This window comes from Pectobacterium versatile (assembly GCF_020166435.1).
In the GTDB taxonomy this organism is placed as follows: Bacteria; Pseudomonadota; Gammaproteobacteria; order Enterobacterales; family Enterobacteriaceae; genus Pectobacterium; species Pectobacterium versatile.
This window is the reverse complement of record NZ_JAINZP010000027.1, coordinates 1-57,389: the sequence shown is the minus strand read 5'-3', so window position 1 is coordinate 57,389 and position 57,389 is coordinate 1. Positions and strand designations below refer to the sequence as shown.

The 57,389-nt window shown below is 52.6% G+C and carries 54 protein-coding genes; 24 read left to right on the top strand and 30 right to left on the bottom strand.

The window, feature by feature from the left end:
• Positions 1–434: 434 nt before the first annotated feature.
• Positions 435–938 carry a hypothetical protein gene (locus K7X24_RS20045; RefSeq protein WP_224558052.1) on the top strand — a complete coding sequence of 168 codons (504 nt, stop codon included), beginning with the start codon at positions 435–437 and terminating at the stop codon, positions 936–938.
• 210 nt (positions 939–1,148) lie between these two features.
• Here the strand turns inward: K7X24_RS20045 and K7X24_RS20040 are convergent, their stop codons facing one another.
• The 9 genes from K7X24_RS20040 to casA all read right to left on the bottom strand — a co-directional run bounded on the left by K7X24_RS20040 (position 1,149) and on the right by casA (position 8,109).
• Entirely contained in the window at positions 1,149–1,565 is a 417-nt protein-coding gene (locus tag K7X24_RS20040; RefSeq protein WP_039539501.1) for a type II toxin-antitoxin system HigA family antitoxin, read from the bottom strand.
• The gene (locus K7X24_RS20035) at positions 1,562–1,873 is read right to left on the bottom strand and encodes a type II toxin-antitoxin system HigB family toxin (protein ID WP_224558051.1); all 312 of its coding nucleotides are present in this window, start codon (positions 1,871–1,873) and stop codon (positions 1,562–1,564) included. The genes K7X24_RS20040 and K7X24_RS20035 overlap by 4 nt, the downstream gene beginning before the upstream one ends.
• Positions 1,874–2,206: 333 nt before the next feature.
• Entirely contained in the window at positions 2,207–2,500 is a 294-nt protein-coding gene (cas2e, locus tag K7X24_RS20030; RefSeq protein ID WP_224558050.1) for a type I-E CRISPR-associated endoribonuclease Cas2e, read from the bottom strand.
• Positions 2,501–3,418, bottom strand: coding sequence for a type I-E CRISPR-associated endonuclease Cas1e (cas1e, locus tag K7X24_RS20025; protein WP_010308688.1), 918 nt, complete (start codon positions 3,416–3,418; stop codon positions 2,501–2,503). It lies immediately after the preceding gene.
• 26 nt (positions 3,419–3,444) lie between these two features.
• Positions 3,445–4,092, bottom strand: a complete 648-nt coding sequence (cas6e, locus tag K7X24_RS20020; RefSeq protein ID WP_224558056.1) for a type I-E CRISPR-associated protein Cas6/Cse3/CasE — start codon at positions 4,090–4,092, stop codon at positions 3,445–3,447.
• Positions 4,092–4,826, bottom strand: a complete 735-nt coding sequence (cas5e, locus tag K7X24_RS20015; RefSeq protein ID WP_224558049.1) for a type I-E CRISPR-associated protein Cas5/CasD — start codon at positions 4,824–4,826, stop codon at positions 4,092–4,094. Before cas5e ends, cas6e begins: the two co-directional genes overlap by 1 nt.
• Before the next feature lie 9 nt (positions 4,827–4,835).
• On the bottom strand, positions 4,836–5,903 hold the full coding sequence (cas7e, locus tag K7X24_RS20010) for a type I-E CRISPR-associated protein Cas7/Cse4/CasC (protein WP_224558048.1): 1,068 nt from the start codon (positions 5,901–5,903) through the stop codon (positions 4,836–4,838).
• A gap of 3 nt (positions 5,904–5,906) precedes the next feature.
• Positions 5,907–6,554, bottom strand: a complete 648-nt coding sequence (gene casB, locus K7X24_RS20005; protein ID WP_224558047.1) for a type I-E CRISPR-associated protein Cse2/CasB — start codon at positions 6,552–6,554, stop codon at positions 5,907–5,909.
• Positions 6,538–8,109 (bottom strand): type I-E CRISPR-associated protein Cse1/CasA, encoded by a 1,572-nt coding sequence (casA, locus tag K7X24_RS20000; RefSeq protein ID WP_224558046.1) that lies wholly within the window; start codon positions 8,107–8,109, stop codon positions 6,538–6,540. Before casA ends, casB begins: the two co-directional genes overlap by 17 nt.
• A 297-nt stretch (positions 8,110–8,406) precedes the next feature.
• Here casA and K7X24_RS19995 point away from each other — a divergent pair, with 297 nt between their 5' ends.
• From K7X24_RS19995 to K7X24_RS19980, 4 genes are all read left to right on the top strand, one after another.
• The gene (locus K7X24_RS19995; protein ID WP_224558045.1) at positions 8,407–9,438 is read left to right on the top strand and encodes a hypothetical protein; all 1,032 of its coding nucleotides are present in this window, start codon (positions 8,407–8,409) and stop codon (positions 9,436–9,438) included.
• Entirely contained in the window at positions 9,417–10,175 is a 759-nt protein-coding gene (locus K7X24_RS19990; protein ID WP_224558044.1) for a hypothetical protein, read from the top strand. The genes K7X24_RS19995 and K7X24_RS19990 overlap by 22 nt, the downstream gene beginning before the upstream one ends.
• Positions 10,176–10,407: 232 nt before the next feature.
• The gene (locus tag K7X24_RS22225; protein ID WP_411961358.1) at positions 10,408–10,770 is read left to right on the top strand and encodes a type II toxin-antitoxin system HigB family toxin; all 363 of its coding nucleotides are present in this window, start codon (positions 10,408–10,410) and stop codon (positions 10,768–10,770) included.
• A gap of 3 nt (positions 10,771–10,773) precedes the next feature.
• On the top strand, positions 10,774–11,247 hold the full coding sequence (locus tag K7X24_RS19980) for a type II toxin-antitoxin system HigA family antitoxin (protein WP_224558043.1): 474 nt from the start codon (positions 10,774–10,776) through the stop codon (positions 11,245–11,247).
• Here K7X24_RS19980 and cas3 read toward each other — a convergent pair.
• The 3 genes from cas3 to K7X24_RS19965 form a co-directional block, all read right to left on the bottom strand.
• Complete coding sequence (cas3, locus tag K7X24_RS19975; RefSeq protein ID WP_224558042.1) at positions 11,237–13,960, bottom strand: CRISPR-associated helicase Cas3'; 2,724 nt, start codon at positions 13,958–13,960, stop codon at positions 11,237–11,239. The genes K7X24_RS19980 and cas3 overlap by 11 nt on opposite strands.
• Before the next feature lie 31 nt (positions 13,961–13,991).
• Entirely contained in the window at positions 13,992–14,543 is a 552-nt protein-coding gene (locus K7X24_RS19970) for a polymer-forming cytoskeletal protein (RefSeq protein ID WP_224558041.1), read from the bottom strand.
• Positions 14,544–14,712: 169 nt separating this feature from the next.
• On the bottom strand, positions 14,713–14,901 hold the full coding sequence (locus K7X24_RS19965; RefSeq protein WP_039470389.1) for a hypothetical protein: 189 nt from the start codon (positions 14,899–14,901) through the stop codon (positions 14,713–14,715).
• A gap of 323 nt (positions 14,902–15,224) precedes the next feature.
• On the opposite strand from K7X24_RS19965, the gene K7X24_RS19960 reads away from it, so the two are divergent.
• The 5 genes from K7X24_RS19960 (at position 15,225) to K7X24_RS19940 (ending at position 21,783) form a co-directional block, all read left to right on the top strand.
• Positions 15,225–16,148: an aminoimidazole riboside kinase gene (locus tag K7X24_RS19960; RefSeq protein WP_224558040.1), complete on the top strand. Its 924-nt coding sequence runs from the start codon at positions 15,225–15,227 to the stop codon at positions 16,146–16,148.
• Positions 16,149–16,347: 199 nt separating this feature from the next.
• Positions 16,348–17,883 carry a carbohydrate porin gene (locus K7X24_RS19955; protein ID WP_224558039.1) on the top strand — a complete coding sequence of 512 codons (1,536 nt, stop codon included), beginning with the start codon at positions 16,348–16,350 and terminating at the stop codon, positions 17,881–17,883.
• A 70-nt stretch (positions 17,884–17,953) separates the two neighbouring features.
• The gene (locus K7X24_RS19950; protein ID WP_039470385.1) at positions 17,954–19,324 is read left to right on the top strand and encodes a sucrose-specific PTS transporter subunit IIBC; all 1,371 of its coding nucleotides are present in this window, start codon (positions 17,954–17,956) and stop codon (positions 19,322–19,324) included.
• On the top strand, positions 19,324–20,733 hold the full coding sequence (locus K7X24_RS19945) for a glycoside hydrolase family 32 protein (RefSeq protein WP_224558038.1): 1,410 nt from the start codon (positions 19,324–19,326) through the stop codon (positions 20,731–20,733). Before K7X24_RS19950 ends, K7X24_RS19945 begins: the two co-directional genes overlap by 1 nt.
• Positions 20,734–20,763: 30 nt before the next feature.
• Positions 20,764–21,783: a substrate-binding domain-containing protein gene (locus K7X24_RS19940; protein WP_039482144.1), complete on the top strand. Its 1,020-nt coding sequence runs from the start codon at positions 20,764–20,766 to the stop codon at positions 21,781–21,783.
• A 106-nt stretch (positions 21,784–21,889) separates the two neighbouring features.
• Here the strand turns inward: K7X24_RS19940 and exbD are convergent, their stop codons facing one another.
• Together exbD and exbB are read right to left on the bottom strand one after the other, a co-directional pair.
• The gene (exbD, locus tag K7X24_RS19935; RefSeq protein ID WP_010280259.1) at positions 21,890–22,315 is read right to left on the bottom strand and encodes a TonB system transport protein ExbD; all 426 of its coding nucleotides are present in this window, start codon (positions 22,313–22,315) and stop codon (positions 21,890–21,892) included.
• Positions 22,316–22,317: 2 nt separating this feature from the next.
• Positions 22,318–23,331, bottom strand: coding sequence for a tol-pal system-associated acyl-CoA thioesterase (gene exbB, locus K7X24_RS19930; protein ID WP_224558037.1), 1,014 nt, complete (start codon positions 23,329–23,331; stop codon positions 22,318–22,320).
• A 688-nt stretch (positions 23,332–24,019) separates the two neighbouring features.
• On the opposite strand from exbB, the gene K7X24_RS19925 reads away from it, so the two are divergent.
• The 5 genes from K7X24_RS19925 to K7X24_RS19905 all read left to right on the top strand — a co-directional run bounded on the left by K7X24_RS19925 (position 24,020) and on the right by K7X24_RS19905 (position 29,430).
• Entirely contained in the window at positions 24,020–24,997 is a 978-nt protein-coding gene (locus K7X24_RS19925; RefSeq protein WP_224558036.1) for a TRAP transporter substrate-binding protein, read from the top strand.
• A 114-nt stretch (positions 24,998–25,111) separates the two neighbouring features.
• Positions 25,112–25,618 carry a TRAP transporter small permease gene (locus tag K7X24_RS19920; RefSeq protein ID WP_224558033.1) on the top strand — a complete coding sequence of 169 codons (507 nt, stop codon included), beginning with the start codon at positions 25,112–25,114 and terminating at the stop codon, positions 25,616–25,618.
• 15 nt (positions 25,619–25,633) lie between these two features.
• Positions 25,634–26,926 carry a TRAP transporter large permease gene (locus K7X24_RS19915; RefSeq protein WP_224558031.1) on the top strand — a complete coding sequence of 431 codons (1,293 nt, stop codon included), beginning with the start codon at positions 25,634–25,636 and terminating at the stop codon, positions 26,924–26,926.
• A gap of 314 nt (positions 26,927–27,240) precedes the next feature.
• Positions 27,241–28,431: a cystathionine beta-lyase gene (gene metC / locus K7X24_RS19910; RefSeq protein WP_224558029.1), complete on the top strand. Its 1,191-nt coding sequence runs from the start codon at positions 27,241–27,243 to the stop codon at positions 28,429–28,431.
• Positions 28,432–28,770: 339 nt separating this feature from the next.
• Positions 28,771–29,430, top strand: a complete 660-nt coding sequence (locus K7X24_RS19905; RefSeq protein WP_103861613.1) for a DedA family protein — start codon at positions 28,771–28,773, stop codon at positions 29,428–29,430.
• Between the two features lie 30 nt (positions 29,431–29,460).
• On the opposite strand, the gene K7X24_RS19900 is transcribed toward K7X24_RS19905, so the two are convergent.
• Positions 29,461–30,435 (bottom strand): AraC family transcriptional regulator, encoded by a 975-nt coding sequence (locus K7X24_RS19900; RefSeq protein ID WP_211025911.1) that lies wholly within the window; start codon positions 30,433–30,435, stop codon positions 29,461–29,463.
• Positions 30,436–30,667: 232 nt separating this feature from the next.
• On the opposite strand from K7X24_RS19900, the gene K7X24_RS19895 reads away from it, so the two are divergent.
• From K7X24_RS19895 to dkgA, 3 genes are all read left to right on the top strand, one after another.
• Positions 30,668–31,408 (top strand): NADPH-dependent oxidoreductase, encoded by a 741-nt coding sequence (locus K7X24_RS19895; protein WP_095701349.1) that lies wholly within the window; start codon positions 30,668–30,670, stop codon positions 31,406–31,408.
• A gap of 3 nt (positions 31,409–31,411) precedes the next feature.
• Positions 31,412–32,575, top strand: coding sequence for an alcohol dehydrogenase (gene yqhD / locus K7X24_RS19890; RefSeq protein WP_130623299.1), 1,164 nt, complete (start codon positions 31,412–31,414; stop codon positions 32,573–32,575).
• 406 nt (positions 32,576–32,981) lie between these two features.
• A complete protein-coding gene (gene dkgA, locus K7X24_RS19885; RefSeq protein ID WP_161508701.1) occupies positions 32,982–33,809 on the top strand; it encodes a 2,5-didehydrogluconate reductase DkgA in 828 nt (275 codons plus the stop codon).
• A 42-nt stretch (positions 33,810–33,851) separates the two neighbouring features.
• On the opposite strand, the gene K7X24_RS19880 is transcribed toward dkgA, so the two are convergent.
• From K7X24_RS19880 to K7X24_RS19850, 7 genes are all read right to left on the bottom strand, one after another.
• On the bottom strand, positions 33,852–34,589 hold the full coding sequence (locus K7X24_RS19880) for a GntR family transcriptional regulator (protein WP_224558018.1): 738 nt from the start codon (positions 34,587–34,589) through the stop codon (positions 33,852–33,854).
• A 340-nt stretch (positions 34,590–34,929) separates the two neighbouring features.
• Positions 34,930–36,345 carry a cell division protein FtsP gene (ftsP, locus tag K7X24_RS19875; protein ID WP_107332200.1) on the bottom strand — a complete coding sequence of 472 codons (1,416 nt, stop codon included), beginning with the start codon at positions 36,343–36,345 and terminating at the stop codon, positions 34,930–34,932.
• Positions 36,346–36,444: 99 nt separating this feature from the next.
• The gene (locus K7X24_RS19870; RefSeq protein ID WP_039539451.1) at positions 36,445–37,182 is read right to left on the bottom strand and encodes a 1-acylglycerol-3-phosphate O-acyltransferase; all 738 of its coding nucleotides are present in this window, start codon (positions 37,180–37,182) and stop codon (positions 36,445–36,447) included.
• 150 nt (positions 37,183–37,332) lie between these two features.
• The gene (gene parC / locus K7X24_RS19865) at positions 37,333–39,603 is read right to left on the bottom strand and encodes a DNA topoisomerase IV subunit A (RefSeq protein WP_224558016.1); all 2,271 of its coding nucleotides are present in this window, start codon (positions 39,601–39,603) and stop codon (positions 37,333–37,335) included.
• Positions 39,604–39,802: 199 nt separating this feature from the next.
• Complete coding sequence (locus K7X24_RS19860) at positions 39,803–40,306, bottom strand: SUKH-3 domain-containing protein (RefSeq protein ID WP_107332198.1); 504 nt, start codon at positions 40,304–40,306, stop codon at positions 39,803–39,805.
• A 35-nt stretch (positions 40,307–40,341) separates the two neighbouring features.
• Positions 40,342–40,992 carry a hypothetical protein gene (locus tag K7X24_RS19855; protein WP_107332197.1) on the bottom strand — a complete coding sequence of 217 codons (651 nt, stop codon included), beginning with the start codon at positions 40,990–40,992 and terminating at the stop codon, positions 40,342–40,344.
• Between the two features lie 49 nt (positions 40,993–41,041).
• A complete protein-coding gene (locus K7X24_RS19850; protein ID WP_224558014.1) occupies positions 41,042–41,377 on the bottom strand; it encodes a DUF2314 domain-containing protein in 336 nt (111 codons plus the stop codon).
• Between the two features lie 251 nt (positions 41,378–41,628).
• On the opposite strand from K7X24_RS19850, the gene K7X24_RS19845 reads away from it, so the two are divergent.
• Together K7X24_RS19845 and K7X24_RS19840 are read left to right on the top strand one after the other, a co-directional pair.
• Positions 41,629–44,031 carry a TonB-dependent receptor domain-containing protein gene (locus K7X24_RS19845; RefSeq protein WP_224558012.1) on the top strand — a complete coding sequence of 801 codons (2,403 nt, stop codon included), beginning with the start codon at positions 41,629–41,631 and terminating at the stop codon, positions 44,029–44,031.
• A 313-nt stretch (positions 44,032–44,344) separates the two neighbouring features.
• Positions 44,345–44,926 (top strand): NAD(P)H-dependent oxidoreductase, encoded by a 582-nt coding sequence (locus tag K7X24_RS19840; protein WP_224558004.1) that lies wholly within the window; start codon positions 44,345–44,347, stop codon positions 44,924–44,926.
• 40 nt (positions 44,927–44,966) lie between these two features.
• On the opposite strand, the gene K7X24_RS19835 is transcribed toward K7X24_RS19840, so the two are convergent.
• The gene (locus K7X24_RS19835; RefSeq protein WP_224558002.1) at positions 44,967–45,863 is read right to left on the bottom strand and encodes a LysR family transcriptional regulator; all 897 of its coding nucleotides are present in this window, start codon (positions 45,861–45,863) and stop codon (positions 44,967–44,969) included.
• Between the two features lie 157 nt (positions 45,864–46,020).
• Complete coding sequence (locus K7X24_RS19830; RefSeq protein WP_180783651.1) at positions 46,021–46,761, bottom strand: 3-oxoacyl-ACP reductase family protein; 741 nt, start codon at positions 46,759–46,761, stop codon at positions 46,021–46,023.
• Between the two features lie 82 nt (positions 46,762–46,843).
• Here K7X24_RS19830 and K7X24_RS19825 point away from each other — a divergent pair, with 82 nt between their 5' ends.
• The gene (locus K7X24_RS19825) at positions 46,844–47,491 is read left to right on the top strand and encodes a TetR/AcrR family transcriptional regulator (protein ID WP_224557992.1); all 648 of its coding nucleotides are present in this window, start codon (positions 46,844–46,846) and stop codon (positions 47,489–47,491) included.
• A 126-nt stretch (positions 47,492–47,617) separates the two neighbouring features.
• Here K7X24_RS19825 and parE read toward each other — a convergent pair whose 3' ends face one another.
• The 5 genes from parE to nudF form a co-directional block, all read right to left on the bottom strand.
• A complete protein-coding gene (gene parE / locus K7X24_RS19820) occupies positions 47,618–49,513 on the bottom strand; it encodes a DNA topoisomerase IV subunit B (RefSeq protein ID WP_224557990.1) in 1,896 nt (631 codons plus the stop codon).
• An 84-nt stretch (positions 49,514–49,597) separates the two neighbouring features.
• Positions 49,598–50,179: an esterase YqiA gene (yqiA, locus tag K7X24_RS19815; RefSeq protein ID WP_103861627.1), complete on the bottom strand. Its 582-nt coding sequence runs from the start codon at positions 50,177–50,179 to the stop codon at positions 49,598–49,600.
• Positions 50,179–51,006 carry a 3',5'-cyclic-AMP phosphodiesterase gene (gene cpdA, locus K7X24_RS19810; protein ID WP_010297432.1) on the bottom strand — a complete coding sequence of 276 codons (828 nt, stop codon included), beginning with the start codon at positions 51,004–51,006 and terminating at the stop codon, positions 50,179–50,181. The genes yqiA and cpdA overlap by 1 nt, the downstream gene beginning before the upstream one ends.
• Positions 51,007–51,247: 241 nt before the next feature.
• Positions 51,248–51,679, bottom strand: a complete 432-nt coding sequence (locus K7X24_RS19805) for a DUF1249 family protein (protein ID WP_010280219.1) — start codon at positions 51,677–51,679, stop codon at positions 51,248–51,250.
• Positions 51,680–51,683: 4 nt separating this feature from the next.
• Positions 51,684–52,316 carry an ADP-ribose diphosphatase gene (gene nudF / locus K7X24_RS19800; protein WP_039535692.1) on the bottom strand — a complete coding sequence of 211 codons (633 nt, stop codon included), beginning with the start codon at positions 52,314–52,316 and terminating at the stop codon, positions 51,684–51,686.
• 336 nt (positions 52,317–52,652) lie between these two features.
• Here nudF and tolC point away from each other — a divergent pair, with 336 nt between their 5' ends.
• The 3 genes from tolC (at position 52,653) to K7X24_RS19785 (ending at position 56,160) form a co-directional block, all read left to right on the top strand.
• The gene (gene tolC / locus K7X24_RS19795) at positions 52,653–54,044 is read left to right on the top strand and encodes an outer membrane channel protein TolC (RefSeq protein ID WP_224557988.1); all 1,392 of its coding nucleotides are present in this window, start codon (positions 52,653–52,655) and stop codon (positions 54,042–54,044) included.
• Positions 54,045–54,314: 270 nt separating this feature from the next.
• Positions 54,315–54,989, top strand: coding sequence for a DUF1190 family protein (locus tag K7X24_RS19790; protein WP_103861630.1), 675 nt, complete (start codon positions 54,315–54,317; stop codon positions 54,987–54,989).
• A 10-nt stretch (positions 54,990–54,999) separates the two neighbouring features.
• Complete coding sequence (locus K7X24_RS19785) at positions 55,000–56,160, top strand: glutathionylspermidine synthase family protein (RefSeq protein ID WP_010297418.1); 1,161 nt, start codon at positions 55,000–55,002, stop codon at positions 56,158–56,160.
• Positions 56,161–56,228: 68 nt separating this feature from the next.
• Here the strand turns inward: K7X24_RS19785 and ygiD are convergent, their stop codons facing one another.
• Positions 56,229–57,014: a 4,5-DOPA dioxygenase extradiol gene (gene ygiD, locus K7X24_RS19780; RefSeq protein ID WP_205538763.1), complete on the bottom strand. Its 786-nt coding sequence runs from the start codon at positions 57,012–57,014 to the stop codon at positions 56,229–56,231.
• Positions 57,015–57,389: the final 375 nt, after the last annotated feature.

The following is a 57,389-nucleotide window of genomic DNA, read 5'->3' as shown; positions in this document are numbered from 1 at the left end:
CGGTTTATCCCCGCTGACGCGGGGAACACCTCTCTTGCCGCCTTCCTGTAACTCGAATTATTTAAGGTATACCACTACGCTTTTATTTCGTGATAAAAAACCCATGTTAAAAATATGCGTTCTCAACCGAAGGTAGATATAACGGTAAAAATCAATGACTTTTAAAATCGCTACTTACAATAATTGCAAGCATATTGGCATAAATTGGAAACAATCAATACATATCCTTCACCGTGAAGTAACGAAGTAAATAATTAGCAGGAGAATATAAATGATTAAAAACCCTAATTAAATATAAAAACCACAATGAAAATTTTCATACTTGTGTTATAGCTTTAATAAGTGCCATTGAAACTCGGCACTAAGTAGTAAAGAAAAACTTACAACCTTATTTAATAACCGCCCTCCACTATCAGCAAATATAGGTGAATAAAATGAGAGTTATTCTTGTTATATCTATCGCTATGTTGTTATCTGGGTGTATGGTTACAGAAACCATTGACAATGATTCACCAACGCTTGTCAGAAGCAGTTCAAGCCAGAGAGTTGGCATCTTAATACCAAATAGTGTCAATGCTAAATATTGTCCCGATGCACCAGCGGATACGGCAAAGACCTTTGATGGTACTATAGCTGCCGCGCTGACTGATAAATTAGGAAGTAGTATTACAACTGATGCCAGCTTAAAAACCGCTATAGTGGATCTGGCAAAAAGAAACACCACCACTAATGTTCTAGTTTATTCTTTAAATAGTTTATGCTTCCTTTCTATGAATGGAGTACTAAACGCATCTGAAGTAGCGGCTCGATTCGACGCAGTTTTAAAAGTTGTTAGTGATATAGCAGAAGAAGATAAAAAGACAGCAGAAAAGGAAAAGTCAGAAGCAGAACTAACCCTAAGGAAATTTAATTTAAGAAATAATATAATAGACAGGTAGACAAATACACTTCCTATATTTTATTACAGCATCGATTCTTTATATCAATACTGAAAAACGTATCGACGATTTCTTTCAATTCCTTCTTACAGAGTATTCCCTGCTAGCGCGGGGAATACTCAGACAACAGCCAGCCATAGCGTCATACCGCTGCTTATTCCTTACGAGATGCATAATGCCGCTCTTAGCAAGAATCTCTGAACCGTCGCGTCAATCAACAAAAGCACTCACAGGAATATCGAATCGTTTAGCAAGCGCTCTCATGTGATCAAGCGTTAGAGTGCGCTCACCGTTTAGAATGCGGGATACCAGTGACTTTTTACCGATCTCAGCTTCAAAATCACTCTGCGTTAGCTGATGCTGATCCATGAGGACACGCAGTAAAGCGATACCAGCAGGCAGAGCTTTAACACGTTCGTTGAAGGCAGCAAACTCCGGCGCATCATCTTCGTATTTGTCAATTTTGGCAGTCAGCATATCGATTAGCGGACTATCAGGCTCACTCTCGATCAGGTATTCAGTGAGTTTCAGCGCATCCTCATAATCCTTACGCGAAGTGCTACCCCCGAGGAACGGTACGATACTCGTCAGGTTGTTAGCGGCCTTGATGGCGTCTGCGTACATCATTCTTTATTCCTCCGGTAATACTCTGTCAGCCTGTCGTACTCTGCATGGGATGTGATGTGCTTGATGAAGATTTTCCCCCGCTCGAAATCAGCAAAAAACATCACTCGAAGATGCCCGCCACCAATATCAATAACCCACCACTTTTCCCGATATTTCATCCTATCCAGGCTGGGGAAGCGTTTTTTCATATCGTCCGGCGTTGTATACATTTCGCGTTTGATCACCCTATATAGATCAGCAAGTGCTGCCGCCTGATTCGGAAACTGAGTGGTTGCAGTGTCGAAAGGTGCCCGCGAAATAACATGCATCCTGATGCCTTCCCTGTTATTTCCAAATTGGAAACACTATGCCGTAAACGGAACGAGTTGACAAGATGGAAACCGGTATAATTTACATCTCTATTCTTCGGTTTATCCCCGCTGGCGCGGGGAACACATTTCTCCGCTATCCACTTTCTGACCAAGAAACGGTTTATCCCCGCTGGCGCGGGGAACACAGCCACTGAAGACTATCCGCTTATATGGTGTTCGGTTTATCCCCGCTGGCGCGGGGAACACTCTAAAAGTAGAGAGTTGTTTTATAACACTTTTTTCGGCATAAAAAATTCTACCGATTTTTCCATGTTGTTAAAGATCGCTAACTTATTGATTTTCAACACGTGAAAAAGAGACTAACCGCAAACCATCCAGATCTACCGGCATTCGGCGGTTTTCGCCCCAGGTTTGGAACTCAAAACCGGATTCCGTATTCGTCGCCCACGCCATCACCACGTTGCCCTGTTCCGCCAGTTCGATAATCTGCTGCCAGACCATCTCTCTCACCCGCTGTGACGTATCACCGACATACACTCCCGCGCGGACTTCCAGTAGCCACACCGCCAGCCTACCGCGCAAACGCGGCGGGACATTTTCCGTCACAACCACCAGCATGCTCATTTAACCCTGCCCCCGGTGGCCGCTGTCACCAAACGGTTTCGGTTCTGGGATTGCAGGCGGCTGTGCATCGTCCGGTGGTAGCGGCGGCGTAATGCCACCCGCAGACAAGACGTCCTCAATCAAAGGAATCAATTTGCTCAGCGTTTTCTGGCTGCGGAAAATATCACGACAGGCAAGCCGAACTTCACGATCCGGCTCGGCAGGGTTGCGGGCTGCAATTTCAAAGGCTTTCGCCACCACGCCCTCGAATTTAATGATGTCGGCAATGTCGTAGACAAAAGAAAGCGGTTTGCCACTGTGGACAAACCCGATTGCTGGCGCATAGCCCGCCGCCAGCACGGCCGCTTCCGTAATGCCGTACAGGCAGGACGTCGCCGCGCTAATGCACTGGTTAACCTTGTCGCCTCGCTCCCAGTCTTTCGGATCGTAACGTCGGCCATTCCATTTCACGCCATACTGCTGCGCCAACAGCGTATACGTTTGGCGCACGCGGGCACCTTCAATCCCCCTGAGCTGATCGACCGAACGGCGGCTTGGCGCAGGTTCACCAAAGCGTAGCTCAAACATTTTGCGCACCACTTTCAGGCGCAATTCCTCATCCAACGCCAGCTTGGCCTGATAGAGCAATTTGTCCGACCGCGCACCGCCGGGCTGGCCAGACGCATACAGCCGCACGCCCGCTTCGCCGACCCACACCAGCAGCGTCCCGACCGTTGCCGCCAGTCGCACAGCCGCATGAGAAACCCGCGTGCCCGGCTCCAGCATGATGCAGGCAACCGACCCCACGGGAATATGCGTGCGCACGCCGGTTTTATCCACCAGCACAAACGCACCGTCAATGACATCAATCTGCCCGTATTGCAGAAAAATGAGTGAAACCCGATCCTTGAGCGGGATCGGGTTAAGCGGAACATACATCGTCAACTCTCCCTGTAATGGGCAGGCTACGCCCGTTTCAATAGCAGCAGGCCGCACCCCAATGCTTTGCTTTTTCCTAATCCTTGTCGGGCAGCCGTCGCAAAGCGTTCAGCATCCGTAATGTGAAGTACGCCGTCATAATCCACGCTGCTGAACATAATCGCCGCCGACTGGCCGGGCTTACTCAGGCGATGGCGTTGATAGCCATCGACACGACACGACGACACCGCAAAGCCCGCATTTTCCCCTTGGCGTACCAGCCAGTCATGCGCACGCTGTTGCTGGTGCTGCCACAGTTCTACGCTAGATAGCCCGGCCGCTTTCGCCTGATGACGCGCATCCATCAGCACATCGCTCCGCTTGCCGTCTCGCGTGACCACCGGATTAGCTCGTAGCGAAAATGCCAGCGTCATGCCGTTATGCCACTGCGGTTGATAGGGCTTGGTTTCCACCTGAAACAGATTGTGACCCGCCTGTGGAGCCTGTTCAGAAAGCAGGTAAAACAGGCTTTTGGTTTCATGCGCCTCTTCACGGAACAGGAACGAACGCTGAAGCTGTTCAGGGAAAAGCTGCCAGAGCCATTGGTGGCTGGCATAGCCTCCTGCATGCAGCCGCTTTTCCGCCATCACACGCGGCAACGCATTGAGTTGCAGCGTTATTCTGGAAAAATACATCATTCATCTCCCTTTTCACTGCCGACATATTGCACGCGGGAGGTGAACTGCCAGCGCCGTCGATCGGCGGGCTGATCGTTTCGTGAGACCCGATATTGCTCCGTTAGCCCTGTGTCGGTTTCCTGCTCCCAGTAGCACACGCCCTCGGCACGGCCGATCATCTCTAACGCGAGATCGTTCAGCGCAGGCGTCTGCTTTGCTAACTGCCACACCTCGGCCAGCGTGCCAGCAAACAGGTGCGGTGCCAGCGGCAGCGCAGGCGGACAGTTTTTACGCCCGAAATAAAGCGTAAACACCGGTGATAACAGTGCATCCCGCAGCGCACTTAACGAGTAAGGTGCATCCGGCGTGGCGCTAATAGCGATGTGGTAATAGGCATCACAGCGGTATTCGCGTGAGGTCAGCATGGTTTCGAGCGATTGCCCTGCCTCCGGCCGCAATTCATCACACCTTGTGTAGCGCGGCACCTTGCGGTTTTCTTTCGGCATCTGCACCGTGTGGTAGTCATTCAGCCAGGTTTCACGATCGGAAAGCGGCCGCACCGCCACATGGTAATGCTGGTTGAAAACCGTCAGCGCGGCTCGATCGTCACGCCGAATCCCCAGCGCCGCAGCCAGCAACCCCAGCAGCGCCGAGCGGCTGGGTACCGTCGAGGTGTGGCGTACCTCACCAACCGCCACTTCCCCCCACGACACCAGCGGGGCATAGATCTGGAAGACCAGATAGTTATCCATAGTGCGCTCCTACTGGCTGATGAAATCCAGTACCCCTTGCAACGAACCGCCCTCGCTGTCGGCTTCCACGTTCAGTTCATAGGAAGGAACGCTGCCCGCAGAGGCGTACACCCGGTCAAATTTGTTTTTTTGTTTACGCAACAGATCGATGGCGTCATTGACCTGGTTGTCACTGCGGATGGGTTTGAAAAACGCGACCGACAACGTACGCGGCTGATCGGTGCTCTTTTCTGCCAACGCATAGGTTGCCAGCGCCCGACTGGCAAAGCTGTTCTGCTTGCCGCCCGGCGATACGGTCAGCACCGTTTCCGTCAGCGCACGTAGGGTCCGTGCCACCAGCGCTTCATCATTATTCAGATTTTCCAGCAGCAGATCGCGGTTAATGCAGACATAGTGATAGAACAGCGCCGAGGCAAAGCTCTGTTCGCCCATATGCGCCGATCCGCTGTCGGCTGACGTATTCAGATCATCCACCGCCGTGAAAAAGTCATCTTCGATGGTGACAGCACTCACGCCCAGCGCGTGTGCCACCTGACAGGCTGCTTCGACATTGAATTCTGGTTCGGCGGCCAGCATCCGGCCAAACAGCGCGATATCGACGCTGGCGGCATCCTTACGCAGCAGTTTTAGTTCTTCGCTATTCGGCTTACGCGATTCTGCAATCAGGCGAGCAACCAGTTGATCGATCAACGCCCTTTCCCGCACGCTGAAATGAGCAAGCTGTTCGATATCATATTTTTCCAGCGGATCTTTACTGCCTTTTTCTTCTTTCTTCGGTTTACCGAACTGTTCAGCAATGCTCTTCGCCGCTTCATCGGCCAGCTTTTCACTCATGCCTCCGGCAATCAGCGCAGCATAGATATCACGCCCAATGCGACGACTGCGGGTGCCGATATGGCCGTCCATCGCAGATTCAAACACCTCAGAGGTACGCCATGCACGTTTCAGGCTTTGTGAGGACACCCGCAAACGCTCGACGCCGCCAACGATTGCAGTTTTCGGACGTCCCGCGTCATCACGGTTCAGGTTGGAAGACGGATAAGCGGTTAAAAAATGAAGCTGGATAAAAGTGGTCATCAGTTATTCCTTGTCTGAAGCTGTCATTGACGTTTCTGTCGTTAACATTGCTGTCGTGTCTGGCTCATCGGCGGTGATATTTTGTGACGCCTGCGCATACTCGCACGCCCAGCGCACGGCGTTGCGTCGTAAAGGATGAAGCGTCGGCGCACGGTTTTCCTGCCGCGCCTGCCACTCATCCATCCACAGGAAAATACCATCCGCCAGCGAAGGGAGGTTTACACCTGCCTCACCGCGTATTTGTACAGCGCGAAAAAGCTGGCGATGCAGTTCTTCCGGCGTTTGCGCCCGCTGGAGCCGTTCAAAGCGCAAAGGGGAAAGAAAAGGACGGTCACGACCCGGCTCCTTACCCAACTGTGCGGCAAAGCTGGTTTTCAACGTGTTTTTCTCCGCATGTGCCGCGACAGAAACAAAAATCGCCAGCGCCACGATGTGGTGTTCCTTTTCCAGCCGCGCTGCCAGCTTCCCCGCCAGATCGTGATATCCCTGACAGGTCAACACGCCAAAAGGCGGTGTGGCGCGGCGCAACTCTGCTCGGCGCGCACGACCATTGCCCGCAGCGCTGTGGCGATTTTGTAGCGCCTCGAACCAGTCACTAATCTTTTTAGCGTCATCCTTGTTGATGACCAAAAAATCAGCCGTGTTTGCCATCCACTGCCTCCTGCATTTGTTTAATGGATTCTGCCGCTTTCTGCTTATAGAAAAGCGCGCTCAGCTTTTCCCGCGTTCCCGCCGCCTTAACCAGATCGCGGTGTTCGTCTGGGTTGCTAAACACGCGAGCATCGTAGTTCTCCAACAGGTAACGATAGAGCGCCTTTTGCCACGTTTTCAGCGCCGTAGCGGGGGCATCGCCCTGAGCCAGAGACCGACAGAGCCGCATAAAACCGGGCTGCGTTTCCTGCCAGAACGCAATATCAATGGCGCTGAAATCTCCTTTCGCGTCCTTAGGGCGCGAAAACCAGGCTTCCTTAGTCATCTGACGCAGCAGCGTGGCACTGTCTCGCGCCAGTTCTACCGCCAGTTGCAAATGATCTTTATATTCACGCAACGCTAGGGGATCATCACGAAAACGGGCAGAAGCAAACAACTGCGGAACATGGTGCTCATACCAGCAGCGCGCCTTCATGTTGTCCATATCGTAGCCAAAACACCACAGCCCCGATTCTCTGCGCAGTTCATCCCGCCGGGTATTGTGGTGCACGACCGTCGCGGGAAAGGTGCTATTAAGCTTATCTTCCCCTTGAACCAGCAGCCCCAGCCAGTCACGGTACGCCAGCCCGCCCGGCTGCCCTTTCACTGACAGAAAAGGGGCATCCTCACCTTTCAGTGCTCGACGATAGGGGGTGAGCGGGTGCCGCCAATTGTCGTACTGAATACCGTAGTTTTTGGTGCGATACTGCGTGAGCAATACGGTCGATTCCGTGCCACACAGATCGCATTCACCCGTCTGTAGCGTGGTGAAATCCAGCTCGATGCGGCGAGGCATACCCCAATAGGCTTGCAGCCGATGCGCATTTTCCGGCGTCACAGGTGGATTACTACCATCGCTGGTCGGCGTGGCAGCTAACCACGGGAACACCGTGGCATCGGGTTTCCCCTTGGGTATCACCTCTTGCGTCACCACGTTCATCCAGAGCTTTTTCCACAGCGGCAGACTGGTATCTTCCGGCATAAGCAGCGTAGTGATCGGCCCGCCGCCGCGCATCCCGGTGCGATGCCCCTGCCCGCCGGATGGCGCATTGGTTTGCAGTGTGAACAGCGCCATTGCCGCACAGTGTGGGCACACCGCCTTGACCGTGCCGCGCTTGATGAAGTGATCTTTATTCAGCTTGAGCGTATTGCCGCCGGGGGCATCAATCAGCAGGCCGGAAATGGGCGTCGGGTCGCTGTCGAGCGTGGCAAAATCCTGCATAAACGCGGGTTTCTGTGCGCCAAACTGCATTGCTGGTGCCAACGCGGCTAACGCCTGCGGGAAATCGTCACCCAGCCCTTCCTCCCAAATTTCACCCCAATCATCGTCATCAGCAGGCGCATAGGCGGTTTGCAGCAGGCCGATAAGGAGCTGATAGCCCGCGCCCTGCAAATCGGCACGCGGCCAGGCGAGATCGATAATCGTGTCGTCGGGGAGTTGCTGCGGGGAAATGTTACCCACCCGACCATCCGAAAAAACGGCGGGTAACCAGGATTCTTCAATCAATGAAAACATCGTACCTCCTGTGTGCGCCGCATCCCTGCGGCAGGCCAGATTAAGGCTGGTTCTGCGACCTCTTTTTTAACGCATTCAGTCCGCGACGCCAGAGAGATGGCTCACGTTTGTGGCTCAGCACTAGGATAGTGCAGGCGGGGTGTGGCGGCACTTGCAAAACCCCCTTTATATCTTTCCTTTGCCAAAGCAGCAATAACAGACAAAACACCTGTGATATCTTTTCGTGTAAAGTAATTTTTTGCCGTTGAAAGTTACCTGATATACATTACAAAAAGTAAGTTTACACGGAGAGCAAAAATGACAATGAAAATAACCGGGTTGAAAAACTATATTCAATCTGCATTAGGATTTAAAATTAAGGCTGCTAAAACAAAGCTCAATGTCCCATTCAGCATCCAGGATGCTTTCCAGTTCTTCGAATTAGACATCTACCTGCCAAACGGTGCACTCATACCTCTGTTGGCCATCATCCAGCACGATGGAGAATACCCAGGTATTGTTGCCCTAAAAAAACGCCTCGCTGTTATCGAGAAAAAAACGGAAAGGGTTGTCGTTTACGTTACTGATACGCTCTCCTTTGTAGAAAGAAAAAGCCTTATTGAACAAAAAATTAACTTCATCTCCATTGACCGGCAATTCTTTATTCCTGAATTGGCTATGGATTTGCGCGAAGCATTCAGAATGAGGAAACAGAATCAGGAAAGGGGCACTGAATTTTCTCCCGCAACCCAAGCCATACTAATCCGGTTACTTTATGACGGATGGAACCAATCTGGTTTAGCCTACAACGCTTATGAACTCATGGCACCTTATAAGTACAGCAGGGTAACGCTTTCCAAAGTCACTACAGAACTAATCAACGCAGATATACTCATTCCTGATACTGAAGAGGCATTTACAACCAAACGTTATACTTTTACCCATTCGCAAAAAGATACCTTTAAAAAAGCCCTGCCGATGATGCGTAGCCCTGTTAAGAAAACGGTTATGGTGAACAAAATCCCAAAATTAGGTAAAGACGTATGTTATAGCGGTGATACTGCTCTGGCGAAATACACCCTACTTTCATCAGGCCGACACCCTGTATTCGCGATGACGCAGAAAATCTACACAACATTTTTGGAGAGCGGCCAGTTTAAAGAGGTGACGGATATTGACAGCGCAAAAGCCACTATCGAGATCTGGCGCTATCGTAGCCCTAAATCTTCAACTAATGTCGTTGATGAAGTATCCCTTTATCTGGCTTTTAAGGATAATCCTGATGAAAGAATTCAACTATCGCTCGATGAAATTAAGGAAAATTACCCATGGATGAAATTCGCGGACTAGGCCTTTTTGGTGAATATTTCAAGGATTATCAAGATCAATATGTGTTGATCGGCGGAGTAGCCTCCTGGATTACTCTCGATGAGGTCGGGGAGCCATTCCGATCGACTAAAGATTTAGACATCGTTTTGATCATTGAAACCTTGACCCCTGAGTTTTTGAATAAATTCTGGGAGTTCATCAAAGCAGGAGGCTATGAACATCGCCAAAGTGGTGGCGAAAAATCAATCTTCTATCGTTTTAAGAACCCTGAAGACAGCACTTATCCAGTACAAATAGAGATTTTTTCACGTTCACCAGAAGGTATAACTCCACCTAAAGATGCATCTATCATTCCCATACCAACGGGAGAGGATATTTCTAGCCTTTCGGCTATTCTGCTCGACGACAATTACTACGCTTTTCTGAAGAATGGTCTTCAACAAACTGAACACTTATCGTACATCGGTGCAGACCGACTAATTCCCTTCAAAATGCATGCTTGGCTCGATCTTTCAAATCGTAAAAAAGCAGGTGAAACCATCGATACCAAAACCATAAATAAACATCGCAACGATGTCATTCGACTTTCTGGTCAACTGACTGAAAACACAATAGAAATACCCGATGACATTCGAATCCACATGGAGATATTTTTAGCTGCTTTACCCAACGAAAACGTTAATTTAAGAAATTTGGGTATATCTGGCTCTATTAGTGATGTCATTTACCGCATAAAAATAGGCTTCGGTCTCGTTTAATCTTGCTATACCGGGCGTGAGAATCCGAATGACTTCAAAGCGTCACGCGATCGCTTAACGTCTGTCAGACTCGCTCATCAAACGTCATTTAATTGGCAAAAAACACAGGGAATAGCAGAAAAAGACATTCCGAAAAAAGGGATATTTTGTATGTTAACAGTGCGCTCTGTGGGTACTGAATGCGCCGTATTTTTGCAATTATCGCAATTTGCGATATCATTAGGGAGCAAGAATGAGAGTCATCTCAGCCAAGTCCATCACCAATGCGATGAAAAAGCATACGAAATGGAAAGTTGGTTTGAAGTTATGGCTGGATGTTTTTGACAAGCCATCGCTGCGGTTTGAGTCCTACGCACAGTTATGTCATGTATGGCGAAATACATCTTGCTGGAATATCGATCGCATACCTTTCGCATTGCTAGAAAACGAAAGCTGCAAAGGACCACTTGATATATATGCATTTGATATTAATGGTAACAATTGCAGAATCATAGCATGGTTAAACCCTAATACGGGTTCTTTGTATGTGAAAGACGTGTGCTCTCACGCAGAGTACGATGAGTGGTGGAAAGCTCAAACGAAGACAAAAAGGTGAATTATGCGAAATACATCTCTGGGTTCTAACAGTTCTGTAGGAATCAGTGGGCTCATCGAAAATTTACCTCTTCTGCTTCAGGAATCCTCTGAGCAGCTTAACAACCTGTCTGCTTTGCTCTCTGCCTGTATGGAACCTATTGAAGACGATAACGATCTTCAGGAAAGAATGGAGTGTATCAATCAACTTTACCTCTATTCTTCTGATATCAATGATATTCCAGCCACTTTTGCAGAACTCATCGCGGACAGAGTCTATGAATATGAAAAGAAAAATCGGGATGTGCCCCACGTCAGTCAGGCTGAAGCCTTAGCTTTTTTTATTGAAGAAAGAGGGCTGAAACAATCAGATTTAAAGCAAATTGCAACGCAAAGCGTCATCTCTGACATTATTAACGGTAAGCGAATCATGACATTGCAGCAAGTTAAGGATTTTTCTCGCTACTTTAATGTGCCTGTTGAAACATTTATTGACTGAGCATCAACCCCACCCGCCCGCTATAAAACGCGTGGGTTTCACCCCGATTCAGCAGCAGCACTTCGGCCTGTGGGCGGTGTAATTGCTGCCGAAACCGCTCCAGCGCGTCACCTTCCAGTATCGGTAATCCAGTTTTACGTTTCTGCCACCAGCTTAACCTTACCTGCACGCGGCTTTGTTCCCAGGCGAAGGTTTCCGACGCAGCGTAAGGCTGCGGGAGTTCGCCATCATTTTCCGGTTTCCACGCCAGATACAGATCCAGCGTTTCCTCTCCTATGCGGGTGGAGATATCCACCGCATCGCTCCAGCCAGAGTCGCTGGATTGAGCACAGTAACCGTGTACCAACGCCAACGATGACTGACCCGCCACTGAACGCTGGCCATATCGTTCTCCCAGAACCTTGTTGGCTATCGCTTCCAAGGCCGGAGGCACCGCGATCTGTTCTTCATACACGCTGTTGATCAGCTGTCGCGCCGCTTCTGGCATTTTTATCGCACCGCATTCACGTAATATCACCTGCGTGCGCCACAGCGCGGCATGATCGGGATAAACGTAGCCGCTACTGCGCAGTTCATCACCCAGCCAGTCGGCTTCTGCTTCTGCTTCTGGTTGCCAGACCGGTGCCATAATGTGCAGCACTGCCGCTGGGCGCTCATCCGTTAGCGGTGCAATGTCCATTTCAGTTTTACGACGCCCGTCGAGAAACCGGATATGCCGCTGCAGTCGCCCTGCACGCTGAATCAGCAAATCGATCGGCGCAAGGTCGCTAATCATGTTATCAACATCAATATCCAGCGATTGCTCGACAACCTGCGTGGCAATCAGCACCTTGCCAGCACGCTGCTCCGGCGTACTGTCTTTGCCAAACCACGTCAGCGCCTGTTCCTCAATCGCCATGCGATCGCAAAAGGCGAAACGACTATGGAACAGCAACATATTTTCCTCTGCAATACCCGCCTCAATGAGCTGGCGATACACGGCGATGGCGTCATCCACCGTATTCCTGATCCAACAGATCGATTGCCCCGCCGCCACGGCAGCCTTGACACGTTCGATGCCCTGCAACCGTTCCGTCAACCAGCCAATCTTGACCTCGCGTCGCACTTCCGCCCGCGTTTCGAGCGCGGTTTCCCGTAGTCCTTCACGCGTTAACTGCGTCATCCACGGATAAGCCGCATAGGGGTCAGGTTGTACAGCCTCACACGCTATCCCCTGCGCGAACGCCCATGTCAGCTTTTCCCGCAGGGTAAGCGGCAACGTCGCTGTGAGAATAATCACGCTGCCGCCCTGCTGTGCATGAAAGCCAATCAACAGCTCGGTCAGCTTGCTCATATAGGCGTCATACGCGTGCACTTCATCCAGAATCAGCAACTTGTTCTGTAGCCCCAACACCCGTAGCGACTGGTGGCGAAATGGCATCACTGCCATCAGCGCCTGATCGAGCGTGCCCACGCCGATATCCGCCAGTAGCGCTTTCTTACGCGAGTCCGCAAACCAGATGTTGCAGTCCTTGCTGGCGGCGTTTTCCTTCTTGTCGTACTGCGTCTGCCCCTGACTGTCGCCTTCCCACAGCGATTGCATAAAGGCTGACGACATCTGCCGCGCCCCGTGTGCCAGCATCAGCGAAGGATTGTGTTCTGGTGAATATAATGCGCGGTAGGCCTCAGCAAGCCGCAGGTACATAGCATTCGCCGTCGCCATCGTCGGCAGGCCGACATAAATCCCGCTCGCTTTTTGCTGCGCCATCAGCCGATGCGCCAGTATCATCGCCGCTTCTGTTTTCCCCGCGCCGGTCACGTCTTCTAAAATGAAAAGCTGCGGCCCGTCAGCGGAAATATCAGCCTCCAGCGCCTGCTGTTGCAGCGGCGTTGGCCGTTGGATAAACGGAAAAAGCTGTGGGATAGAATGGAAAGGAGCAGGAGATGGGGTTCGTGGCAAACGCGAGACAACCTTTTCTGCCGTCGGCAGCGCGTGTTCACGCCAGTAGGTTTCAAGCGGCATTGGCGTGCTGCAATAGCGGAAATCCTGCTGGCGCGAGCCCAGCCAATCCGCCAGCACGGTCAAGCCAGCCAGCGCCCAGCTTTGCTGCTTCAGCCTGTTTCGCCAGCCTTTATCAGCGAAACAGGCAGGGAACCCAGACGCGTCAGGAAAACACGTTTCCAGATCATGCAGGTAATGTTCTACCGCCAGATAGTCATCACGATGAAAAGCCAGACTGCCTTTGCATTCCGCCGCCGGTTTGCCGTGGTGCCCGGTAACAATGTTCAGCCAGATCTCCAGCGTATTTTTCACCACCGACGTGGGCTTTTTCGTCCCTAAAGGAAATAAATTGGGAATGTCATCACGCATCGTCCATAGCCAGAAGCCCAGATCGTCATGCCTGTCCCTCCCAGACTGCCCCGAATGCTGGACTAACGGGGAATCAGGGTTGGCATATTTGCCCTGAAAACCACGGGCGAATTTTCCGATATCGTGCCAGGCCAGAAAATACGCAAACCATGCGGCGACATCATCATCGCCAAATACCAGTTCACGCAGCACATGATTAGCCTGAAAATAGTTTCCCTTTAATAAGAAATAACCGCAGGCCGCCACATCCAAACCGTGATAAGGCAGCAGATGATAATCATCCCCCTCCAGCGCATCCGCGGCTCTTTTTGCTTTTCCCCAATACTGGAAATAGCATCGGTCGATGGTGTCTTCCTTGTGCATAGGCTTTACCTGTCAGAATGACCTTACGACATCACACCGTTGGCGCATTGCCCGCTAACGCGACGACATTCTCTTGTTCTGCGTGCGCTTTATTGGTTTTCTCTTTTTTCTTTTCCACGTAGGTCAGTTTTTCCTGACTCTGCGTCGGTGAGGGCAACGGGTGAGATTGGCCGGTGAAGATACCGCCTTTTTCGATAGAGAGTTCATCGGTGAAAATATCGCCGAACACTTTTCCCTGAGCCAGAATCGCCACAACGCTGGCGGCTACACGCCCTTCCACACGGCCATTGATGACGATCTGCTGCGATTTCATTTCGCCGTTTACCTGACCCGTGTGTTCTACCTTAATCGTGTTATCACACTGCACATCACCTTCTATCTGACCTTCCACGGTGATGTTGCCCTCAACGGACAGAGAGCCGGTCATACGCGCACCCTGAGAAATGAAGGTGTCCTTTTTCACACGTACAGGGTTCACTGAATTAATCAACTCGTTTGATGGGGGAATAGAGGGAGAGCTGTTTATTTCACTGCGCCCTTGCGGCTCTTTTACGTCTTTCTTGTTTTTATCAAATGAAAACATTGTGTTATTCCTTTTAACAGTATAGAAAAATGCAATCACGGCACTTGCAGCCAGCATGGCAGCCACTCCCTGACCGTAATAGAGAAGGGGAATTTCGCTATAAATATCAACAAGCCAGGCGATAACCAATAAAGCCCATATCGCCCATATTCCCCAAAGCAGGTTGTAATTACGCACGATCGGAACGCCGATTAAATTCAATTTCCAGGGTGGAAATATCAGGAATAGTAATACGAAGTGTTTTACGTCCTCCTTCCAGATAGCGTATGTCGATCTGAACATCAGCACTATCGCCGACGTGCTGTTTAACCACGGTCTTTAATTCATCCAACATGTTATCCAAGATTTTATGAGCCATGCCATTCTCTCCTTCTTGGTATCTTCCTTGGTGACAGTCACACTGTACTGCCAAACGACATAGAGAGTATCGGGCAAGAATGTATTTTATTTAGCCCGCGATTTCAAAAACCCGCTCTCGTTCACTTTCCTTTCTTTACACGGCTATGTCAAAAAAACATGATTATCCAAACACTTAATATATTCCTGTAACTAACCGCCTTTCCCTCTACTTATTTCCTCGTTGTAGGTAATTACGCAGACATTTTCATAATGACATTGCTTAGCTAAACCGATTCTTCTATTTTAGCAAACAGTCTAACTATCGTTGATAAGAGTAACTTTATGGCAAACAGAATTTGGGTTATGGGCGATGCGGTTGTCGATCTCATCCCAGAAGATGCAGAACGCTATCTGAAATGCCCCGGCGGTGCGCCAGCCAATGTCGCTGTTGGCATTGCTAGGCTAGGGGGAAACAGCGCCTTTGTCGGTCGTGTTGGTGACGATGTTTTTGGCCATTTTCTAAAAACGGTTCTGGAAGAAGAAAACGTCGATACCCACCACATGGCGCACGACAGGCTCCATCGAACCTCAACCGTGGTCGTGAGCCTCGATGAAACAGGGGAACGAACCTTCACGTTCATGGTGCGCCCGAGTGCCGATCTGTTTTTACAGCCGGAAGACCTGCCGGTGTTTAACCAGAGAGAGTGGCTGCACCTTTGCTCTATCGCACTTTCGCAGGAGCCTTCGCGCAGTACCGCATTTGAAGCCATACGGCAGATAAAAGCCGCACAGGGACGGGTCAGTTTCGACCCTAATATCCGTGACGACCTCTGGCAAAGCGAGCAGGAACTGCGCGACTGCCTGACACAGGCGCTGATGCTGGCCGATGTGGTGAAGCTGTCGCGTGAAGAACTGAGCTTTCTCTGTTCAACACCGGATGTTGAAGCGGGGATTCAGCAGTTTATGCAGCGCTATCCCACCCAGCTATTGCTAGTGACGCTGGGCAGCGAGGGCGTTTGGCTGCACGATCGCCACCAGCTACGGCACTTTGCCGCGCCGTTGGTAACCCCCGTCGATACGACTGGTGCAGGGGATGCCTTCGTCGCCGGTTTACTGCACTGCCTGGCGCAGTATGACGACCTGTCACAGCCGCCTAGCTGGGACCCGATTATCGCGCAGGCTCAGCGGTGCGGTGCGCTGGCCACCACAGCAAAAGGCGCGATGACAGCACTCCCCTATGCGCAGCAACTGCACGCCCTCCCGTAAACAAGCCCTAAAGCCCTTCGCTTAATACGGTTACCGCCCGGTTTTGTAGTCAGGATCACAGTTACAGAATCGGGTGAGTGAAATTTCTTGCTAACCCTTCTGCTGGCTTTTATTTTCCCCATGAAAAACCGGTTTAGCCATTTAGCTAAACACGAGAAATCCAAAAACAATAAATCTCCTTCACGACGAGAACGAAAAAATGAAACCAAGCCACCTTGCTGTGACGATAGGATTATTACTTTCCTCCCCCTTTTATGTTTCCGCTGCCAACACTGATAGTATTGAAGCCCGCCTGAACGCCATGGAACAGCGTTTGCAACAGGCTGAAGCCCGTGCACAAGCCGCTGAGGCCAGAGCCAATGCCGCTGAAAAGCAAACCCAGCAGCTAGCGACCCGCACGACTCAAACCGAACAAAAAACCCAGCAGGTGGAACAGCGCACGACGGCGTTGGCCAAGCAGAAATCGTTCGCTGATGGATTTGAATTCCACGGCTACGCGCGTTCTGGCCTGTCGATCAATGATTCTGCCACCAGTTCCAAAACCGATATCGGGCCGGGCATGTCCCCTGCGGGTCAGACTGGCGGACATATTGGTCGTTTAGGCAATGAAGACGACACCTACGTCGAGCTCAAACTGGAGCACAAACAGAAGTTGGATAACGGCGCAACCACCCGCTTCAAGGTGATGATGGCAGACGGCCAGCGCAGCTATAACGACTGGACGGCCGCCACCAGCGACCTCAACATTCGTGAAGCTTTCGTCGAACTGGGTTCACTGCCAACCTTCACCGGTGCCTTTAAGGACACGACGCTGTGGGCGGGTAAACGTTTCGATCGCGATAACTTCGATATTCACTGGCTGGACAGCGACGTAGTCTTCCTCGCAGGCACCGGCGGCGGGATCTATGACGTGAAATGGGCGGATAGCGCCAAGAGTAACTTCTCACTGTATGGCCGCAGCCTCGGCGAAATTACCTCGCTGGATAACGACATCAAAAACTACGTCTTTACCGCTAACAACTACGTCGGGTCATTCCAGTTCATGCTGAGCGGGTTAACCGCGAAGAATAACGACGTCAAAGAAAACACGGGGACAAGTCGCGATAACCTCGCTGTCACCAATACCAATGCAGGCGACAAAGGCTATCACGCCATGGTGGCTTACCACGGCGACAGCTTCTACGGCTTACGCGACGGGACATCAAAAACCGCGATCCTCTACGGCCACGGGCTGGGCGGCGAAGTGAAGAACATCGGCTCCGATGGCAATCTGACCAACGGTGCCAACACTTGGCGCTTTGCGACCTACGGCACAACGGCGCTGAACAAAACCTGGAGCTTCGCCCCATCCATTCTGGCGCAAACCAGTAAAGACCGTTACGTCAACGGCGATAGCTACGAATGGGTCACCTTTAATGCGCGCCTGATTCAGGAAATCACCGAAAACTTTGCACTGGCCTATGAAGGCAGCTATCAATACATGGACCTCGATCCGCGCGGCTATCGGAGCCTGAATCAGGTGAGCGGCGGCTTCTACAAGCTGACCTTTGCACCAACGTTCAAGGTCGGCGATATCGGTAACTTCTTTAGCCGCCCTGAACTGCGCGTGTTTGCCAGCTACATGGACTGGGATAAGCGACTGGATAACTACTCCAGTGAAGATACGTTTGGCTCCACCGGCTTTAAAGCAGGCGGCGAATGGAACTTCGGTATCCAGATGGAAACCTGGTTCTGATCATTGGCCAGCCTTAGCGTCGGTTACGCTGTGATCGACGCAGAAGAAACCGCATATAGAGAGGAATAACATGGATATCAACGCTACTGCCGCCGCACTCATCCCCCTTCTCGGCGGGAAAGAGAATATAGCCAGTGCTGCCCACTGCGCGACTCGTCTGCGTCTGGTACTGAATGACGACAGCCTAGCAGACAAGAAAGCGATCGAGAACGTTGACGGTGTTAAAGGCTGTTTCCAGAACGCCGGACAGATGCAGATCATTTTCGGCACCGGGTTGGTTAACAAGGTGTATGCCGAATTCATCAAAGCGGCAGGCATCAGTGAATCGAGCAAATCCGAAGCCGCCTCCATCGCGGCGAAAAAGCTGAACCCGCTGCAACGACTGGCGCGCCTGCTTTCGAACATCTTCGTCCCCATCATGCCGGCCATTATCGCATCCGGTCTGCTGATGGGGCTGCTCGGCATGATCAAGACCTACGGCTGGGTCGATTCCAGCAGCGCGATCTTCGTCATGCTGGATATGTTCAGCTCCGCTGCATTTATTATCCTGCCTGTCCTGATCGGTTTTACTGCCGCACGGGAATTCGGCGGTAACCCTTATCTGGGCGCGACGCTGGGCGGCATCCTGACTCACCCAGCGCTGACCAACGCCTGGGGCGTCGCTGGGGGTTTCCAGACCATGCATTTCTTCGGCATGGACATCGCCATGATCGGCTATCAAGGCACCGTGTTTCCGGTCCTGCTCGCCGTCTGGTTCATGAGCATCGTGGAAAAACGCCTGCGTAAAATCGTACCGGACGCGCTGGACATCATTGTCACGCCGTTCCTGACAGTCATCATTTCCGGCTTTGTCGCCATGCTGCTCATCGGGCCTGCTGGGCGTGCGCTAGGCGATGGCATTTCTTTGGTTCTCAGCACATTGATTGCTCACGCGGGTTGGTTGGCCGGTTTGCTGTTCGGTGGCCTCTATTCCGTCATCGTCATCACTGGTGTTCATCACAGCTTCCATGCGATTGAAGCCGGACTGCTTGGCAACCCGAATATCGGCGTCAACTTCCTGCTGCCAATTTGGGCGATGGCGAACGTGGCGCAGGGCGGCGCATGTCTGGCGGTATACTTCAAAACGCGTGATGCCAAAACCCGAGCGATTGCCGTTCCTGCCGGGCTTTCTTGCCTGCTGGGCATCACGGAAGCCGCGATATTTGGTATCAACCTGCGCTTCATTAAACCGTTCCTGGCAGCACTGGCAGGCGGTGCGCTCGGTGGCGCGTGGGTGGTCTTCAATCACGTCAATATGACGGCCGTCGGGCTAACCGGTTTTCCGGGGCTGGCTATTGTGCAAGGGGGGTCGATGCTTAACTACCTGATCGGGATGTTAATTGCGTTCGGTGCTGCCTTTATCCTTTCCTTACTGCTGAAATATAAAACGGATAGCGAATAATGAAGGAAGTCCACTTACTAAAACGCATGGTCCACGCCCTGATGTCAGGCCATTCACGGAAACAGGAAGACCCGTATCGCCCGGAATGGCATCTGTCCCCGAACGTTGGTCTGCTTAACGATCCGAATGGATTCATTCATCACAATGGGCGTTACCATCTGTTTTATCAGTGGAATCCTTTGTCCTGTGCCCACGGAGCAAAATTCTGGGGGCACTGGAGTTCCGCCGATCTGGTTAACTGGATGCATGAACCCGTCGCACTGGTGCCGAGCGAAAGCTATGAAAGCCACGGCTGCTACTCCGGTTCTGCCGTGGCAGATCAGGGGGCGATCATGCTGATCTACACCGGTAACGTGAAATACGATAACGGTTCGCGTACCGCGTTTCAGTGCCTCGCCCGTGAGAATCCTAACGGTGAATATGACAAGCTGGGAGCAGTCCTAACGCTCCCCGACGGCTACACCGGTCACGTCCGCGACCCCAAAGTGTGGCGTCATGACGACCACTGGTACATGGTACTCGGCGCACAGGATCTCGCTCTTCAGGGCAAGGTGCTGCTCTACCGTTCTGCCGATCTGCTGGCGTGGGAGAAGATCCGTGAGATCGCCGGTTCCCGTCTAGGCGGACTTGGTGATTTTGGCTACATGTGGGAGTGCCCAGACCTGTTCCCATTGGATGGCAAAGACGTCCTGATTTGTTGCCCGCAGGGGGTTCCCGCCGAAGAAGAACGCTACCTGAATACCTTTCAGGCGGGCTATTTCATTGGCTCACTCAATTACGAAAACGGCACGTACCTGCATCAGGATTTCCACGAATTGGATCTCGGCTTTGAGTTTTACGCACCGCAAACAACATTGAGTGAAGACGGGCAACGCCTGCTGTTCGGCTGGATGTCGATTCCTGACGACAATGAGTTTTTTGAACCCACGATCGAACAGGGCTGGATCCATACCATGACCTGTCCGCGTGAACTCACACTGCATGGCGATCGCGTTTATCAACGTCCTGCGCGCGAACTTCAACAACTACGCAGACAGCATTACACCTGGCAGGGTGCCGCAGACTACGCGTCTCCACTTCACGCTAGCAGTGCAGAAATCCTCATCACCGTGCAGGGGGAATTCCAGTTCAACCTCGCCTCCCAGCTGGTTCTCTGTTGGGACGGTGAGCGCGTGACGCTGAGCCGACGTAACCGCCGCACAGGCGAGCCTGAACATCGCTACTGGCGCGGTGACCTGAGCCAATTGCAGATCCTGTGCGATCGCTCCAGCGTTGAAATTTTTATCAACGACGGTGAAGCCGTGATGTCTGCACGCTATTTCCCAGAAAGCGAAGCAACCATGACATTCAGCGGCTCTGGGCGATTAACACTACAGCACTGGCTGTTAGCGCCATGCGTGATAGAATAACTTTCCTTTTTTCTGATAGCAGACCTCGCGGTGAAACCGACTAAACGCATAACAATCAGTGACATCGCCGCGCTGGCCGGTGTATCAAAATCCACCGCCAGTCTGGTACTCAACGGACGTAGCAAAGAGTTTCGCGTTTCTGATGAAACCCGCGACCGCATTTTAGCCGTCGCGCACGAACAACGTTATCAACCCAGTATTCACGCCCGTTCGCTGCGTTCCTCACGCAGCAACACGCTGGGGCTGGTGGTGCCAGAAATGACCAACTACGGCTTTGCCGTGATTTCCCGCGAGTTGGAAATGCTGTGCCGTGAAGCGGGGCTACAACTGCTGATTGCCTGCACAGACGAAAACGCCAGTCAGGAGATGATGGCGGTCAACAGTCTGGTGCAGCGTCAGGTCGATGGCCTGATTGTCGCTTCCAGTCTGTTAAGCGATATCGAATATCAGAAAATTAATCAGCAGTTGCCCGTCGTACAATTTGACCGGGTAATTGGTGACTCCACACTGCCGATGGTCATTTCCGAAGCGGTAGAATCCACGGCGGAAATGGTCGAGCGTATTGCCCGCCAGCATCGTGATGAGTTCTATTTCCTCGGCGGCCAGCCGCGAATTTCCCCGACGCGCCACCGTCTGGAAGGTTTCCAACTTGGGCTGGCACGTGCAGGTATCGACTGCAAGCCGGAGTGGATTCTTCACGGCAGCTATCACCCCAGCGCGGGTTATGAAATGTTTGCCCAGCTGTGTGCAACGCTGGGTCGTCCGCCAAAAGCGCTATTTGTTGCCGCCTGTGGCCTGATGGAAGGCGTGCTGCGTTATATGAACCAGCATAACCTGATGGAAAGCGGCATCCGTCTGTGCTGTTTTGACGATCACTATCTGTTTGATTGCTTACCGCTGAAGATCGATACCGTGGCGCAGGATTGTGAGAATCTGGCACGTAACAGCTTTGAAATGATTACGAGTTTAATTGCGCAGCAGCCACTTGAAGAAGATCGACGCTATATCCCTACGCGTATTCACTGGCGCCATCCTGAGTCACGGGCGTAGGCCAAAGCGCCCTGCCATCATCTGGACGTAAATCTGTAGACGTAAAAAAAGGAACGCGGTTTGAACGTTCACCCCGCATTCCTTCTTACAACACAACCGCCAGCCGTTATTTAGCGGCAGCGGTTTCCGCACCAACCAGACCCACCTTAAGGTAGCCCGCTTTACGCAGTGAATCCATCACGCTCATGATGGTTTCATAATCGACGCTTTTATCGGCCTGAAAGAAGATGGTCGTTTCTTTGTTGGCGCTGGTTTTCGCATCCAGCACCTGCGCTAGCGACTGCTCACTAACCACCTCTTCTCCCAGGAACATTTGCTTATCCGCTTTTACTGTCAGATAGAGCGGTTTTTCCGGTCGCGGCTGCGGTGCTGCCGATGACGCGGGCAGATCGACACGAATGTCCACCGTCGCCAGCGGGGCCGCTACCATGAAGATAATCAGCAGAACCAGCATGACGTCAATGAACGGCGTGACGTTAATGTCATGCATTTCACCGTCATCACTCACGTCCTCCTTCAAATGCATCGCCATGATTAACCCACCCGCAGTTTATGCGCTGCTGAAGACGCCCGGTTATCGTTGCTGGCAGCCACATCGAGATCGCGACTTTGCAGCAGCAGTACTTGTGCAGCGACATCGCCGACCATCGCTTTGTAGCCAGCAATCGAGCGCGCAAAGACGTTATAGATGACCACCGCAGGAATCGCAGCAACCAGACCAATCGCCGTCGCCAGCAAAGCTTCTGCGATCCCCGGTGCGACCACCGCCAAGTTGGTGGTTTGCGTCTGTGCGATACCGATGAAGCTGTTCATGATGCCCCATACCGTACCAAACAACCCCACGAACGGTGCAACCGCGCCGACCGTGGCCAGATAGCCGTTGCCACGCCCCATGTGGCGCCCAGTAGCCGCCACGCGACGTTCCAGACGAAACGCGGTGCGCTCTTTAATTCCGTTGTTGTCATCGGAACGTGCGGAAAGCTCCAGTTCGTTCTGCGCATCGACCAGCAGTTGCTGTGCAACGCTGCCTGCTTTGAACGCGTCCGCCGTTTCCAGCGCGTCGTCCAACGTTTTCGCCTGTTCCAACGCCAGATACTCACGGCGCAGGCGACGTTTCGCGCCAGACATCTCAACGCTTTTACTGAAGAAGATCGCCCAGGTAATTACAGAGGCCAGCAGCAAACCGATCATTACCGTTTTCACCACGGCATCCGCGTGCTGGTACATACCCCAGACGGACAAATCGGTTTTCATCAGGTTATTGGTGCCCGGTGCCGCACTGGCAGGCAGCGTGAGTGCTGATGTCGGGGCTTGTGCATCGGTCGTCACAAGAGCGGAAGGCGACGCAGCAGCAGGCTGTGCGGCTGGTGCTGAATTCTCTGTCGTCGATAACGGCGTCGTTGCCGGAGCCGCAAACGCATTTCCACTTAGTCCCGCCGTACACAGCAGGATAACCAGCACGCTACGGGAAAATGCGCTGAACGCGCCACGTTTTTTTTGCCAGGTTGATAACACCTGTTGAGTTGTATTACTGACAGCCGTCTTCACGCTGTGCCTCCACCGTTCATTCTGTACAATCATCTGTTCTGTACAATATCCGCACATACCCGCCGGTATAATGCTGCAATAACGCAGCCTGAAATGATACCAAACCCTGAACGAATTGATAGTCGTTCTCATTATTATTTACACCAGATAACGCACTTTCCTTGCGTTTTGACAGGATTTCAGAGGGTATTGCTCGCACATCGGAAGGAAAAGCATAAGAACGACAAGAAGAATAGCATTCAGGAATATATTAGGCGGGGGATCCCCCTAAAACACGGTGCGATAGCCAAGATTTTTACGATCGGCTTTTTGTGATCAACATTAAGTTATCACACCATTTCATGATGACTGGCGATAAGTTTACTGAAATAAATAGACACACATGTACATAATAAGATAAATAAAAACACCAAGTTACGTATATTTCTATAAGTCAAATAGGAATAAAGTCCATATAAAACAGTATTTCATATTAGCTTTTTCTTTTGTGACACGAGTCATTCTACGAAGTTGTATAATAGGTTAGCTTAACTCGCAGAGAATACTGACACACGCCACAATAATACGTAATAGGCGGTCGTCTTCTCATCATTAAACCCACTTTTCATTACGCTATTTTTCATGGGTTTATATTTTTAAATCACCATTTGATTATCGATAATGTCACCCCACCTCTGGAGATAATTCAATGAAGCTGTCGAGAACATTGATCGGCGTTTGTCTGGGTTCTACTGCATTACTGATGAGCCAAGCGATTCAGGCACAACAAATTAAAGCCTCCGATGTCCACCCTGAAGGTTACCCTAATGTCGTTGCCGTACAAAAAATGGGAGAGAAATTAAAAGCCGCTACTAATGGCAGGCTGGAAATTAAAACCTTTCCCGGCGGCGTATTAGGTGATGAAAAACAAATGATTGAGCAGGCGCAGCTCGGTGCGATTGATATTATCCGTGTATCAATGACGCCCGTTGCCGCTATTTTACCGGAAATAGAAGTCTTCACGCTGCCCTATATTTTCCGTGATGAAGATCATCTGCATAAAGTGCTGGATGGAAAAATTGGTCAGGAAATTGGTGACAAAATTACCCACAGCAGTAAGTCAAAATTGGTTTTTCTCGGTTGGATGGACGCGGGAACGCGTAATTTGATTACCAAGCAGCCAGTAGTGAAACCCGAAGACCTTAAAGGCATGAAAATTCGCGTACAGGGTAGCCCAGTCGCACTGGCAACCTTAAAAGCAATGGGGGCGAACTCGATTGCCATGGGCGTCAGCGAAGTCTTCAGCGGCATGCAAACTGGGGTGATCGACGGCACCGAAAATAATCCGCCGACCTATGTTGCGCATAACTACATGCCTGTTGCCAAGAATTTCACCTGGAGTCGTCACTTCATCATTCCTGAGCTGTTCCTGTATTCCAAAACCAAGTGGGACAAACTTTCCAAAGAAGATCAGAATCTTATCCTAAAACTGGCAAAAGAAGCGCAGCAAGAGCAGCGCGTGTTGTGGAGTGAATATACCCAGCAATCTCTGGATAAAATGAAAGCCGGCGGCGTTCAGTTCCATGACATTGATACCGAGTACTATTTCAAAGCCACGCAGCCCGTCCGCGATCAGTTTGGTGCCAAATATCAGGAGCTGATTAAAGCCGTCGCTGACGCCCAATAATCAGTACCTCATCTCAGCGGATAAATAGCCTGCTATTTATCCGCCACCACTAATAGCCTGATATCAACAATGATCCTTTGCTTATTACCCAGCGAAGTGAGTATAGGTGGAAAAATGGCACAGTCTTATCTTTCCAGCATGGATGTACTCTATCGCCTTGCCATGTGGGTTTCTGGTCTGGCGTTATTAATTATGACGCTAATAATTCCTATCGGTATATTCGCACGCTATGTTTTAAATGCGGCATTATCCTGGCCAGAACCCATCTCAATTATTTGTATGGTGACATTTACTTTTGTCGGCGCGGCAGTGAGTTATCGTTCCAATTCACATATTGCCGTCAGTATGTTGACTGACAGACTATCAGAATCCGGTAAGAAGATTTGCGTGCATCTGTCGAATCTCCTGATGCTCTTAATCAGCCTGTTTATTCTCTATTACAGTACCGTGCTCTGCATAGAATTATGGGAACAGCCCGTTGCGGAGTTTCCATTATTAACCGCGGGTGAAAGTTATTTACCACTGCCTATCGGTTCGTTAATCACCGTGCTCTTTATCATCGAAAAAATGTTTTTCGGCCCGCAGGATAAACGCCCTGTGGTAATGCTTGGCAGTTCTTAATTCGGAGCCAATACCATGGATGCATTTATTCTTGTTGCCACGCTGGCCGTGCTGTTGGCGGTCGGCGTTCCCGTCGCCTACGCGGTAGGGTTGAGCGCGATTGTTGGTGCCTTCTGGATCGATCTGCCGCTTGAGGCGGTCATGATCCAGATTACCAACGGCGTGAACAAATTTTCGCTGCTGGCAATCCCCTTCTTTATTCTGGCCGGTGCCATTATGGCCGAAGGCGGCATCGCCCGTCGGCTGGTCAGCTTCGCTTACATCTTTGTCGGTTTTATTCGCGGTGGCTTGTCGCTGGTTAACATCGTCGCCTCGACGTTTTTCGGCGCGATATCCGGTTCCTCCGTGGCGGACACCGCCTCTATCGGTTCAGTGATGATCCCAGAAATGGAGAAGAAAGGTTACCCGCGTGATTTCTCTGCTGCCGTCACTGCCAGCGGTTCCGTGCAGGCGATTCTGACGCCGCCGAGCCACAACTCTGTGATCTACTCGCTGGCAACCGGCGGTACAGTTTCCATTGCTTCGCTGTTTATTGCAGGGATCCTGCCCGGTCTGCTACTCAGCCTCACCCTGATGGTGATGTGCGTCGGCTTCGCACATCGGCGCGGTTATCCCAAAGGCGAACGCGTACCGTTCCGTCAGGCACTGAAAATCTTTGTCGATACCCTGTGGGGGTTGATGACTGTGGTCATCATCATGGGGGGAATTCTGTCCGGCATTTTTACCGCGACCGAATCTGCGGCCATCGCCTGCCTGTGGTCCTTCTTCGTGACCATGTTTATCTATAAAGATTATAAGTGGTCAGAACTGCCTAAGCTGATGTACCGCACGGTAAAAACCGTCACGATCGTGATGATCCTAATCGGTTTCGCCTCAGCATTCGGTGCCATCATGACTTACATGCAGCTCCCGAGCCGCATTACCGAATTTTTCACCTCCATTTCGGATAACAAGTACGTCATCCTGATGTGGATTAACATCATGCTGCTGCTGGTCGGTACGCTGATGGACATGGCGCCGCTGATCTTGATCCTGACGCCCGTTCTGCTGCCTGTCGCCCACTCGCTCGGCATCGATCCGGTGCATTTCGGTATGATCATGCTGGTGAACCTCGGGATCGGCCTGATCACACCACCAGTAGGATCGGTACTTTTTGTCGCCAGTGCGGTGAGTAAGCAGAAGATAGAACAGGTCGTTAAAGCGATGCTGCCTTTCTACTGCGGACTTTTCTTTGTGCTGATGCTGGTCACCTATATTCCGGCCATCTCGCTCTGGCTGCCCAAATTCTTTGGCGTTCATACCGGTTAATGCTCAGTGCGCCATGTTATTCGTCACAATGTGGAATAGCATGGCGCTTTCCTTGCGTTTTTTACCTGAAATATTTTCACTTACCGCTATCTTATCCCAGAAAAATTGACAGAAAGTCCCTTTCTACGCGGGAAAATCAACCTCTCTGACCATTTTTCCGTGACGACAAAACCTGCCCACACACCGCCCAAGCCGTGATAACGTAAGACAAATACATCGAATAACGCCTCTTCATTTCCCCACACCCTCACTATCGGGAATATCTGGCGCATTGGGTCATCCGGCAGGATTGAATAGAAAAGGTAATAGTGGTTATGACAAGCAAAAAAACGGCAACCGCCTTAGTCGCCGCAGGACGCAGCAAGAAGTTCACCCACGGCTCCGTCAACCCCGTAATTCAGCGCGCTTCTTCTCTGGTATTTGATACCGTGCAGGACAAAAAGCACGCCACCATTAACCGCGCCAAGGGTGCGCTGTTCTATGGTCGCCGTGGCACGCTGACCCATTTCTCGTTTCAGGAAGCCATGGTGGAGCTGGAGGGCGGCGCAGGCTGTGCCTTATACCCCTGCGGCGCAGCCGCCGTTTCTAACGCGATCCTCTCTTTCGTCGCGGCAGGCGATCACATCCTGGTGACAGGATCAGCCTATGAGCCCACACAGGATTTCTGCACGAAAGTGCTCCACAAGCTGAATGTCAGCACCACCTATTTTGATCCGCTCATCGGTGCGGATATTGCCGAACTGATCCAACCCAACACCAAAGTCGTCTTTCTCGAATCACCGGGCTCCATCACTATGGAAGTACACGATGTGCCAGCCATCGTCCAAGCCGTACGCCGTATCAATCCCGAGATCGTCATCATGATTGATAATACCTGGGCGGCAGGCATTTTATTCAAGGCGCTCGACTTCGATATTGATATCTCTATTCAGGCCGGTACGAAATATATCGTCGGCCATTCTGATGCCATGCTAGGCACCGCAGTCGCTAACGAGCGCTGCTGGGCACAGTTGCGTGAACACTCTTACCTGATGGGCCAAATGGTCGATGCCGACACCGCCTATGTCGCCAGCCGTGGCCTGCGCACACTGGGCATCAGGCTCAAGCAGCATCAGGAAAGTAGCATACGCATTGCGAAGTGGCTGGCGGAGCGGCCAGAAGTCGCGGTCGTTAATCATCCCGCGTTGCCGGGATGCAAAGGGCACGAATTCTACGAACGCGATTTTAACGGCTGCAACGGTTTGTTCTCTTTTGTGTTGAAAGAGAAATTGAGCAAAGAAGCGTTGGCGCACTATCTGGACCATTTTGAACACTTTAGTATGGCGTATTCGTGGGGTGGCTTCGAGTCACTGATTCTGGCGAATCAACCGGAAGAACTGGTGGCCATTCGTCCTGTGAGCGGCGTGGATTTTACCGGCACACTTATTCGGTTACATATTGGACTTGAAGACAGTGACGATCTGATCGACGATCTGGCCGCGGGCTTCAGCAGACTGAGAACCTAGCACGTCGTCAGCAGACTCAACGTAGCCAAACGACCAGCAGGAAACAAAATAGAGAAAGTGTGACGGCCATAAAGCCGCCGTGCCTTGATTTCTCCTGCGGCGCGGTGGGTAATGCGTTATGATAATCATGAGTCAACGTTGACCAAAAAAACGCGTTACTTTAACCAAAATTTAGCATTAAGCCCTGTCGTATTCTCACAATGCGGCAAGGCATTTGGCCCCATACCGATTTTAGGGCTTGATAGTTTTAAGGCTTGATAGGCAGTAGATTTCAGGTAACCCAGCGTTTCATTGCCGCAGCCTGAGAGATAGTGAATATCGTCACTGGCGGGAAGTAATATGAGTGTGGTTCACGACATTATTCAGGCGCTCTGGCAGCAGGATTTTAGTGCTCTGGCCGATCCCCACGTCATCTGGGTGATTTACGGCATTTTATTCACGACGCTGTTTCTGGAAAACGGCCTGCTGCCTGCTTCTTTTCTACCCGGCGATAGCTTGCTGTTGCTCACAGGCGCCATGATTGCCAAAGGCGTGATGAGCTTTTTCCCTACGATGATTCTCCTCACCATCGCCGCCAGCCTTGGCTGTTGGCTCAGCTACCTTCAAGGGCGCTGGCTGAGCGATACCCGGTTGGTAAAAGGCTGGCTGTTACAGCTTCCCGCGCATTACCACCAGCGCGCTTATCATCTGTTCCACCAGCATGGTCTGGCGGCGCTGTTGGTTGGCCGCTTTTTAGCGTTTATCCGCACGCTGCTGCCAACGATGGCGGGGATTTCGGGGTTAAACAATACGCGCTTTCAGATTTTCAACTGGCTCAGCGGGCTGCTGTGGGTCGGGGGGATTGTCACGCTCGGCTACGCGCTCAGCCACATTCCGCTGGTCAAACGCTATGAAGATCAGGTGATGACCGCGCTGATCCTGCTCCCGATTATTTTGCTGGTGAGCGGCCTGATCGGCATGGCTATCGTGGTGTGGCGCAAAAAACGTGCGGTCGCCTAAATCGGGCAACGGCACGCTTTCTTAACGTCTTCAGCTTTCCTCAACCGCCATGTTACTGGCTTTTACTCTCGTGACTTCATCGCTCGGCGTCGCACCGAAATAGCGCTTAAATTCCCGGCTAAACTGCGACACGCTCTCATACCCGACGCGGGCGGCCGCAACGCCCGCTCTCAGCCCTTCGTTGATCATCATCACGCGCGCTTTATGCAAGCGGTAGGATTTCAGGTACTGCAACGGCGATGTGTTGGTGACGGCCTTAAAGTTATGATGAAACGCCGAGACGCTCATGTTCACTTCAGACGCCAGCTGTTCCACATTCAGGCTATCGGCATAGTGGTTTTCAATACGCCGCAGAGACTTGGCTATCTGGCTGAAATGCGTGTGTCGATTCACCAACGCCTGTAACGCCGCACCGCGTTCGCCGCAGAGCATATGATAGATAATCTCGCGCACAATCGCCGGGCCCAGCACGCGGGCATCACGCGGATTATTCATCGCATCCAGCAGCCGTTCAACGGCACACAGAATCTCATCGGTCAGCGGCGCGCTGTTCACCCCACACGTGCAGGAACAGGGGCGGATCGCGCTGTCGTCATCACCGATGTCGATCAGCAAATCCTGAAGCATCTGGATATCGATACGGATCGCCATCCCCACCAGCGGGTGTTCAACGCTGGCTATCGTTTCACATTCGAACGGCAGCGGCACGGTCATCAACAGGTAATTTTCCGGGTCATACTGGAAGGTTTTTCCACCCAGATAGCCAATCTTTTGGCCCTGAAAAATGATGACAATCGTCGGTTCATACATCACTGGCACACGCGGATGATGCTGTTCCGTATAAAGAATCCTGACCTGCGGCACGAGCGACGGCGTAGCCCAGCTTTTGGTTGAACAGCGTATTGCCTGCTGCACGATACGCTGCCGTACCGTCTGTTGCAGCTCAATCTGTTGCAGTTCTGGCTGTTTCTGAACAAGCCGCTCGCATTGGCTTTCTGTCGACATGTATGGGGTCTGCGTCAAAATGGTGTTCTCTCGCTACGGGTTCACTTTTCCTGCCCGAAGCCTCTCTCCTGACAGAAGAAACAAAATGACATACCTGCGAATTACTATCACCCTTTTCTCCTACATTTTGTAGAAATAGGCAATAACCAAACAGAAATGTGCATTGAACGTCTTACGTGGGTTGATGACAATATTGAGCATACCGCCATCCTCTCATCCCACGGGAAAAGACATGAATAAAACGATTGAGCTGTTCACCTCACACCGCAGTGAACGTAGCTATCTTGATAAAGCGATTCCCGATGACGTGCTGGATGCCATTATTCAGTCCGCCCATCTGGCACCGACGTCCGTAAACTCTCAGCAGGTCTCGCTCATCGTCACCCGCGACCCAGAACGCAAAGCACGCATTGCCGAATTGGCTGGCGGCCAGCCGTGGATTGCCCAAGCACCCGTCTTCATTACCGTGGTGCTGGATATGCATAAAACGCAGGTCGGGATTGCCATGAGCGACAAGCAGCAGCACGCGCATGAAAGCCTTGAAAGCCTGATTTCCGGCACAACGGATGTCGGCATCGCGCTCGGCACGCTAATGGCCGCCGCACGTTCATTTGGGCTGGGCATTGTCCCGATTGGCGGCATTCGTCGCGACCCACAGGCGATGATCGACTTTCTGGAACTTCCTGAACTGACGTTCCCTGTTGCAGGCGTCGCTATCGGCTATGTCGATACCCCGGCGCATCAGAAACCGCGCCTGCCGCTGAATTCATTCCGCCATGATGAAACCTATCATCAGGACGTTCTGCCTGCGGCGATTGAGCAATATAACCAAACGCTGGTGGCACACTGGCAGCAAACCAGCCGCACAGACGGCGACAACTGGGGTGACAACACCGCCAGTTACTATCAACACATCTACTTCCCGAAAGTCTTGCCCGCGATCCTCCAACAGGGCTTTAAACTGGACAAATAACCTATGCTAAATTTCACACTCCATACCCCTACCAAGATTTTGTTTGGCGAAGGCCAGATTGCTGAATTAGGCAAAGAAATTCCTGCCGATGCCCGTATCCTCATCACCTACGGCGGCGGCAGCGTGAAGCACAATGGCGTGCTGGATCAGGTCTATCGCGCCTTAGAAGGCCGCAACGTACGCGAGTTTGCCGGCATTGAGCCCAACCCGACTTACGAAACGCTGATGAAAGCCGTTGAGGTTGTCCGGGCGGAGAAGATTGACTTCCTGCTGGCGGTTGGCGGTGGCTCTGTGGTTGATGGCACGAAATTTATCGCTGCCGCCGCAGACTATCAGGCGGCGCAAGACCCGTGGCATATTCTGCAAACCGGTGGGGCGGAAATCGATCGCGGCGTCGCGCTGGCGGCCGTGCTCACCCTGCCTGCGACCGGTTCGGAATCCAACAACGGCGCGGTCATCACTCGTAAATCGACCAACGATAAACTCGCTTTCCGCTCACGCCACACGCAGCCGCTTTTCGCGGTGCTCGACCCGGTCGTGACGTACACCCTGCCCGCTCGCCAGATCGCGAACGGCGTAGTCGATGCCTTCGTTCACACGGTTGAACAGTACCTGACCTATTCCGTCGATGCCAAAGTACAGGATCGTTTTGCGGAAGGTTTACTGCTGACGCTGGTTGAAGAAGGCCCGCGCGCGCTGGCTGAACCGGAGAACTACAAGGTCAGAGCCAATGTGATGTGGAGCGCTACCATGGCGTTGAACGGCCTGATTGGCGCAGGCGTGCCGCAGGACTGGTCAACCCACATGTTGGGACACGAATTAACGGCGCTGCACGGTCTTGACCATGCCCAGACGCTGGCTATCGTTCTGCCGGCCATGCTGGCGGCAAGAAAAGCCCAGAAGCGCGACAAACTGCTGCAATACGCCGAGCGCGTCTGGAACCTGCGTGACGGTAGCGAAGATCAGCGCATCGACGGCGCGATTGCCGCCACGCGTGACTTCTTCGAGAAAATGGGCGTGCCGACTCGCATGTCTGACTATCAGTTGGATGGCAGCTCCATTCCAACACTGGTCGCCAAACTCAGCGAGCACGGCCTGACTGCGCTAGGCGAACACCGCGACATCACGCTGGAAGAAAGCCAGAAGATTTATGAGGCAGCACGTTAAGCCCCTCTAATCCCAATCATTCGAGTGACAGGAGAAAACGCTATCGTTTAAACCACGCCTATATCACGCGATATACCCTCAATGCTGTGTCTGTTAAGGGGAGCCGCTCGGCTAATATTGGTCACTTAAGCCCGTTATTAGGGGAAACACAGGGGGAGGTTCCCGCAGGGACGCCTCACCCCTGTGGTCGCCCCGTGTATCTCGATGCTTAAACGATCGGCATTAAGTCAATCGGCTCCCTTTATCATCAGGCAATGTATAGCCGACGAATTTTTCTACTAGAATGAAATCATATGCCTGTTCCTGCTAGGGATCACGTTCCGCTATGTCCGTGATATGAACAGGTCGCCCATCCAGTTAACCCTATGATAAGTTTATGGATTAACGGATATAAAAGGAGAATGAGATGACGCAACCGAAAGTTAAGCTGGCGGACGGCAATATCATGCCCCAGTTGGGCCTTGGTGTCTGGCGAGCAAGCAGTGAGGACACGGTGATCGCCGTGACTGAGGCTTTGTCCATCGGTTATCGGGCGATCGATACCGCCGCGATTTATAAGAACGAGGAGGCCGTTGGTCAGGCACTGAGTTCCGCGAACCTGCCGCGTGAAGAGGTGTTCATCACCACCAAGCTCTGGAATGGCGATCACACCGATCCCCAAAAAGCACTGGAAGAGAGTCTGAGAAAACTTCGGTTAGATTATATCGATCTCTACCTGATTCACTGGCCGCTCCCACAACAGAATACCTTCGTGGATGCCTGGCGCGGGCTCATCAAACTCCAGGAACAAGGTCTGGCGAAAAGTATCGGCGTCAGTAATTTCCACATTCACCACTTACAGCGGCTAAAAGAAGAAACGGGCGTTTTGCCGGTCATCGATCAGGTCGAGCTGCATCCTCTTCTCCAGCAAAAGCAACTTCATTCCTGGAACGCCACGCACCATATCCAGACAGAATCCTGGAGCCCGCTGGCGCAGGGTGGCGAAGGCGTCTTCGACCATCCCATTATCCGTAAACTGGCGAGCAAATACGGAAAAACGCCAGCACAGATCGTGATCCGCTGGCATCTGGACAGCGGGCTGGTGGTGATTCCTAAATCGGTGACGCCTGCGCGCATCAAGGAAAACTTCGAGGTGTTTGATTTCCGTCTGGATAAAGACGAACTGGGGGAAATTGCCAAGCTGGACAGCGGGAAGCGTCTGGGCTCGGACCCTGATGAGCCGAGAAACGACTAATCCACCGTCGATGCCAGCCTTCACTGGGCTGGCATTGTTCTTCTAATCGGCAAACTGAATCTCATACACATCGCTACGGCAATGTGCTTCGCTGTATTCCAGCAGTTCACCTCGTTCGTTATAAACATGCAGTTGGCAGTACAGCGCTGGTGCCTCCGCCGCAATACCAAGAAGCGTGGCGATCTCTGCCTTACAGGCAATCGCTTTGAAACGATAGCGTTTTTTGTCCGGCGTGATGCCACGCGTCACCCAATATTGATAGAGAGACTGCTCAAGCGCTTCCGGGTCGGGTAGGAATTTTTGCGGTATCCAGGTCGTTTCCAGCGAAACGGGCTCACCATTGCTGAGCCGGACGCGTCGCAAATAAGTGGCGGCCTCGCCTTCCGGCAGAGACATTTTTGCGGCGATGGCAGCAGGCGGAACCTGTATTGCCTTTTCTAACCAGAGGCTGCCAGCAACGCCGCCTTGTTTCAATATCAGCGCGGTGAACCCTTCATCATCGGCGCTCAACGCATAGTTAAGCCGTTGAGCCACGCGGGTTCCCACCCCTTGCTGGCGCACAATCAGCCCTTTCTCTTCCAGCAGAGACAGGGAACGGGAAACCGTTACGCGCGACAATCCCAACTGCTGCGCAATCAGTCTTTCGGCGGGTAAGAACTGGCCGGATAACGTCTTACGGCGGCCGATTTCTGATTCAAGCAACGACGCGAGCTGCATATAGCGAGGCGCCGACGGCGCTCCAGCCAGCTGATCCCTGACCCAAAGCAGTAGTTCCCGCATAGTGCAGCCCTTTTAGTGACGCAGCGTTCTGGCTGCGTACAGGTTAAAACAGAAAGTGAACCTGATTTCATAGCGAAACGAAACGCTCTGACTCTGACATTGTTGTAATAAAAAATGTTCTTTTAGCACCAATCAGACCCGGAACAGTACGCGACGCAAAACGCCATTCACCCTTAATTAATAGCAACATCAATATATAAGGTATCGTCCGCACGCCTTCGCATCTTTAATTTTGGTTTGTCTGAATAGAGGTGGATCACATTAAGAAACAGATAAGCATCGCCGTCACATTTGTCACGGCGGAGGGTAACGCGGAGAAGTTGGCAGGCTATGGGTCGGTTTACATCGCAGATTGTACGATGAGCTGCCCCGTCGAGCCGCGATCGGCCAGTTCCAGCGTCTGGCTGTAATACAGGAAGGGGAACGCCATTGAGGAAGGCTGCGTGAAATAAACCAGTAGCTCGACATCACTATCTACCCACACCGTATCTTTCCAGCCGCTGTCTTCCACCGCTGGCGGACGACCACTCGCGCTGCGCACCAGAAATTTGACGCCCTGAATGTGGAAAGCCTGCGGCGTGTCGGCGTGGATAATCCAGCGCTCACAGCGGCCAAGCTGGGTTTGTACATCGGCCCGCGTCATGTCCCACATCGCGCCGTTGATGCCGGGCAGACTGTCACCCAGACGGAATTCGCGCGTGCGGCTGATGCTGCCTTCAATGATGTTGTCGGCCAGCAAGCGCATTGGCAGGTTGTCCGTGACTAATGGCAACAGCCCCGTCGGCTTCAGCGTGAGTATTTGCGTCGAAATCAGGATACTGGAAGGCTCGAACAGCCCGCGCAGACGATCCATAATTCCGGCTGACTCGCCTGCCGTCAGCGTGACTTCTTCGCCTTGCGACATGTCGACCAGAATTTCGCGTCGTTCGCCGGGCGCGAGAGAAAGCTGGTTCACCGCCATTGGTGCCGGTAATAACCCTTGATCGCTGGCGATCACATGCATCGCCCGGCCATCGCTCAGCCGCATCACATAACGCCGGGAGTTCGACGCGTTCAGCAATCTCAGGCGAACCCAGCCACGGGACACTTCAATAAAGGGATTTTGCACGCCGTTGACGAGCAGTGAATCCCCCACAAATCCGCCGTTAGAAGGCGGGTTATAGAGAGGGACACCAAAGTTATCCAGTCGTTTATCCTGAATAATCAATGGGAAATCATCAACACCGTAGTGATTGGGAAGCGGCAGGGATTTACTGACGCTGTCTTCCACCAGCCATAACCCAGCCAGCCCGTTATAGATATGCGGGGCCATGCGGTTCGGCGTATTGGCATGATACCAGCAGGTCGCCGCTGGCTGACGAACAGGCAATACCGGTGACCAGTCAGTTCCGGGAGAGATGATGCGAGCCGCGCCGCCCATCAGCGGCCCCGGCACCTGCAACCCACCGATCGTCATCGCGACAGGCTCATTCAGGCGGTTACTGTAAATCAGCTTAACGTCGTCGCCGTCATACACCCGCACCGTCGGCCCCAGATAATGGCCGTTGATTCCCCAAATGGAGGTCTTGCGGTCACCGGAGAATGCCCAATGGGCACGCTGCATGGTCAGAAAAAGCGGCTGGCCTCGGCGCGACTCCAGTAATGGCGGTATCGGCAATGCGGCGGGGTTCCCACTGGCTTTGGCTGCCAGTGGCGTCATACCCGCACATAACGCAAGGCCCGATGCCTGAATAAACTGACGTCGGCTGAGTGACATAATGACTCCGTAAATCCATTAACCGTAAGCAAAGTTTAACTTCCGATTCGTTCTTGAATAGACAATCGGAAGAAATAATCGCGTAACCCGAGGGGAAACTTATTTTTTGTTTGCTGCTTCGCGCGCCGCCACTTCCGCATCCAGCTCCGCTATCTTGGCAGCCATCACATCATGGCAGTGTGTCGCCAGTTCGCGAACCTGCTCTTTGGTATATGCGCGGGTATCAATGGGTGGCAACATTTCTACAATAACGAGTCCGTTATTCCAGCGGTTCAACTTCACCTTATTGCTGGTCGTGGAAACGCAAATCGGCACAATCGGCACTTCTGCGCTAATCGCGGCATGAAAGGCACCAGTTTTGAATGGCAGCAGGCCGCGTCCACGGCTGCGTGTACCTTCGGGGAACATCCAGATAGAGGTGTTGCGCTCTTTAATATGCTTCACGACCTGGGCAATAGTGCCATGCGCTTTAGCGCGGTTTTCACGGTCAATCAGCAAGTTACCCGTCAGCCAATAAAGCGGCCCGAAGAACGGGATCCACAGCAGGCTTTTCTTGCCCACGGTAACAGTACGAGGCTGAACTGCGCTGGATACCGTGACCATATCGTAGTTGTTCTGATGATTCGCGATATAGATGCAGTTGCCGTAATGCGCTGCTTCTTCCGGTATCCGCATTTCTACTTTCAGGCCAAACACGACGGACAAGCGACCAAAAAGATGGCCGAAGGTCGCTACATGGCGGGGATTTCGAGGGCTGAACAGGCAGTAAAACAAGCCAAAAATACAGATCAAAATCGAAAATATAACGACAATAAAAAAACGCAAAATGGATAACATAGCAACCTCATGAGCCGACAGCCGCCGCTAGTATAGCGATTTCGCGCTAAAACACACGGTGATTCAATTTGCGACGGGATGGCAACCGGAAACTAAAGAAAGGCGGTATGACACCGCCTTTCTCAACATGCACATGACAATACGGAGGCGTTATTCTTCGCTGCTGCCGGTGCTAATTTGCTGCGGTGCATCCACCTCAATCCGGTCGATGCGCTGTAGCCCACGCAGCAATGTGCCTTTCCGCCCGCGCTCGCCCTGATACTTCTGAAGCTCGTTTGGACGCAGCACCAGCTTACGCTTACCGAAGTACAGCGTGACTGAAGCCTGTGGTGGCAGCAGATACAGCCAGGTCAGACGGTCTTTGCCTTCCGCAAAATCAGCCGAAGAGATGGACACAATCTTGTTGCCCTTGCCCTTCGACAGCTGTGGTAAGTCGGAGACAGGGAACAACAGCATTCTGCCTGCGGCGGTGATCGCCATCAGCAGGTTATCGTCGCCTTTAATCTCGATCGGTGCCAGCGCCTTCGCGTTATCCGGCAGCGTAATAATCGCTTTACCCGCGCGGTTACGCGCCACCAGATCGTTGAAGGTACAGACAAAGCCGTAGCCCGCATCCGATGCCATCAGCAGCGGCTGATCGTCTGCAGCCATCAGCACCTGTTCAATCGTCGCGCCCGGCGGCGGCGTGAGTTTGCCCGTCAGCGGCTCACCCTGACCTCGTGCAGAAGGCAGCGTGATCGGATCCAGCGCATAGCTGCGGCCAGTGGAGTCAATGAACACCACAGGCTGATTGCTCTTACCTTTCGCCACGGCGCGGAAGCTATCGCCCGCTTTATAGCTCAGCCCAGTAGGATCGATGTCATGCCCTTTCGCGCTACGTACCCAGCCCATTTCTGACAGCACAATGGTAACCGGTTCGGACGGCACAAAGTCGTGCTCGCTCATCGCTTTCGCTTCGCCACGTTCACGCAGCGGCGAACGACGATCGTCACCATAGGCTTGCGCATCGAACTGAATTTCTTTCTTAATCAGGTTGCTGAGCTTACGATCGGATGCCAACAGTGCTTGAAGTTGATCGCGTTCTTTTGCCAGATCGCCCTGCTCACCACGGATTTTCACCTCTTCCAGCTTGGCCAAATGACGTAATTTCAGCTCCAGGATCGCTTCAGCCTGTGTTTCACTCAGGCTGAACTGGCGCATCAGAACGGGCTTCGGCTCATCTTCCGTGCGGATGATATGAATCACTTCGTCAATATTCAGGAACGCGATCAGCAAGCCTTCAAGGATATGCAGGCGCTTGAGCACTTTTTCCAGGCGGTAGTTTAGACGGCGGCACACGGTGTCACGACGGAAGACCAGCCATTCGCTCAGGATCTCGACCAGCCCTTTCACACTAGGGCGACCATCCAGACCGATCATGTTCATGTTAACGCGATAGCTCTTTTCCAGATCGGTCGTGGCGAACAGGTGGTTCATCACCTGGTCCATATCGATCCGGTTCGAGCGCGGCACTAGCACTAGACGAGTTGGATTCTCGTGATCGGATTCATCACGCAGGTCTTCGACCATCGGCAGCTTCTTCGCGCGCATCTGGCTGGCAATCTGCTCCAGCACTTTGGCACCGGAAACCTGATGCGGCAGCGCGGTAATCACGACATCACCGTCTTCTTTTTTCCACACCGCGCGCATACGCACGGAACCACGGCCATTCTGGTAGAGTTTGCGCACTTCATCGCGTGGCGTGATGATTTCGGCTTCCGTCGGGAAATCCGGCCCTTGAACATGCTGCAACAACTCTTCCAGCGAGGCCTTTGGGTTTTCCAGCAGCATCACGGCGGCGGCGGCGACTTCACGCACGTTGTGCGGTGGTATGTCCGTCGCCATCCCAACGGCAATCCCGGTGGTGCCGTTCAGCAGAATATTAGGCAGACGCGCAGGCAGCATCTTCGGCTCTTGCATCGTGCCATCAAAGTTCGGGGTGTAATCGACAGTACCCTGTCCGAGCTCGGACAGCAGCAGTTCTGCATATTTGGACAACCGCGATTCGGTATAACGCATGGCGGCGAACGATTTCGGATCGTCCGGTGCCCCCCAGTTCCCCTGACCATCCACCAGCGGATAGCGGTAAGAGAACGGCTGCGCCATCAGCACCATCGCTTCATAGCAGGCGCTGTCGCCGTGCGGATGGTATTTACCCAGCACGTCACCCACGGTACGGGCAGATTTTTTAAACTTGGCGCTGGAATTCAGTCCCAGCTCGGACATCGCATACACAATGCGACGCTGCACAGGCTTCAGGCCATCGCCAATGAACGGCAATGCCCTGTCCATGATGACGTACATGGAATAATTTAGGTATGCATTTTCGGTAAACGTGCGCAGCGCAAGGCTTTCTGCGCCGTCATGAGTCATCTCACTCATTTATCTCACTTCCCTCACATCGCGGCGCGATGGTTACGCTTTCCGGCACGCCATAGCGGCGGTATGTTTGGCGGGAATAGTACCTTATCTGATGAGGTGATGTCACAGAGAACCATTCACAGGAAATCACGCCACAGAGAACGCTGTCATCTCAGAAAATCCTCACTGGTGTGGATCCGACAGTTGCCGGAGAAGGTGGCTAGCGGTAGCGATGAACGCTCGGATGATCTGCGGTAATCGTTTCGCCATACATAGAAATTGACGGCTGGTCTGGTCGCAGCATCGGTTGCCCCTTGCGGCCCAACAGAATGCGTTCAACGGCGGCACCAAAAGACGCCCCTTCAAACCAGAATGCCTCATGGATAAAGCTCATGCCGTAGCAGGCTCCCGCATTATCCATCAGTAAAGCCCCGTGAGAATGGTGGGTTTCACCGACAAGAATCAACGTCGAGTTCAGAATACCTTGCCACTCGAGCAGCGTTTCATCCTGCTGCAAATCTTCGCTGCCGCCAAAAGCGATGTCGCCGCTGGCACACGCTTCTCCTGTGCCGCACTGCCCGACCGTCAGCCCACTGAACGCGCGCAGGATAGCGAAAGCCGGATGGTTCTCCGGCACAAACGGCGGAATTGATTGTGCTTCAGCACGCGGCCAGCCTGCCGCCTGAAAAAGTGGAAGAACGGATGCGGGTATTTCAATCGACATCGTGAGTCATCTCGCAGTAGCAGCGAAGGAAAAAGTCAGCGTGTATTTCGCAGTCGCTGACGAATAGCGCGTATTGCACTCATCCTTATCGTGTTATTGGGCGGAGCCAGATCGTTCTGGCTTGCCAGCAGATCCAGAGAGGATGAATCGCCCACGCCACGCAGCGCACAGAATATCAGTAAGGTGTGATGTTCCGTCATCGCCAGCGGTAACAGCCGCATCAGGAAAGTGCGAACGGCGGTTGCCTGCTCATCCGTCGCCACAACACTGCCTTTTATGCTCAGGAGTAAGTTATAGGCCGTGGTAAGGCGCCACGCCGTTTCGGGTGCCTGTTCAGGAACCTGCATGACTGCGGGAAAGAAAGCGATCAGTGCATCCACCGCGGCATGAGACCGAAGCTCTTCCAGTAGGCCAATCACATACGCGACATTGTCGGGTTCAGCCGCCAGCACGCCGAGTGCTTCAATTCCTTCCTCAGCATAAGCGCCTGCAATTTCAGCCCATTTCGCTAACGGAACAACGTGTGTGCCGTCGGGCAAGTACGGTGAGTGAGACCAGTTAAACTCAGCGGATAGCCGATTAAGCTCATCGCGTAACCCCGGCAAGCGCGCTTTCGCCGCCGCAAGAATATGCTCGACTTCCAGCGTGTTACGCCGAGCCTTCGACCTAAGTGCAGCAATCTTCATCGACAAATACCCTATCAACCATCAGAACAGCGCACGGATAGCAACGCGGCTAGCCATCTTTTCCATAAATGCCAATCACGTGACGAGCCTGAAACATCACAATCTGGCCGCACCGCACGCAGTCACTTCCCGTGGGGTCATTATCTAAAACACCCTCGTAAAACGCGTGATGCTTTTTCGTCACTCTGACCCACATCCTTTCCACCGACAGCGCATCCGCGCCTGCGGTTTTTTCCATACGGAAGATCAACTTAACAAAATCGTCGGGTGCCAATGATTCACGCACCGCGTTGTCTGGAATCCAGAATGAGTCCGGGTACTCGCGGTTAAGCGCTTCGCCATCGTCCAGCTCGTAGCGATCGGTTTCATACGTCGGCAGTTTCATTACACCTCATTGATACGTCGCGCATACACCGTCGTCTCAGTATTGATAGCACACATACCGTTTCATTAAGAATTATTCATCATCGTTGCAACAACAAATGATAATGCTTAGCATATTGATAATAATTATCATTTCCACATGATGATTAATGTTATTCGACGCCTTGCATTTCCTTTGCAGACGTTAGCTACCAGCACGCCATGTTTCCCCAACGCCGCTGGCCAGAACAACCCTTATAGCAGAGTATCATTATGTTAATTAACAAGAATTTAAATAAAATTCTTCTCACCGGCATCTTGACTGGCGTCGCGCTAAACAGCATGGCAGCGGATAGCACCACGGGCAACAACGCACTCAGCGGGAAGAATCCAGACAGTTCGGCGGCAAAAGCGGGACAGACCGACGACGTGATGATAGTTAACTCGCCGAAAATCGAGAAAAAAGCGGGTTCAAGTACGACGATAACAGCCGCAGACATGCAAAAAGAAGGCGGCAACAATTTTGGCACCATCATGCGTTATCAACCTCTGGTGAGCGCAACAGGTTCCAGCGGCGGCAGCAATACAGGGAAAAGCGGCTTCGACCGCGGCGGTTACACGGGCTACAATATTCGCGGCATTGAAAGCAACCGTGTGGCGATCGATACCGATGGTATCGCCCTGCCCAATGCCACAGGCCGTAGCTACGCCAGCCGTGCCGGATTCAATACCTTCGGGATGGGGCGCGACTATATCGATCCTTATCTGTACAGCAGCGTCGATATTGAGTCAGGCGTCACCTCCGCAGAAAATACTGTCAACGCACTCGGAGGCAGCGTCTCCTTTCGACCAAAATCTGCCGATAATTATCTGAAAGCGGGCAAGCAGGACTACTTTGGTTTCCAGAGTGACTACGATTCCGCCAACCATGGTTGGCATAATGGCATCACCGCCGCAGGCGGTGATGACGAACTGCGCGGCATTGTCGTGCTCAGCCGCCGCGACGGCCAGCAAACGCGTAATAACAGCGACGAGATCGCCGCTTACCCTGCCAACTGGCACTCTAACGCCATTTTGGCGTCCAGCATTTGGCAGGCTAACGACGAACATCAGCTCACCGGTACGCTGGATTATTACCATAAAACCAATCACACCCATTATGACTACTGGGGTAATCTGCCAAGCGGTAACAACACCATTTACGGCACGGCGCAACAGAGCAGCCAGACACGCCGCTGGACCGCCAGCCTGAAAGATCGCTGGACGCCCGTCAACAACACGCTGGTCGATTTGGTTGATAGCCGTATTTACTTCCAAAACAGCGAATCACACGACAATACCTGGCTGCCAGCAACCACGGGGATGGCGGCGGCAGATAGCCACCGGGTCTATTCCGACTACAATGTCACCACCTACGGATTCGATACCCATATGGTGAAAAGCTGGGATCGCCACGAGTTCAGTTGGGGTCTGAATGCCAGCCAAAGCAAAACAGAGCGCCCGTTCAGGCAATCGCCTAACCAAACGGGTGCGAATAACATCATGCAGCCAGAAGCCGATAGCAACAGCTACACCGTTGGCGGCTTCGTACAGGATACCGTTACGTGGGATCTGGCGGGGCACGCTTTCTCGGTTTTTCCTGCCGTACGCGCCATTCATCAACGTACCAAACCGACCAATACAGTTCGTCTGAGCGGTGACGGCAGTGTCATCAGTGAATCCGATGTCAACAGACTGTACGGCAAAGCCAACAGCGATACGCAAGTTCTGCCTTCTCTGAGCTTCCTCTATGACATCACCCCGACGCTGACAACCTATGTGCAGTACCGTCGCGGCGCGCAGTTCCCGGATGCCAGCCAGCTTTATGGCAGCACCAACCTTGACGCCAACTATGCCGGGCCGTTCCAGTATGCCTTTATCGGCAATAGCGATCTCAAAACGGAAACCAGCAACAACGTAGAATGGGGCTTAAAAGGTGAAGCGACGGAGGGAATCACCTTCCGTACCGCGCTGTTCTACAACACGTATAAGAATTTTATCGCCAACACCCGCTACCGTCGTAGCGCTAACCCCGATAAATTTGCCAATGTGCCAAGCAATATCAGCACGATATATCAGGCGGAAAACCGCGATAAGGCTTATATCTACGGTGGCGAAGTCAGCAGCAAAATACAGCTAGGCACCTGGTTCCCGGCTGTTGATGGTCTCAGCACCACGCTGGCCTTTGGCTACACTAAAGGTCAATCTCAATCCCGCTACCTCGGCGACCGCTATGTCGATCTCGACAGCGTTGCGCCAATGAAAGCCGTGGTAGGTATCGCCTATGACGATCCTTCCCAACGCTACGGTGCCGCTCTGACGTCTACCTTCCAGAAAGGGAAACAAGCGAAGGATACCAGTCGTGAAAGCTATACCAATGCGGGTAATGCGATCCCCACTTCTAGCACAGAGTATATGCGGATTCCCGGCTATGGCATGGTTGACCTGACGGCTTACTATCGCATCAGCAAGAATGTGAAAGTTAACGGTGGCGTGTATAACCTGACTGACCGTAAATATTGGGATTATCTGAGCAGTCGCCAGATTGAAACCAACGATCGGCAGGGACAGTATGACCGCGCACTCTCCGTGCAGCCTGGCCGTTCCTTCCAACTGGGTGTGAATGTAGATTTCTAATCCGCATCACTCACGATTCAATGAAAAAGGCGATGCATCATTTAGGCATCGCCGCCACTCAGGCAAGAATGCGTACCATAATGCCGAGCGTTTAGGCATCGAGATACTCGGGGTGACCACAGGGGTGAGACATCCCTACCGAGAATCTCCCCCTGTGTTTCCCCCGTAGCATTATTTCAAAATAACATCCGCTCACTTCTGATTATTGATATTCAGTCAACAGTGTTATGCGCTAGCGCACATTTTTCTGCGCAGCTCTCTGCCCTAGACTACGCCCAACATCTTCGTTGATAACCGATTCGAGAGCAGACCTATGCAGAACATTTTGCTGATTAATGCAGGCAAGTCATTCGCCCACTCTAAAGGTGAGTTGAACCATACCCTTACCGATGCCGCCGCCAGTTTCCTGCGCGATAAAGGCCACGACGTCCGCGTGACGGTCGTGGACAACGGCTATGATAGTGAACAGGAAATTCAGAATTACCTGTGGGCAGATACTATCATTTACCAGATGCCGGGATGGTGGATGGATACGCCGTGGATCCTGAAGAAATATATCGATGAAGTGTTTACCGCCGGCCACGGTTCGCTTTACGCCAGCGATGGCCGCAGCCGTTCGGATGTCAGCAAGAAATACGGTTCTGGGGGATTGTTACAGGGCCGGAAATACATGCTGTCTCTAACGTGGAATGCGCCGTTGGAGGCTTTCGATGACCCTGAACAGTTCTTCCACGGCGTGGGGGTGGACGGCGTGTATCTGCCGTTCCATAAAGCAAACCAGTTCATCGGGCTATCCCCGCTTCCGACCTTCATCTGCAATGATGTGATGAAAGCACCGGACGTCCCCACTTATCTTGCAAATTATCGCCAGCATCTGGATGAACACGTTGCCTGATCGGCGTATTACTCGCTTCTCTACCGCTGTGGGTCACGCCTCACAGCGGATTTTCCGTGAGCTTTTCGCTCATAAAATCGAGAAAACAGGTAATACGCGCCGCCAGTTGGCTATTGCGATAATACACCGCGTAAACCGGCAGGCTGGCTTCCAGCGTTTCCCCAGTAAGGATCGGCACCAGCCGCCCCGCCGCCAGGTCGTCACGGATCAGGAAGTGAGACATGCGCACAATCCCTTCGCCTTGCAGCGCAAGCTGACGCAATATCTCACCGTTTGATGCCAACAGCACCGGCGTGATGGGGTAGAAATCCTGAAGGCCATGCCGCAGAGGCCAGTGGTTCAGCGACTCCGACTGAGTAAACCCCAGACAACGATGACTGGCTAATGACTCGACCGTCGCAGGTGTACCATGCTGTTCTAAGTAGTCAGGGCTGGCGACGATGTGCAGCTTGCTTGCGCCAAGCGGGCGAGCATGAATGGTAGAGTCTTTGAGCGTGCCGATGCGAATGGCGATATCGGTATGCTGCTCAAGCAAATCAATAATGAAATCATTGGTATTGAGTTCAAGAACGATCTTGGGATAGCGGCGGCGAAACTCCGGCACCAGAGGCACAATCACATGCTGCATAAACGCCGAGCCCGAATTAACCCGCAGCCGTCCACTCGGTTGCTCATGGCGCAGCAGCACCTGCTCTTCGGCATGTTCCACTGCGTGAATCACGTCACGGGCGTGCTCAAGAAACATCATGCCTTCTTCGGAAAGCGAGAGACGTCGCGTCGTACGATGCAACAACGTCGTACCCAGCTTATCCTCCAAGCGCCGCAGCGCCCGGCTAATGCCCGACGTGGTTTGCCCAAGCTGTTCCGCGGCTGCCGTGATCGAACCGGTGTCGATCACCACCACAAAAGCCTGAAGTTCCTCAAGCGTGACTTTCATAAACGAGTACACCTGCCATCGATTTGGTATTTACCCAAACGTTATCGTGTACTCGCATCATACCGCAGCCACTTATAAATGACTGCCGTCGTCCGAACATCATCCTGCCGAAGCCGCTTATCCGCTCCGGCAAGATGAAACCGCGATAAAGATCGCGTTAGGCGTTGGATCCGCCATCCACGGTGATCCCTGTTCCCGTAATCTGTCGGGCTGCTGGGCTGGCCAGAAAAGCCACCGCAGCAGCAATGTCCTCGGGCTTGCCATAGTGACCGAGTGCTATCGACGCACGTTGCGCTTCTGCGTAATCGCCATCAGCCGGATTCATGTCTGTGTCAGTTGACCCCGGATGCACCAGATTCACGGTGATACCATTCGGCCCCAGCTCGCGCGCCAACCCGCGGGTAAAAGAAAGTAGCGCCGATTTGGACATCGCGTAGACCGACAATCCCGGCATGGAAACGCGCTCAGCGACACTCGATCCTATTGAGATAATGCGACCGCCCTGGCCTAAATGCGGGATCGCCGCTTGCGATGCTAGCACCACAGCACGCACATTCACGTTCAGCGTGTCGTCAATATCCGCAAGGCTCAGTTGTGACAACATGCCGCCACGAGCAATCCCCGCGTTATTGACGAGAATATCCAGACCGCCCAGCGCTTGTGCTGCTTCATTCACCGAACGCACAACGGCTTCAGCATCCGCGCTATCAGCCTTTATCGCGAATGCACGACGGCCCTTTGCTTCAATCGCCCGAACCACGTCCAATGCCCGTTCCTCAGAGCTCTGGTAGGTGATCGCCACATCTGCGCCTTTTTCCGCCAGCTCAAGGGCGATGGCCGCACCAATGCCGCGGGAAGCGCCAGTCACCAGCGCTTTTTTACCAGTCAATTCAGTCATCGTTCATCCTATTTTGTAGTGATTGATATATAATGTTATAAACGCCCTCTGGGTAACCGTCAATTCATTTATGTAACGAACGATGCAGAATTCATTTACTCCTAAAAACGCCTCAACGGAACGTCCCGCCAAAGGGCGGCCACGTGCGTTCGATCGCGAAAAAGCGCTGGAAAAGGCGACACTTCTCTTCTGGCGCAAGGGCTTTTCAGCCACCTCAATGTCCGATCTCACTGCCGCGATGGGGATCGGATCGCCCAGCCTGTATGCCGCGTTTGGGTCGAAGGAAGCGTTATATGCTGAAACACTTCGCTACTACGCTGAACACTGTGGTCCACGCGTTTGGGCGGGTTTCGATAGCGCTCGGACAGCGCGTGATGCCGTTCGGGCCTACCTAATGGATTCAGCCGCAGCACTGACCGGGGCGAACGGCCCAGACGACCCGCCCGGTTGTATGCTGGTGCTATCCGCCGTCGGTGAAGAAGGTCATTCCGCGCTTGGCAATATTGTGCGGGACGCACGTGCACAGGCTCTCCTCAAGCTAGAAGCGCGCTTTTCACAAGCGGTTTCCGAGGGGGAACTGGATGCCGCGCTGAACGTTAACGGACTGGCGCGCTATATTCTCGCAGTACAGGGGGGAATGGTGTTGCAATCACGCGATGGTGCCAGCCGAACAGAGCTTGAGAATATCGTTCAATGCGCCCTGCTGGGATGGGACGCGCAGGTGAAATGAGGGGAATGTTGAGCCGCCGTGATTAACCCGCAGCGTAAAGAAAACTGGCTATATCATGGGCTTGTTCGCTCATCATACAGCCAGCGTGTCATTTTTTATGATGTTAATTACTGCAGGGAGCGGCGGTTAGACCTCAATCTCCGCCTTATCGCCTTTCTCTTGCAGCCAGTTGCGGCGATCTTCAGAACGTTTTTTCGCCAGCAGCATATCCATCATCGCCATCGTCTGATCCATATCCTCTTCGTTGATGGTCAACTGCACCAGACGGCGCGTATTCGGATCCAGCGTGGTTTCGCGCAGCTGTAGCGGGTTCATTTCACCCAGACCTTTAAAGCGCTGCACGTTAGGCTTGCCTTTCTTGCGCTTAAGCTGCTCCAGCACGCCCGCTTTTTCCTCTTCGTCCAGCGCGTAGTACACCTCTTTGCCCAGATCGATACGGTACAACGGCGGCATGGCGACATAAACGTGTCCGCCCTGAACCAGCGCCCGGAAATGGCGGACAAACAGCGCACACAGCAGCGTGGCAATGTGCAGACCATCGGAGTCCGCATCCGCCAGAATACAGATCTTGCCGTAACGCAGTTGGCTGAGATCGGCACTGTCAGGATCGATACCGATCGCGACTGAAATATCATGCACTTCCTGCGACGCTAAGACTTCATCGGAGGAGACTTCCCAGGTATTCAGGATCTTACCTTTCAGCGGCATGATCGCCTGAAATTCACGCTCGCGTGCCTGTTTCGCCGATCCGCCCGCCGAATCCCCTTCCACCAGGAACAGCTCCGTCCGGTTGAGATCCTGCGAGGTACAATCGGCCAGTTTGCCTGGCAACGCCGGCCCGCTGGTCAGCTTTTTACGCACCACTTTTTTGGCAGCGCGCATACGGCGCTGAGCGCTGGAAATCGCCAACTCAGCCAGCTGTTCCGCAGCCTGCACGTTCTGGTTCAGCCACAGGCTGAAAGCGTCTTTCACGACGCCAGACACAAACGCGGCACACTGACGAGAAGAGAGACGTTCTTTGGTCTGCCCGGCAAACTGCGGTTCCTGCATTTTGACCGACAGCACGTAAGCACAGCGTTCCCAGATGTCATCTGCGCTCAGCTTCACACCGCGCGGCAGAATATTGCGGAATTCGCAGAATTCACGCATCGCATCCAGCAGCCCTTGGCGCAGGCCGTTAACGTGCGTCCCGCCCATTGGCGTCGGGATAAGGTTAACGTAGCTTTCCGTCAGCAGCTCACCGCCTTCCGGCAGCCAGAGCAGCGCCCAATCCACCGCTTCCGTATCGCCAGTAATCGACCCCAGAAACGGTTTTTCCGGCAGCGTGATCAGGCCATTTATCGCTTCGCACAGGTAGTCATTCAGGCCATCCTGATAGCACCAGCGCTGCTCGGTGTTGTTAACTTTATCTTTGAAGATGATTTCCACACCGGGGCATAAGACCGCTTTGGCCTTCAGCAGGTGCGTCAAACGGGATACAGAAAAACGGGGGCTGTCGAAGAATTTTTCATCCGGCCAGAAATGCACGCGCGTACCGGTATTGCGACGTCCACAGGTGCCAGTGACGGTGAGCTCCTGCACTTTGTCACCGTTTTCAAACGCGATGTCATGAACCTGACCATCGCGCTTAACGGTAACTTCAACACGGGTGGACAGGGCGTTCACCACGGAAATCCCTACGCCGTGCAAGCCGCCCGAGAACTGGTAGTTTTTACCGGAAAATTTGCCGCCTGCGTGCAGACGACACAGGATCAGTTCAACGGCGGGTACGCCTTCTTCCGGGTGGATATCCACCGGCATCCCACGACCGTCATCAATCACTTCCAGCGACTGATCGGCGTGCAGAATCACATCAATACGGCGTGCATGACCCGCCAGCGCTTCATCAACGCTGTTATCTATGACCTCTTGTCCCAGATGGTTAGGACGCGTGGTATCGGTGTACATTCCCGGACGACGGCGCACCGGTTCCAGTCCGCTGAGTACTTCAATCGCATCAGCGTTATAACTTGATTGAGCCATAGTTTGCGTTAATTCTTTGAGTTCAGTGAATGGTGTTTAACGAACCGCGTTCAGCGATTCGTTTTTCAATGCATATGCGGCGATTCAGTCTGTCGTGAGCCCTAAAAAATTCACAATCGGTGTGAAAAAGCGCTCAAATCCGACAAAGGCATGATTGCCCTCTGACTCCACAGTTTGACGGCAGGCCGTGTAATACGCGACTGCCTGACGATAGTCCAGAACCTCATCCCCTGCCTGCAACAGCAGCCAGAGCAAATCCGGCGATTCCAGTCGGTCAACCTGCATGACCTTCAGATCGTAAACGTGCCGAGACTCTAGCACATATTGTTCACCGGTGTAGGGGTTCTGATATTCGCCGAGATGGTCCAGCAACAGTTCAAACGGCTTCACCGCAGGATTCACCACCACGGCAGGCAGCATAAAACACTGGGATAACCAGGTGGCATAATAACCACCGAGGGAAGAGCCAACAATGCCCACCGGACGACCGGCCCGCTCCATAATCAGCGATTCCATCATCTCAGCTGCTTCCGACGGATACGGTGGAAGCTGGGGAATCACCATGTCAATTTCAGGGTGCCGCTCTGCCAGCCACGTTTGCAAGGCCGTCGCTTTCGCCGACTGTGGCGTACTGTTGAAGCCGTGCAGATAAAGAAGCGTTGGCATTAGTAACCGTCCGAATCCATGTCAGGCAGGAATTCACTGCCTGAGAGACGATAGACCTCGGTTTCCAGACGGCCATCCGGCAGCAGGTCCAGATAGCGCCAGCCCGGCGCCACGTCATCAATGGTGAAGTTAGTGCAGTGTGGTTTGAACTGTACGCAGGTCGACGGCGTGGCCAGCAAGCGGCGGCCATGCCAGTCAAAATCCATCTCCTGATGAATATGTCCGCACAGTACGGTGTTCACCTGTGGATAGCGATCCAGCACCGCAGACAGATTGTGCGCGTTACGCAGGCTATGCTGATCGAGCCAGGTACAGCCGGAAGGATGCGGATGATGGTGCAGCAGCAACAGCGTAAAGCGGTCAGGCTGACTTTTCAGGCTGCGTTCCAGCCATTCAAGCTGGTATTCGCTCAACTCGCCGTGTGGGACGCCAAATACCTGACTGTCCAACAAGATGATTTGCCACTTGTCGCCCAGCAGCACATGTTTGGACGGTGCAATACCGGCGTCAGCCAGCGCATCGACCATCGCCGGTTGGAAATCGTGATTACCCGGAAGCCATACGCAAGGTGCAGGGATCTGCGCAATCCCGCGTGAGAAATGGTGATAGGCTTGCAGCGTGTGATCCTGTGCCAAATCGCCCGTCGCGACGATCAAATCAAACGCATCCTGCCGAGCCTTGATGGCATTCAGCACAGCGTGATAGCTACGATAGGTGTTGATACCCAGCAAGGTTTCATGCTCGCCCGCAAAAAGATGGGTATCTGTTATTTGTAAAATCCTGACTCTGGCGCCACTCGCCACAGGCAGTGTCAACAGGCTTTCCAAATGGTGTCCTTGGTTACGTAAATCTGTCTCTACCCGTCATCTTTCAAATTGCAGAATATACCCATCATACTTCAAGCTGCATGTGCGTTGGCAATACTCGGCTCATCTCTGAGCCTCGCCCTAGCGGGTCAACGCCTTGCGTTGTTCAAAACGATAATGTTTTGTCCTGCAACTCGAATTATTTAGGGTATACGTTGGTTTCCCTTGGTGGCTCGCCAGCCACTTTCCTGCGTGTTGAAATCTATTGGGTATCAAAAACCGGTATCGACATCGAACCATACGCCAAACAATACTTTAGCCAATCAGCAAGAAACTGATTAATTTGATGCTTTTCGTCACGTTGATGTAACTTCTTATTAGGATAATCATAACGTGCTTTGAAACGAAAGATCTGCTGGCTGGCACACACTTCCGCAACCAACGCATCATGATACAACCTAACGCTCATCATTGGCAGGCTCCAATAGCTGACAGTGGGCGCTGTCTGCTTAATTTCCACCAATGAGGTATAGCGGGTAGACTCAAGAATTGTCAGTTGATAGACCGCATTATTGACGTGATAAACCGCGATTTCGCCGACTTCATCAATTTTTGGCAGCAAACGCCGCAATTGCATGAAGTTGGTTTCACATAGCCTCATCATGGCCGGGAAATCCGGTGTATAACGTTTCATAAATTCAATCCACCCACTCACGTTTCAGTTCTTCATGGTGCAACGCCAACCATTGCAAGGCAATGACAGACGCGGCGTTATCAACGATGCCTTCTTCAACCCATTGATAACTTTGTTTACGGCTCACCACATGTACACGGATATCTTCATTCTCTTCCGCCAGGCCGTGAATGCCTTTCGCCGTACGCGTATCCACTTCGCCCACTATCACCGCCAGACGCTCACTGGTGCCGCCGGGGCTGGCAAGATAGTTGATTATCGGTCGACAACGGCCAACCCTTAATCCGGCTTCTTCCTCTGCTTCGCGCCGCGCCACCTCTTCGTGGCTTTCTCCCGGCTCAATCATGCCAGCCACCAGCTCAAACAGCCAGGGAGACGCGCTGGTGTCGTAGGCAGCGATACGAATCTGTTCTATTAATACCACTTCATCACGCACCGGATCGTAAGGCAGCAACACCACGGCATGGCCGCGTTCGAAGATCTCACGGCTGACCTCACCGCTCATGCCGCCATTAAACAGGCGATGGCGGAAACGGTAACGCTCCAGCGAAAAAAAACCGTCGTACAGCGTTTCGCGTGCAATAATTTCTACATCATCTTTGGTGAAAGTAACCGGACCGGATGCGGAAGACGACATGGCTGTACTCCTGTAACAAGTATTAATGGAATCCGGTATTGTATGGCGGAATCCGCTGTCATTATACTCATCATTGTTTTTGAACGTTTATTAGGCGTTACGTCAGCGAAGTGGGGCTATACTCGCCCATCGCACCACTTTTCGGTGCCTTACTGAACAGCAAAACGCCGCACTGAATCATCCAACAGGTCAATTTACCTGACCCTGTGGGCATATTCCGCTGAAAGATGGCACGTTCAGCTACCTTATCCTATTGGCAGATTCTGATAGAATCGACAATTATTCGTCTACAGACAGCGCTACCATAGCGAGATTGCTGCACAACAAGGAATGCAAATGAAGAAATTGCTCCCTCTTCTTATTGGTCTGAGCCTGGGCGGCTTTAGCGCCATGAGTCAGGCGGAAAACCTGTTACAGGTCTACCAGCAGGCAAAAAGCACCAACCCTGATTTACGCAGCTCTGCGGCAACCCGCGACGCCGCGTTTGAAAAAATCAACGAATCACGCAGCCCGTTACTGCCGCAGTTGGGAATCAATGCAGGTTATACCTATAACAAGGGTTACCGCGACAGTAATGGCGTCAACAGCAACGAGAAAAGCGCTGCATTGCAGCTAACCCAGACGCTGTTCGACATGTCGAAATGGCGTGCGCTGACGTTGCAGGAAAAACAAGCGGGTATTGAAGACGTCACTTATCAGACCGCGCAGCAAAACCTGATGCTGAACACCGCAACCGCTTATTTCAACGTGCTACGCGCCATTGACTCGCTGTCCTACATCAATGCGCAGAAACAGGCAATTTATCGTCAGTTGGATCAAACGACGCAGCGCTTCAATGTAGGTCTTGTGGCGATTACTGACGTTCAGAACGCCCGATCACAGTATGACAGCGTGTTGGCAAATGAAGTGTTAACGCGTAATACGCTGGATAACGCGCTGGAATCACTGCGTCAGATTACCGGCAATTTCTACCCGCAGTTGGCCGGTCTGAATATCGAGCGTTTCTCTACCCAGAAACCTGAAGCGGTTAACAACCTGCTGAAAGAAGCCGAAAACCGCAACCTGAACCTATTGTCCGCACGTTTGAGTCAGGATTTGGCACGCGAGCAAATTCGCTCCGCCGAGACAGGCTATATGCCGACGTTGGATCTCACCGCATCAACGGGTGTGAGCGATACCCGCTATTCCGGCTCACGGACGAATGGCGGCAACTTTAGCGATACCGACGCAGGACAGCACAGAGTTGGCATCAATTTCACCCTGCCGCTCTACAGCGGCGGTGCCACCAATTCTCAAGTGAAGCAGGCGCAGCACGGCTATGTTAGCTCGAGTGAACTGCTGGAAAGCGCACACCGTTCTGTGATCCAGACGGTACGTTCATCGTTTAACAATATTTCAGCGTCCATCAGCAGCATCAACGCTTACAAACAGGCTGAAGTGTCTGCACAAAGCTCTCTGGATGCGATGGAAGCCGGTTATCAGGTAGGAACGCGCACCATCGTTGACGTGCTGGATGCCACCACCACGCTGTATAACGCCAAACAGCAGCTCTCTAGCGCTCGTTATGATTACCTGATCAATCAGTTAAACATTAAGTCCGCGCAAGGCACGTTGAGCGAAACCGATCTGCAAACGCTGAATGCGTCACTGGGTCAGCCGGTTTCAACCACGCCAGCCGTAACCGACAATACAGCTCCGCAGGCCACTACCGCCTCAGCGCAGCGTTAATCGGTAGCTGCGTTTACACGCATCAAATACAGGGGAACCACGGTTCCCCTTTTTTATACCCGCGCTTTTTCCACAAAATAACGCGACGGCACCAGAACACAGGAACCGCCTGCTTTCGCCATAAAGCGAAACGTTGCACAACGTAATGTATAGCAACGTAAAGACGCCTTCAGTTACACCTATTGCCGCTTTAAATTCAAGCAGCGTTCCCCTATTCTTAGGCACACTTATTTGTTATTGGCTGTGATGCTTTGCTCTGGGATAAACACGATGAAACGTACAAAAAATATTAATCAGGAAACGTTCCGCAAGGAATGGCGGACTTACCGTCTGGCACCTGTTGCTTTGGCCGTCAGCGCCGTATTTTTCCTCGCGGGCTGCGAACAAACTGATGAAACCGTCTCCCTCTACCAGAATGCGGATGATTGTTCGTCAGCGAACCCGTCAATGGCTGCCCAATGCACCACCGCTTACAATAATGCGTTAAAAGAAGCAGAAAAAACGGCCCCGAAATACGCCACCAAAGAAGACTGCGTAGCGGAATTTGGCGAAGCGCAGTGTACTCAAACGCCTGCACCGGCACAGGCCGGTATGGCAGCAGAATCGCAGCAGGGCGGCGGTATGTCCTGGATGCCGCTGATGGCCGGTTACATGATGGGCAGAATGATGAGTGGTGGAGCCGGTTTCACACAGCAACCGCTGTTCAGTTCAAAATCACCGGCCAGCCCGGCTAACGGCAAATTCGTTGATGCCACCGGCAAAAACTACGGTAACGCGACAACAGGCCGCACAATGACCGTGCCTAAAACCGCATTGGCACCGAAGCCTGCAACCACCTCGACCATCACGCGTGGTGGATTTGGTGAAACCGTCGCGAAGCAAAACAGCATGCAGCGCAGTAGCGCCAGTTCAAGTTCCAGCTCTTCCCGTAGCATGGGCGGCTGAGGCGTATTGAATGAAGCGGATAGATATTACAGCGCGTCCTGACTGGCAGGAAAAAGCCACCGAGTTTGGTTTTCGTTTCCACACCATGTACGGCGAGCCCTACTGGAGCGAAGAGGCTTACTACCAGTTCACGCTTGCCCAGATCGAAGAGCTGGAAGAAGCCACCGCAGAGCTGCACCAGATGTGTCTGCAAGTAGTGGAAAAAGTCGTCAACAGCGACGCGCTGCTCGCTAAATTCCGTATTCCCAAACACACCTGGGAATTCGTCAGACATTCATGGCGCACCAATCAGCCTTCGCTGTATTCACGCCTCGATCTGGCATATGACGGCAAATCCCCAGCAAAACTGCTGGAGAACAATGCCGATACCCCGACGTCGCTGTACGAAGCAGCTTTTTTCCAGTGGCTCTGGCTGGAAGATCAAATCAACGCCGGAAATCTGCCGCAGAATTCTGACCAGTACAACAGCATTCAGGAAAAGCTGATCGAACGCTTTGAAGAACTAAAGCTCAATCACGGCTTCGGCTTACTGCATTTCGCCTGCTGTCAGGATACGGAAGAAGATCGTGGTACGGTGCAATACCTTCAGGATTGCGCTCTGGAAGCGGGTCTGCCGAGCGAGTTTCTGTACATTGAGGAAATCGGCCTCGGTGAGAAAGGCCAGTTTACCGATCCTGAAAATCAGGTGATTGGTAATCTGTTCAAGCTGTATCCGTGGGAGTTCATGCTGCGCGAGATGTTTTCCACCAAGCTGGAAGATGCGGGCGTGCGCTGGCTGGAACCGGCCTGGAAAAGCATCATTTCTAATAAAGCGCTGCTGCCGATGCTGTGGGAAATGTTCCCAAACCACCCCAACCTGCTTCCTGCCTATTTCGCAGAAGATGAACATCCTGAGCTGGACAGCTACGTCATTAAGCCGCTGTTTTCACGCGAAGGGGCGAACATCCAGATCGTCGAAAATGGCAAAGAGATTGCGTCAGCCGACGGCCCTTACGGCGAAGAAGGGATGATCGTCCAGCAGTACCATCAACTGCCGAAATTCGGCGACAGCTATACACTGATTGGTAGCTGGCTGGTGAACGATCAACCTTGTGGTATCGGCGTACGTGAAGATCGCGCCCTGATCACGCAGGATCTCTCACGCTTCTATCCGCATACCATTCTGGATTAAGCATCAAATTGAAAGTAATAAGGCACGATGAAAATCGTGCCTTTCTCATTTCTACCGCAAAAAGCGAATTAACCCACCTGCACCGACAGCATACTCAGCGATCCCATTTCAAGCCCATCGACCGGAATGCTGATTGCTTCTTTGCCGTCCCAGCTTCCCAGTACATAGAGCAGCGGGAAATAGTGATCGGGCGTCGGGTTGGATAATGCGGCACCATCATGCTGCATAAAATTAACCAACGGATGGTCGTCGCCCTGATAAGCCAGGTTATCACGCACAAATTGATTGAATGAGATAGCCCACGGATACGGCTCTGCATCACCATCCCATTTCACCATCCGCAGGTTATGCACGACGTTACCACTGGCCACAATCATGAAGCCTTCATCACGCAGTGCCGCCAGCTTGCGCCCTAATTCGTAGTGATATACAGCAGGCTGCGTACCGTCCACACTCAGTTGCACAACGGGAATATCCGCATCGGGATACATCTTGATCAGCACGCCCCAAGAGCCGTGATCCAAACCCCATTGGCTTTGATCGGCAGTAACAGGATACGGCGCCAGCACCTGCTGGATTCTCGCCGCCAACTCAGGCGAACCGGGTGCCGGATACTGGGTATCAAACAGCGCCTGCGGGAAACCACCAAAGTCATGGATGGTGCGTGGGTTTTCCATCGCCGTCACGGCCGTGCCCCGGGTATACCAGTGGGCGGAAACCGCGATAATCGCCTTCGGACGCGGCAGCGTCTCACCCAGCGTTTGCCATGCCTGAGTATACACATTGCTTTCCAACACGTTCATCGGGCTACCGTGGCCGAGGAACAGTGCAGGCATCCGGGAAGTGTTGTTCATAGTCATATCCTCTGAAAGATGTCAGCGAGCGTGCAGTCACACGCGATGGCCTTACTTTACGCGCTTTATGGCACAGAAAAAGTCAGAGTTATGTGATGGAGAACATCAATTAATTTGAAAGGTATGGCCTACATGGCAGGATGAAGGAAAAAGCCTCCCGCCAAAGCGGCAGTTTCATGATGAAGGGAGTTGACCGTTAAGCCGCTTTCTTTCATAAAAAGCGTCGTGGACAGTCATTCATCTTGCCTGCACCCATAAAGCAAAAACCCACCGAAGCGGGGTTTTATGATGAAGGGAGTTGACCGTTAAGCCGCTTTCTTTCATAAAAAGCGTCGTGGACAGTCATTCATCTTGCCTGCACCCATAAAGCAAAAC

What these genes read in the sequence shown, in the direction of transcription:
- cas6e (WP_224558056.1), bottom strand. Translation starts at nt 4,092, where the DNA reads ATGTATTTTTCCAGAATAACGCTGCAACTCAATGCGTTGCCGCGTGTG.
- cas5e (WP_224558049.1), bottom strand. Translation starts at nt 4,826, where the DNA reads ATGGATAACTATCTGGTCTTCCAGATCTATGCCCCGCTGGTGTCGTGG.
- K7X24_RS19995 (WP_224558045.1), top strand. Translation starts at nt 8,407, where the DNA reads ATGACAATGAAAATAACCGGGTTGAAAAACTATATTCAATCTGCATTA.
- K7X24_RS19895 (WP_095701349.1), top strand. Translation starts at nt 30,668, where the DNA reads ATGAATAAAACGATTGAGCTGTTCACCTCACACCGCAGTGAACGTAGC.
- yqiA (WP_103861627.1), bottom strand. Translation starts at nt 50,179, where the DNA reads ATGCCAACGCTTCTTTATCTGCACGGCTTCAACAGTACGCCACAGTCG.
- K7X24_RS19830 (WP_180783651.1), bottom strand. Translation starts at nt 46,761, where the DNA reads ATGACTGAATTGACTGGTAAAAAAGCGCTGGTGACTGGCGCTTCCCGC.
- K7X24_RS19855 (WP_107332197.1), bottom strand. Translation starts at nt 40,992, where the DNA reads ATGAAGATTGCTGCACTTAGGTCGAAGGCTCGGCGTAACACGCTGGAA.
- K7X24_RS19860 (WP_107332198.1), bottom strand. Translation starts at nt 40,306, where the DNA reads ATGTCGATTGAAATACCCGCATCCGTTCTTCCACTTTTTCAGGCGGCA.
- ftsP (WP_107332200.1), bottom strand. Translation starts at nt 36,345, where the DNA reads ATGTCACTCAGCCGACGTCAGTTTATTCAGGCATCGGGCCTTGCGTTA.
- dkgA (WP_161508701.1), top strand. Translation starts at nt 32,982, where the DNA reads ATGACGCAACCGAAAGTTAAGCTGGCGGACGGCAATATCATGCCCCAG.
- K7X24_RS19835 (WP_224558002.1), bottom strand. Translation starts at nt 45,863, where the DNA reads ATGAAAGTCACGCTTGAGGAACTTCAGGCTTTTGTGGTGGTGATCGAC.
- K7X24_RS19965 (WP_039470389.1), bottom strand. Translation starts at nt 14,901, where the DNA reads ATGGCTCATAAAATCTTGGATAACATGTTGGATGAATTAAAGACCGTG.
- K7X24_RS20040 (WP_039539501.1), bottom strand. Translation starts at nt 1,565, where the DNA reads ATGATGTACGCAGACGCCATCAAGGCCGCTAACAACCTGACGAGTATC.
- K7X24_RS19845 (WP_224558012.1), top strand. Translation starts at nt 41,629, where the DNA reads ATGTTAATTAACAAGAATTTAAATAAAATTCTTCTCACCGGCATCTTG.
- yqhD (WP_130623299.1), top strand. Translation starts at nt 31,412, where the DNA reads ATGCTAAATTTCACACTCCATACCCCTACCAAGATTTTGTTTGGCGAA.
- K7X24_RS19950 (WP_039470385.1), top strand. Translation starts at nt 17,954, where the DNA reads ATGGATATCAACGCTACTGCCGCCGCACTCATCCCCCTTCTCGGCGGG.
- K7X24_RS19970 (WP_224558041.1), bottom strand. Translation starts at nt 14,543, where the DNA reads ATGTTTTCATTTGATAAAAACAAGAAAGACGTAAAAGAGCCGCAAGGG.
- tolC (WP_224557988.1), top strand. Translation starts at nt 52,653, where the DNA reads ATGAAGAAATTGCTCCCTCTTCTTATTGGTCTGAGCCTGGGCGGCTTT.
- cas2e (WP_224558050.1), bottom strand. Translation starts at nt 2,500, where the DNA reads ATGAGCATGCTGGTGGTTGTGACGGAAAATGTCCCGCCGCGTTTGCGC.
- cas1e (WP_010308688.1), bottom strand. Translation starts at nt 3,418, where the DNA reads ATGTATGTTCCGCTTAACCCGATCCCGCTCAAGGATCGGGTTTCACTC.
- casA (WP_224558046.1), bottom strand. Translation starts at nt 8,109, where the DNA reads ATGTTTTCATTGATTGAAGAATCCTGGTTACCCGCCGTTTTTTCGGAT.
- cas7e (WP_224558048.1), bottom strand. Translation starts at nt 5,903, where the DNA reads ATGACCACTTTTATCCAGCTTCATTTTTTAACCGCTTATCCGTCTTCC.
- K7X24_RS19955 (WP_224558039.1), top strand. Translation starts at nt 16,348, where the DNA reads ATGAAACCAAGCCACCTTGCTGTGACGATAGGATTATTACTTTCCTCC.
- K7X24_RS19960 (WP_224558040.1), top strand. Translation starts at nt 15,225, where the DNA reads ATGGCAAACAGAATTTGGGTTATGGGCGATGCGGTTGTCGATCTCATC.
- K7X24_RS19840 (WP_224558004.1), top strand. Translation starts at nt 44,345, where the DNA reads ATGCAGAACATTTTGCTGATTAATGCAGGCAAGTCATTCGCCCACTCT.
- K7X24_RS19915 (WP_224558031.1), top strand. Translation starts at nt 25,634, where the DNA reads ATGGATGCATTTATTCTTGTTGCCACGCTGGCCGTGCTGTTGGCGGTC.
- K7X24_RS19880 (WP_224558018.1), bottom strand. Translation starts at nt 34,589, where the DNA reads ATGCGGGAACTACTGCTTTGGGTCAGGGATCAGCTGGCTGGAGCGCCG.
- K7X24_RS19785 (WP_010297418.1), top strand. Translation starts at nt 55,000, where the DNA reads ATGAAGCGGATAGATATTACAGCGCGTCCTGACTGGCAGGAAAAAGCC.
- K7X24_RS19805 (WP_010280219.1), bottom strand. Translation starts at nt 51,679, where the DNA reads ATGAAACGTTATACACCGGATTTCCCGGCCATGATGAGGCTATGTGAA.
- K7X24_RS19925 (WP_224558036.1), top strand. Translation starts at nt 24,020, where the DNA reads ATGAAGCTGTCGAGAACATTGATCGGCGTTTGTCTGGGTTCTACTGCA.
- ygiD (WP_205538763.1), bottom strand. Translation starts at nt 57,014, where the DNA reads ATGAACAACACTTCCCGGATGCCTGCACTGTTCCTCGGCCACGGTAGC.
- K7X24_RS19850 (WP_224558014.1), bottom strand. Translation starts at nt 41,377, where the DNA reads ATGAAACTGCCGACGTATGAAACCGATCGCTACGAGCTGGACGATGGC.
- metC (WP_224558029.1), top strand. Translation starts at nt 27,241, where the DNA reads ATGACAAGCAAAAAAACGGCAACCGCCTTAGTCGCCGCAGGACGCAGC.
- K7X24_RS19920 (WP_224558033.1), top strand. Translation starts at nt 25,112, where the DNA reads ATGGCACAGTCTTATCTTTCCAGCATGGATGTACTCTATCGCCTTGCC.
- K7X24_RS19900 (WP_211025911.1), bottom strand. Translation starts at nt 30,435, where the DNA reads ATGTCGACAGAAAGCCAATGCGAGCGGCTTGTTCAGAAACAGCCAGAA.
- K7X24_RS22225 (WP_411961358.1), top strand. Translation starts at nt 10,408, where the DNA reads ATGAGAGTCATCTCAGCCAAGTCCATCACCAATGCGATGAAAAAGCAT.
- K7X24_RS20045 (WP_224558052.1), top strand. Translation starts at nt 435, where the DNA reads ATGAGAGTTATTCTTGTTATATCTATCGCTATGTTGTTATCTGGGTGT.
- K7X24_RS19945 (WP_224558038.1), top strand. Translation starts at nt 19,324, where the DNA reads ATGAAGGAAGTCCACTTACTAAAACGCATGGTCCACGCCCTGATGTCA.
- K7X24_RS19825 (WP_224557992.1), top strand. Translation starts at nt 46,844, where the DNA reads ATGCAGAATTCATTTACTCCTAAAAACGCCTCAACGGAACGTCCCGCC.
- K7X24_RS19870 (WP_039539451.1), bottom strand. Translation starts at nt 37,182, where the DNA reads ATGTTATCCATTTTGCGTTTTTTTATTGTCGTTATATTTTCGATTTTG.
- K7X24_RS20035 (WP_224558051.1), bottom strand. Translation starts at nt 1,873, where the DNA reads ATGCATGTTATTTCGCGGGCACCTTTCGACACTGCAACCACTCAGTTT.
- cas3 (WP_224558042.1), bottom strand. Translation starts at nt 13,960, where the DNA reads ATGCACAAGGAAGACACCATCGACCGATGCTATTTCCAGTATTGGGGA.
- K7X24_RS19980 (WP_224558043.1), top strand. Translation starts at nt 10,774, where the DNA reads ATGCGAAATACATCTCTGGGTTCTAACAGTTCTGTAGGAATCAGTGGG.
- K7X24_RS19790 (WP_103861630.1), top strand. Translation starts at nt 54,315, where the DNA reads ATGAAACGTACAAAAAATATTAATCAGGAAACGTTCCGCAAGGAATGG.
- exbD (WP_010280259.1), bottom strand. Translation starts at nt 22,315, where the DNA reads ATGGCGATGCATTTGAAGGAGGACGTGAGTGATGACGGTGAAATGCAT.
- casB (WP_224558047.1), bottom strand. Translation starts at nt 6,554, where the DNA reads ATGGCAAACACGGCTGATTTTTTGGTCATCAACAAGGATGACGCTAAA.
- nudF (WP_039535692.1), bottom strand. Translation starts at nt 52,316, where the DNA reads ATGTCGTCTTCCGCATCCGGTCCGGTTACTTTCACCAAAGATGATGTA.
- K7X24_RS19905 (WP_103861613.1), top strand. Translation starts at nt 28,771, where the DNA reads ATGAGTGTGGTTCACGACATTATTCAGGCGCTCTGGCAGCAGGATTTT.
- K7X24_RS19990 (WP_224558044.1), top strand. Translation starts at nt 9,417, where the DNA reads ATGGATGAAATTCGCGGACTAGGCCTTTTTGGTGAATATTTCAAGGAT.
- parC (WP_224558016.1), bottom strand. Translation starts at nt 39,603, where the DNA reads ATGAGTGAGATGACTCATGACGGCGCAGAAAGCCTTGCGCTGCGCACG.
- parE (WP_224557990.1), bottom strand. Translation starts at nt 49,513, where the DNA reads ATGGCTCAATCAAGTTATAACGCTGATGCGATTGAAGTACTCAGCGGA.